53 protein-coding genes (2 of these 53 running past the window's edge) are annotated in these 56428 nt (G+C 64.2%); 25 read left to right on the top strand and 28 right to left on the bottom strand.

The window, feature by feature from the left end; translation table 11 throughout:
- Positions 1-154, bottom strand: the start of a protein-coding gene (gene ettA, locus CAG41_RS13890) for an energy-dependent translational throttle protein EttA (RefSeq protein WP_085584140.1). It extends 1511 nt beyond the left edge of the window; only the first 154 of its 1665 coding nucleotides appear in the window; the start codon lies at positions 152-154; the stop codon falls past the left edge of the window.
- A 286-nt stretch (positions 155-440) separates the two neighbouring features.
- On the opposite strand from ettA, the gene CAG41_RS13885 reads away from it, so the two are divergent.
- The 7 genes from CAG41_RS13885 (at position 441) to CAG41_RS13855 (ending at position 10354) form a co-directional block, all read left to right on the top strand.
- Positions 441-4289, top strand: a complete 3849-nt coding sequence (locus tag CAG41_RS13885; RefSeq protein ID WP_085638880.1) for a bifunctional diguanylate cyclase/phosphodiesterase — start codon at positions 441-443, stop codon at positions 4287-4289.
- Positions 4290-4528: 239 nt separating this feature from the next.
- Positions 4529-5782 (top strand): serine hydroxymethyltransferase, encoded by a 1254-nt coding sequence (gene glyA, locus CAG41_RS13880; RefSeq protein WP_007924771.1) that lies wholly within the window; start codon positions 4529-4531, stop codon positions 5780-5782.
- 289 nt (positions 5783-6071) lie between these two features.
- Positions 6072-6644, top strand: coding sequence for a hypothetical protein (locus CAG41_RS28320; RefSeq protein WP_139834970.1), 573 nt, complete (start codon positions 6072-6074; stop codon positions 6642-6644).
- Between the two features lie 76 nt (positions 6645-6720).
- Positions 6721-7275: a hypothetical protein gene (locus CAG41_RS13870; RefSeq protein WP_139831491.1), complete on the top strand. Its 555-nt coding sequence runs from the start codon at positions 6721-6723 to the stop codon at positions 7273-7275.
- Positions 7276-7551: 276 nt separating this feature from the next.
- The gene (locus tag CAG41_RS13865; protein ID WP_085584132.1) at positions 7552-8865 is read left to right on the top strand and encodes a C4-dicarboxylate transporter DctA; all 1314 of its coding nucleotides are present in this window, start codon (positions 7552-7554) and stop codon (positions 8863-8865) included.
- 49 nt (positions 8866-8914) lie between these two features.
- The gene (locus tag CAG41_RS13860; protein ID WP_085584129.1) at positions 8915-9619 is read left to right on the top strand and encodes a FadR/GntR family transcriptional regulator; all 705 of its coding nucleotides are present in this window, start codon (positions 8915-8917) and stop codon (positions 9617-9619) included.
- Between the two features lie 24 nt (positions 9620-9643).
- On the top strand, positions 9644-10354 hold the full coding sequence (locus CAG41_RS13855) for a GntR family transcriptional regulator (RefSeq protein WP_085707104.1): 711 nt from the start codon (positions 9644-9646) through the stop codon (positions 10352-10354).
- A gap of 82 nt (positions 10355-10436) precedes the next feature.
- Here the strand turns inward: CAG41_RS13855 and yjiA are convergent, their stop codons facing one another.
- From yjiA to CAG41_RS13840, 3 genes are all read right to left on the bottom strand, one after another.
- Positions 10437-11405 carry a GTPase gene (gene yjiA / locus CAG41_RS13850; protein ID WP_085707103.1) on the bottom strand — a complete coding sequence of 323 codons (969 nt, stop codon included), beginning with the start codon at positions 11403-11405 and terminating at the stop codon, positions 10437-10439.
- Between the two features lie 156 nt (positions 11406-11561).
- Positions 11562-11759 (bottom strand): YbdD/YjiX family protein, encoded by a 198-nt coding sequence (locus tag CAG41_RS13845; RefSeq protein WP_085584123.1) that lies wholly within the window; start codon positions 11757-11759, stop codon positions 11562-11564.
- 15 nt (positions 11760-11774) lie between these two features.
- On the bottom strand, positions 11775-13841 hold the full coding sequence (locus CAG41_RS13840) for a carbon starvation CstA family protein (RefSeq protein WP_085584121.1): 2067 nt from the start codon (positions 13839-13841) through the stop codon (positions 11775-11777).
- Positions 13842-13999: 158 nt separating this feature from the next.
- On the opposite strand from CAG41_RS13840, the gene CAG41_RS13835 reads away from it, so the two are divergent.
- On the top strand, positions 14000-14356 hold the full coding sequence (locus tag CAG41_RS13835; protein ID WP_085707102.1) for a PilZ domain-containing protein: 357 nt from the start codon (positions 14000-14002) through the stop codon (positions 14354-14356).
- Between the two features lie 115 nt (positions 14357-14471).
- Here the strand turns inward: CAG41_RS13835 and radA are convergent, their stop codons facing one another.
- Both radA and katB read right to left on the bottom strand, forming a co-directional pair.
- On the bottom strand, positions 14472-15839 hold the full coding sequence (radA, locus tag CAG41_RS13830; RefSeq protein WP_085584117.1) for a DNA repair protein RadA: 1368 nt from the start codon (positions 15837-15839) through the stop codon (positions 14472-14474).
- 84 nt (positions 15840-15923) lie between these two features.
- On the bottom strand, positions 15924-17465 hold the full coding sequence (gene katB / locus CAG41_RS13825) for a catalase KatB (RefSeq protein ID WP_085632310.1): 1542 nt from the start codon (positions 17463-17465) through the stop codon (positions 15924-15926).
- Between the two features lie 287 nt (positions 17466-17752).
- On the opposite strand from katB, the gene mscL reads away from it, so the two are divergent.
- Positions 17753-18166, top strand: a complete 414-nt coding sequence (mscL, locus tag CAG41_RS13820; RefSeq protein WP_085584113.1) for a large-conductance mechanosensitive channel protein MscL — start codon at positions 17753-17755, stop codon at positions 18164-18166.
- Between the two features lie 48 nt (positions 18167-18214).
- Here mscL and CAG41_RS13815 read toward each other — a convergent pair whose 3' ends face one another.
- On the bottom strand, positions 18215-18991 hold the full coding sequence (locus tag CAG41_RS13815) for a ferredoxin--NADP reductase (RefSeq protein ID WP_085584111.1): 777 nt from the start codon (positions 18989-18991) through the stop codon (positions 18215-18217).
- 310 nt (positions 18992-19301) lie between these two features.
- Between CAG41_RS13815 and CAG41_RS13810 the strand changes: the two genes are divergently transcribed.
- Both CAG41_RS13810 and CAG41_RS13805 read left to right on the top strand, forming a co-directional pair.
- Positions 19302-20015 carry an autoinducer binding domain-containing protein gene (locus CAG41_RS13810; protein WP_085632312.1) on the top strand — a complete coding sequence of 238 codons (714 nt, stop codon included), beginning with the start codon at positions 19302-19304 and terminating at the stop codon, positions 20013-20015.
- 176 nt (positions 20016-20191) lie between these two features.
- Positions 20192-21316, top strand: a complete 1125-nt coding sequence (locus tag CAG41_RS13805; protein WP_085707101.1) for a class I SAM-dependent methyltransferase — start codon at positions 20192-20194, stop codon at positions 21314-21316.
- 70 nt (positions 21317-21386) lie between these two features.
- On the opposite strand, the gene CAG41_RS13800 is transcribed toward CAG41_RS13805, so the two are convergent.
- The 3 genes from CAG41_RS13800 to CAG41_RS13790 form a co-directional block, all read right to left on the bottom strand.
- Positions 21387-21554 (bottom strand): DUF2474 domain-containing protein, encoded by a 168-nt coding sequence (locus CAG41_RS13800; RefSeq protein WP_085584104.1) that lies wholly within the window; start codon positions 21552-21554, stop codon positions 21387-21389.
- 72 nt (positions 21555-21626) lie between these two features.
- Entirely contained in the window at positions 21627-22634 is a 1008-nt protein-coding gene (gene cydB, locus CAG41_RS13795; RefSeq protein ID WP_085584102.1) for a cytochrome d ubiquinol oxidase subunit II, read from the bottom strand.
- Between the two features lie 3 nt (positions 22635-22637).
- Positions 22638-24074: a cytochrome ubiquinol oxidase subunit I gene (locus CAG41_RS13790; protein ID WP_085584100.1), complete on the bottom strand. Its 1437-nt coding sequence runs from the start codon at positions 24072-24074 to the stop codon at positions 22638-22640.
- 407 nt (positions 24075-24481) lie between these two features.
- Here CAG41_RS13790 and CAG41_RS13785 point away from each other — a divergent pair, with 407 nt between their 5' ends.
- Positions 24482-25720, top strand: coding sequence for an MFS transporter (locus CAG41_RS13785; protein WP_085638895.1), 1239 nt, complete (start codon positions 24482-24484; stop codon positions 25718-25720).
- 29 nt (positions 25721-25749) lie between these two features.
- Here the strand turns inward: CAG41_RS13785 and CAG41_RS13780 are convergent, their stop codons facing one another.
- Positions 25750-26199, bottom strand: a complete 450-nt coding sequence (locus CAG41_RS13780) for a DUF4879 domain-containing protein (protein WP_085632318.1) — start codon at positions 26197-26199, stop codon at positions 25750-25752.
- Positions 26200-26419: 220 nt separating this feature from the next.
- Between CAG41_RS13780 and CAG41_RS13775 the strand changes: the two genes are divergently transcribed.
- The 5 genes from CAG41_RS13775 to CAG41_RS13755 all read left to right on the top strand — a co-directional run bounded on the left by CAG41_RS13775 (position 26420) and on the right by CAG41_RS13755 (position 31324).
- Positions 26420-27715, top strand: coding sequence for an NCS2 family permease (locus tag CAG41_RS13775; protein ID WP_085584094.1), 1296 nt, complete (start codon positions 26420-26422; stop codon positions 27713-27715).
- Positions 27712-28791 carry a tRNA (uridine(54)-C5)-methyltransferase TrmA gene (gene trmA / locus CAG41_RS13770; protein WP_085584092.1) on the top strand — a complete coding sequence of 360 codons (1080 nt, stop codon included), beginning with the start codon at positions 27712-27714 and terminating at the stop codon, positions 28789-28791. The genes CAG41_RS13775 and trmA overlap by 4 nt, the downstream gene beginning before the upstream one ends.
- A gap of 182 nt (positions 28792-28973) precedes the next feature.
- Positions 28974-29885, top strand: a complete 912-nt coding sequence (locus CAG41_RS13765) for a LysR family transcriptional regulator (RefSeq protein WP_085707100.1) — start codon at positions 28974-28976, stop codon at positions 29883-29885.
- Positions 29886-30023: 138 nt separating this feature from the next.
- Positions 30024-30473: a type II 3-dehydroquinate dehydratase gene (aroQ, locus tag CAG41_RS13760; protein ID WP_085707099.1), complete on the top strand. Its 450-nt coding sequence runs from the start codon at positions 30024-30026 to the stop codon at positions 30471-30473.
- Positions 30470-31324: a shikimate dehydrogenase gene (locus tag CAG41_RS13755; RefSeq protein WP_085584086.1), complete on the top strand. Its 855-nt coding sequence runs from the start codon at positions 30470-30472 to the stop codon at positions 31322-31324. The genes aroQ and CAG41_RS13755 overlap by 4 nt, the downstream gene beginning before the upstream one ends.
- A 30-nt stretch (positions 31325-31354) precedes the next feature.
- Here the strand turns inward: CAG41_RS13755 and CAG41_RS13750 are convergent, their stop codons facing one another.
- Together CAG41_RS13750 and quiC are read right to left on the bottom strand one after the other, a co-directional pair.
- Positions 31355-32029 (bottom strand): TetR/AcrR family transcriptional regulator, encoded by a 675-nt coding sequence (locus CAG41_RS13750; RefSeq protein WP_085707098.1) that lies wholly within the window; start codon positions 32027-32029, stop codon positions 31355-31357.
- Positions 32030-32131: 102 nt separating this feature from the next.
- Complete coding sequence (quiC, locus tag CAG41_RS13745; protein ID WP_085694661.1) at positions 32132-34033, bottom strand: 3-dehydroshikimate dehydratase QuiC; 1902 nt, start codon at positions 34031-34033, stop codon at positions 32132-32134.
- Positions 34034-34304: 271 nt separating this feature from the next.
- Here quiC and CAG41_RS13740 point away from each other — a divergent pair, with 271 nt between their 5' ends.
- On the top strand, positions 34305-35645 hold the full coding sequence (locus CAG41_RS13740; protein WP_085584081.1) for an MFS transporter: 1341 nt from the start codon (positions 34305-34307) through the stop codon (positions 35643-35645).
- Positions 35646-35700: 55 nt separating this feature from the next.
- Here the strand turns inward: CAG41_RS13740 and CAG41_RS13735 are convergent, their stop codons facing one another.
- The gene (locus tag CAG41_RS13735) at positions 35701-36579 is read right to left on the bottom strand and encodes a DMT family transporter (protein ID WP_085632325.1); all 879 of its coding nucleotides are present in this window, start codon (positions 36577-36579) and stop codon (positions 35701-35703) included.
- Positions 36580-36767: 188 nt separating this feature from the next.
- Positions 36768-37544, bottom strand: coding sequence for an IclR family transcriptional regulator (locus CAG41_RS13730; RefSeq protein WP_085584077.1), 777 nt, complete (start codon positions 37542-37544; stop codon positions 36768-36770).
- Positions 37545-37833: 289 nt separating this feature from the next.
- Between CAG41_RS13730 and CAG41_RS13725 the strand changes: the two genes are divergently transcribed.
- On the top strand, positions 37834-38724 hold the full coding sequence (locus CAG41_RS13725; RefSeq protein ID WP_085584075.1) for a neutral zinc metallopeptidase: 891 nt from the start codon (positions 37834-37836) through the stop codon (positions 38722-38724).
- Positions 38725-39678 carry a hypothetical protein gene (locus CAG41_RS13720; RefSeq protein WP_085632327.1) on the top strand — a complete coding sequence of 318 codons (954 nt, stop codon included), beginning with the start codon at positions 38725-38727 and terminating at the stop codon, positions 39676-39678.
- A 10-nt stretch (positions 39679-39688) separates the two neighbouring features.
- Here CAG41_RS13720 and CAG41_RS13715 read toward each other — a convergent pair whose 3' ends face one another.
- From CAG41_RS13715 to CAG41_RS13705, 3 genes are all read right to left on the bottom strand, one after another.
- A complete protein-coding gene (locus CAG41_RS13715) occupies positions 39689-40282 on the bottom strand; it encodes an HAD family hydrolase (protein ID WP_085584071.1) in 594 nt (197 codons plus the stop codon).
- Positions 40279-41148 carry an acyl-CoA thioesterase II gene (gene tesB, locus CAG41_RS13710; RefSeq protein WP_085584069.1) on the bottom strand — a complete coding sequence of 290 codons (870 nt, stop codon included), beginning with the start codon at positions 41146-41148 and terminating at the stop codon, positions 40279-40281. Before tesB ends, CAG41_RS13715 begins: the two co-directional genes overlap by 4 nt.
- Before the next feature lie 109 nt (positions 41149-41257).
- Positions 41258-41827 carry a GNAT family N-acetyltransferase gene (locus CAG41_RS13705; protein ID WP_085584067.1) on the bottom strand — a complete coding sequence of 190 codons (570 nt, stop codon included), beginning with the start codon at positions 41825-41827 and terminating at the stop codon, positions 41258-41260.
- An 82-nt stretch (positions 41828-41909) separates the two neighbouring features.
- On the opposite strand from CAG41_RS13705, the gene CAG41_RS13700 reads away from it, so the two are divergent.
- Entirely contained in the window at positions 41910-42830 is a 921-nt protein-coding gene (locus tag CAG41_RS13700; RefSeq protein ID WP_085584065.1) for a histone deacetylase, read from the top strand.
- A 270-nt stretch (positions 42831-43100) separates the two neighbouring features.
- Positions 43101-44378: a TIGR03862 family flavoprotein gene (locus CAG41_RS13695; RefSeq protein WP_371857680.1), complete on the top strand. Its 1278-nt coding sequence runs from the start codon at positions 43101-43103 to the stop codon at positions 44376-44378.
- Positions 44379-44676: 298 nt separating this feature from the next.
- On the opposite strand, the gene CAG41_RS13690 is transcribed toward CAG41_RS13695, so the two are convergent.
- Both CAG41_RS13690 and yedA read right to left on the bottom strand, forming a co-directional pair.
- Positions 44677-46008 (bottom strand): DEAD/DEAH box helicase, encoded by a 1332-nt coding sequence (locus CAG41_RS13690; protein ID WP_085584061.1) that lies wholly within the window; start codon positions 46006-46008, stop codon positions 44677-44679.
- 63 nt (positions 46009-46071) lie between these two features.
- Complete coding sequence (yedA, locus tag CAG41_RS13685; RefSeq protein WP_085584059.1) at positions 46072-47001, bottom strand: drug/metabolite exporter YedA; 930 nt, start codon at positions 46999-47001, stop codon at positions 46072-46074.
- A gap of 164 nt (positions 47002-47165) precedes the next feature.
- Here yedA and CAG41_RS13680 point away from each other — a divergent pair, with 164 nt between their 5' ends.
- On the top strand, positions 47166-47627 hold the full coding sequence (locus CAG41_RS13680; protein ID WP_085707097.1) for an Lrp/AsnC family transcriptional regulator: 462 nt from the start codon (positions 47166-47168) through the stop codon (positions 47625-47627).
- A gap of 89 nt (positions 47628-47716) precedes the next feature.
- Here CAG41_RS13680 and CAG41_RS13675 read toward each other — a convergent pair whose 3' ends face one another.
- The 4 genes from CAG41_RS13675 to CAG41_RS13660 all read right to left on the bottom strand — a co-directional run bounded on the left by CAG41_RS13675 (position 47717) and on the right by CAG41_RS13660 (position 51263).
- On the bottom strand, positions 47717-49150 hold the full coding sequence (locus CAG41_RS13675; RefSeq protein ID WP_085707096.1) for an HNH endonuclease: 1434 nt from the start codon (positions 49148-49150) through the stop codon (positions 47717-47719).
- Between the two features lie 57 nt (positions 49151-49207).
- Complete coding sequence (locus CAG41_RS13670) at positions 49208-49813, bottom strand: PolC-type DNA polymerase III (protein WP_085707095.1); 606 nt, start codon at positions 49811-49813, stop codon at positions 49208-49210.
- Between the two features lie 21 nt (positions 49814-49834).
- The gene (locus CAG41_RS13665) at positions 49835-50314 is read right to left on the bottom strand and encodes an NYN domain-containing protein (RefSeq protein WP_085584050.1); all 480 of its coding nucleotides are present in this window, start codon (positions 50312-50314) and stop codon (positions 49835-49837) included.
- A 205-nt stretch (positions 50315-50519) separates the two neighbouring features.
- Positions 50520-51263, bottom strand: a complete 744-nt coding sequence (locus CAG41_RS13660) for a DUF2076 domain-containing protein (protein WP_085584048.1) — start codon at positions 51261-51263, stop codon at positions 50520-50522.
- 178 nt (positions 51264-51441) lie between these two features.
- On the opposite strand from CAG41_RS13660, the gene CAG41_RS13655 reads away from it, so the two are divergent.
- On the top strand, positions 51442-52116 hold the full coding sequence (locus CAG41_RS13655) for a YciC family protein (RefSeq protein ID WP_085707094.1): 675 nt from the start codon (positions 51442-51444) through the stop codon (positions 52114-52116).
- 75 nt (positions 52117-52191) lie between these two features.
- A complete protein-coding gene (locus CAG41_RS13650) occupies positions 52192-53283 on the top strand; it encodes an endonuclease/exonuclease/phosphatase family protein (protein ID WP_085707093.1) in 1092 nt (363 codons plus the stop codon).
- Positions 53284-53338: 55 nt separating this feature from the next.
- Here CAG41_RS13650 and CAG41_RS13645 read toward each other — a convergent pair whose 3' ends face one another.
- From CAG41_RS13645 to CAG41_RS13630, 4 genes are all read right to left on the bottom strand, one after another.
- Positions 53339-54175: an ABC transporter ATP-binding protein gene (locus CAG41_RS13645; protein WP_085584042.1), complete on the bottom strand. Its 837-nt coding sequence runs from the start codon at positions 54173-54175 to the stop codon at positions 53339-53341.
- Positions 54163-54966 carry an ABC transporter permease gene (locus CAG41_RS13640; RefSeq protein ID WP_085584040.1) on the bottom strand — a complete coding sequence of 268 codons (804 nt, stop codon included), beginning with the start codon at positions 54964-54966 and terminating at the stop codon, positions 54163-54165. Before CAG41_RS13640 ends, CAG41_RS13645 begins: the two co-directional genes overlap by 13 nt.
- 10 nt (positions 54967-54976) lie before the next feature.
- Positions 54977-55963 carry an ABC transporter substrate-binding protein gene (locus CAG41_RS13635; protein WP_085584038.1) on the bottom strand — a complete coding sequence of 329 codons (987 nt, stop codon included), beginning with the start codon at positions 55961-55963 and terminating at the stop codon, positions 54977-54979.
- Between the two features lie 372 nt (positions 55964-56335).
- Positions 56336-56428, bottom strand: the 3' end of a protein-coding gene (locus tag CAG41_RS13630) for an aspartate aminotransferase family protein (protein WP_085707092.1). 1278 nt of this gene lie beyond the right edge of the window; the window shows 93 of its 1371 coding nt (coding positions 1279-1371); its start codon lies off the right edge, out of view — the gene reads right to left on this strand; its stop codon occupies positions 56336-56338.

Below are 56428 nucleotides of genomic sequence, written 5' to 3'. Positions count from 1 at the left end.
TGATTTTCAGCAGCGTGGATTTGCCCGAGCCGTTGAGGCCGAGCACGCCGATCTTGGCGCCAGGGAAGAAGGACAGCGAAATGTTTTTCAGGATTTCCCGCTTCGGCGGAACAACTTTGCCCAGCCGATGCATGGTGAAGACGTATTGAGCCATGGAGAACCTAGGGTCAGTGACGGATGAATGAGTGGAGCGCAGGCGATGCCTGGCCAGACCGGTGCGCGTCGTTCAGTTGAGAGTGCCCAATGCGTGCGCGCGGAAAAAGTCTGAGTCTAGGAGCTGGAACGCTCCCGCGTAACCGGCAAAGCTACCTGAATGACGGAAGGCAGTCCAGCCGAGCGGGGCTGGCACTTCGCCACAACTCAAGGCATGCTAGCCGCCCTTCGGGCGTCCGGCTTATAGTGCACGTCGCGCCAGTCCAGCCAAACCGCAGGATTCCAGCTTGTCCAATGTCACTCCGCCAGCCTCTGTGAGCAGCACCCAACCGGCGCCCGGCTCGCCCCTGCGCGGAACATTGAAAGGCGCGCTGGCGACCCTGGTGCTTCTGCTGCTGGCGCTGCTGTTCTGGCAACTGCTCGACCAACTGCGCGAAACCCAGAAGAACCAGCGCCAGTACACCATCGACTACACCGCCGATCTCGCCTCCCAGGTCAGCCTGAACATGGCGCTGAACGCGCAGATCGCCCTCAACCTGTTACCGATCGTCGAACAGCCGCAATCGGCCGACGAACAGCAGGCGCTGTTGCGCAAGCTGCAGCAGTCGCTGCCCGACCTGCGCAGCCTGGCGCTGCTCAGCCCGTCCGGCAAGGTGCTCAGCGACAGCGACGCCGCCAGCGAAGACGCCGACTACCTCGGCGAACTGGTGCGCCGCAGCCGCGCCCAGGCCCACTATTTCAGCAACGCCGACGACGGTTCGGTGGTGCACCTGCTGCTGCACCAGGCCAGCGGCAGTACCCGCGGCTACTGGGCGCTGCGCCTGACCCCGACCTTCTTCGCCTCGCTGACCAAACAGGGCGACACCGGCATCCGCCCGCTGTGGCTGGTGGAAAACCGCATCAACCATCAGATCATCAGCCGCGACGAAGTCCTGCCTTCCGCCCGCACCAGCACCCTGACCCCGGACGACCTGGCCAACAGCGTGCTGACCGTGCCGCTGAGCAGCAGCGACTGGCAACTGCGCGGCCTGTTCGACCGTCAGCGCGTGCTCGAGCAACTGTTGCCGGCCTTCATCGGCAAATGCCTGCTGGGCCTGGCGTTCTCGCTGCTGCCGTTCATCGCGCTGCTCAACATGCGCCGCCGCCAGCGCCAACTGCATGAAGGCCGGCGCCGCTACCAGGACATCTTCGAAGGCACCGGCGTGGCCCTGTGCGTGCTGGATCTGTCCGGGCTCAAGCAGGTGTTCGACAAGGCCCGCCTGCAGACCAGCGACCAGCTCAAGGCCTGGCTCGACCACCCGCAGCAGCGCCAGCAGCTGTTGCAGGAACTGCGCATCACCGAGGTCAACCAGGTGGCGCTGCAACTGCTCAACGTCAATTCCTGCGAGCACGCCTGGCAGCTGCTGATCGACGGTCGTCCGCACACCCACTGCGCCATCGGCAACCAGGTGCTCGACGCCGTGCTCCAGCAACAGAAGCAGCTGGAGCTCGAAATCAAGCTGCCGGACATCAACGGCCGCGACCAGCACCTGTGGCTGGTGCTGCGCCTGCCGCAGGAACAGCACGACTACAAAGCGGTGATCCTGAGCATCAACGACATCACCAGCCGCAAGCTGATCGAACTGTCGCTGCTGGAGCGCGAGGGCTTCTGGTCGGACGTGGTGCGCACCGTGCCGGACCACCTGTACGTGCAGGACGTGATCAGCCAGCGGATGATCTTCAGCAACCATCACCTGGGCCAGACCCTCGGCTACAACCGCACCGAACTGCATCAGATGGGCGAGTACTTCTGGGAAATCCTGCTGCACCCCGAAGACGCCGACTACTACCACCGCTCGCGCCAACTGCAGCGCCACGCCGGCTACAGCCAACTGCTGCAGTGCCAGTTGCGCTTTCGCCACCGCGACGGCAAATGGCGGCGCTTCGACATCCGCGAACAGGCGCTGGCCCGGGACAAGCACGATCAGGTCACACGGATCATCGGCGTGGCCAAGGACATCACCGAGCAGATCGAGGCCAGCGAATCCCTGCGCGACAGCGAGCAGCGCTACCGGATGCTCGCCGAAAGCATCAGCGACGTGATCTTCTCCACCGACAGCAAGATGTCGCTCAACTACGTCAGCCCTTCGGTGCAGGCGGTGCTGGGCTATGACGCCGAGTGGATCTTCCAGAACGGCTGGCAGTCGACCATCGCCAACCCGCAGCAGCTGACCGGCATCTATCACCTGATGGACCGCGTCAGCAAGGCCTTGGACAAGCCCGAACAACTGGCGCTGCTGCGCAGCCAAGTGCAGACCCAGATGTTCCTGTTCGACTGCCTGCGGGCCGACGGCCGCAAGATCCCGATCGAGCTGCGCCTGGTGCTGGTGTGGGACGAGCACGGCGCCTTCGAGGGTGTGCTCGGCGTGGGCCGCGACATCAGCCAGCAGCGCCGTGCCGAAAAAGACCTGCGCATGGCCGCCACCGTATTCGAGCACTCGACGTCGGCGATCCTGATCACCGACCCCGCCGGCTACATCGTCCAGGCCAACGAGGCGTTCAGCCGGGTCAGCGGCTACGCGGTGGCCGAAGTCCTCGACCAGTTGCCGAACATGCTCACCGTCGACGAGCAGCAGGACGCGCACCTGCGCTATGTGCTCAAGCAACTGCACCAGCACAGCACCTGGGAAGGCGAAGTCTGGCTCAAGCGGCGCAACGGCGAGCATTACCCGGCCTGGGTCGGCATCACCGCCGTGCTCGACGACGAAGGCGACCTGGCCAGCTACGTGTGCTTCTTCAGCGACATCAGCGAGCGCAAGGCCAGCGAGCAACGCATCCACCGCCTCGCCTACTACGACGCCCTGACCCACCTGCCCAACCGCACGCTGTTCCAGGACCGCCTGCACACCGCGCTGCAGTCCGCCGACCGGCAGAAGTCGTGGGTGGTGCTGATGTTCCTCGACCTCGACCGCTTCAAGCCGATCAACGACTCCCTCGGCCACGCCGCCGGCGACCGCATGCTCAAGGACATGGCCACGCGCCTGCTGGCCTGCGTCGACGATGACGACACCGTGGCGCGGATGGGCGGCGACGAATTCACCCTGTTGCTGCAGCACCGCTCCAGCCGCGAGATGGCGCTCAACCGGGCGATCCACGTAGCCGAGCAGATCCTCGCCAGCCTGGTGAAACCGTTCGTGCTCGAAGGCCGCGAGTTCTTCGTCACCGCCAGCATCGGCATCGCCCTGAGCCCCCAGGACGGCAACGAGCTCAGCCAACTGATGAAGAACGCCGACACCGCGATGTACCACGCCAAGGAACGCGGCAAGAACAACTTCCAGTTCTACCAGGCCGACATGAACGCCAGTGCGCTGGAGCGCCTGGAGCTGGAAAGCGACCTGCGCCACGCGTTGGAGCAGAACGAATTCGTGCTGTATTACCAGCCGCAGTTCAGCGGCGACGGCAAGCGCCTGACCGGCGCCGAAGCCCTGCTGCGCTGGCGTCATCCGCGTCGCGGGCTGGTGCCGCCGGGGGACTTCATCCCGGTGCTGGAAGAGCTCGGCCTGGTGGTGGACGTCGGCGACTGGGTGATCGCCGAAGCCTGCCGCCAACTCAAGACCTGGCACCAGAGCCGCGTACGCGTGCCGAAGGTGTCGGTGAACATCTCCGCCCGGCAGTTCTCCGACGGCCAGCTCGGCACGCGGATCGCCACCACCCTGCGCGAAACCGGCCTGCCGCCGGCCTGCCTGGAACTGGAGCTGACCGAAAGCATCCTGATGCGCGAAGTCAGCGAGGCGATGCAGATCCTCGACGGCCTGAAGAACCTCGGGCTGAGTATCGCGGTGGACGACTTCGGCACCGGTTACTCATCGCTGAACTACCTCAAGCAGTTCCCGATCGATGTGCTGAAGATCGACCGCACCTTCGTCGACGGCCTGCCGTCCGGCGAGCAGGACGCGCAGATCGCCCGGGCGATCATCGCCATGGCCCACAGCCTCAACCTGGCGGTGATCGCCGAGGGCGTGGAGACCCACGAGCAACTGGACTTCCTGCGCGAGCACGGCTGCGACGAGGTGCAGGGCTACCTGTTCGGCCGGCCGATGCCGGCGGGGCGGTTCGAGGCGCAGTTCAGCAACGATGCGCTGTTCATGTTCGACTGAGGATCTGCGGCGCTGCCATCGCTGGCAAGCCAGCTCCCACAAAGTTTGATGTCAATCATGAAGTTCGTGGTTATCAGCGGTTACTGTGCGAACTGGCTGGCCAGCGAAAAGGCCGGCACGGACGCCACGCATTCGGCCATGAACGCCACTTGTCTGCGACATGATGTCGTTTCATATGCCATCCAAAACCCGTTGGGTTAGAATGCCCCCCTTTTCTGCCCCGATCCTTGAGGACCGCCATGTTCAGCCGTGATTTGACTATTGCCAAGTACGACGCCGACCTTTTTGCCGCCATGGAGCAAGAAGCTCAGCGCCAGGAAGAACACATCGAGCTGATCGCTTCGGAAAACTACACCAGCCCTGCGGTGATGGAAGCTCAAGGCTCGGTGCTGACCAACAAGTACGCCGAAGGCTACCCGGGCAAGCGCTACTACGGCGGCTGCGAATACGTCGACGTGGTTGAGCAACTGGCCATCGACCGCGCCAAGGAACTGTTCGGCGCCGACTACGCCAACGTCCAGCCGCACGCAGGCTCCCAAGCCAACGCCGCGGTCTACCTGGCCCTGCTGTCGGCCGGCGACACCATCCTGGGCATGAGCCTGGCCCACGGCGGTCACCTGACCCACGGCGCCAGCGTGTCCTCCTCCGGCAAGCTGTACAACGCCATCCAGTACGGCATCGACGCCAACGGCCTGATCGACTACGACGAAGTCGAGCGCCTGGCGGTCGAGCACAAGCCGAAAATGATCGTGGCCGGTTTCTCCGCCTACTCGCAGGTGCTGGACTTCCCGCGCTTCCGCGCCATCGCTGACAAGGTCGGCGCCTACCTGTTCGTCGACATGGCCCACGTGGCCGGTCTGGTCGCCGCCGGCGTCTACCCGAACCCGGTGCCGTTCGCCGACGTCGTGACCACCACCACCCACAAGACCCTGCGCGGTCCGCGTGGCGGCCTGATCCTGGCGCGCGCCAACGCCGACATCGAGAAGAAACTGAACTCCGCCGTGTTCCCGGGCGCCCAGGGCGGCCCGCTGGAGCACGTGATCGCGGCCAAGGCGATCTGCTTCAAGGAAGCTCTGCAGCCTGAGTTCAAGGCCTACCAGCAACAAGTGGTGAAGAACGCCCAGGCCATGGCCGGCGTGTTCATCGAGCGCGGTTTCGACGTGGTGTCCGGCGGTACCCAGAACCACCTGTTCCTGCTGTCGCTGATCAAGCAGGAAATCTCCGGCAAAGACGCCGACGCCGCACTGGGCAAAGCGTTCATCACCGTGAACAAGAACTCCGTGCCTAACGACCCGCGCTCGCCGTTCGTCACCTCCGGCCTGCGTTTCGGCACCCCGGCCGTGACCACCCGCGGCTTCAAGGAAGCCGAGTGCAAGGAACTGGCCGGCTGGATCTGCGACATCCTGGCCGACCTGAACAACGAAGCGGTGATCGACGCCGTTCGCGAGAAGGTCAAGGCCATCTGCAAGAAGCTGCCGGTGTACGGCGCCTAACGGCAGCCTGAACCCCAGCACGGAAAACCGGCCAAGCGATTGGCCGGTTTTTTTTCGCCCGCAAAATGCCGTTCCCCTGACTCGCGCCCCTTTCCCCAAGCAACTTTCCCTCCTGCCATTCAAGACTTGAAACAACAACACCCCATCACTATCGACCACACCAAAGAACTAACTGTTATCGTTCACCAAATTCGCCAGCGCCAATAAATCCATCCACACGACAACACCAAAACATACAACTAAGAAACAATCCAAATGCCACTCACCACTGGAATTCAAGGAAGAACCCATGAGAACAAACAGGCAAGACTCTTTCATCGCAACATTAGCAATGGACACTCAGCACGTTAACTTTCTTGGCCTGTTGCACGAAACTCCTGCCACACGCCTGGACACACAGTTTTCCGGTGGCTTTTTCACTGGCGCACCGAAACAGAAAAACGACAGCCACCTGCTGGGCCATCGCTCCCGACAGGACATCCTCAATCCCGCGCCAATGACGATCTACTTCCGCTGCACGGACGACTATTACCACCTCTATGTAAGGTCCCACCCCGTCTATGCAGGATACTGCCTGAGCAAAGACCCTTCCGGCTTCCTCGGGGCGTTTCTCCCGGCCGGTCGCGACACCACCTCCTTCAATCTGCTGAACCTGGACAACCGCGTCATCACGCTGCCGGACCTGACCCGCGACACCCACCTCATCCGGCTCCAGGCACGCAGCGCCCGGCATGTCGGCAGCCTCCGCCGAAGAGGCGCGCCCTACCGCTACCTGGGCGAAACCGACAAGGAAGGCATCGTGTTCAAGCTGCGGATCATCGAGCGCAACGCATCGTTCCTGAGTGACCCGGACGAAGTCTGACCCACGCCTGCCCGACGCACTTCAACTTCCCGCGACACTGCACTTTTCAACGAACATTCAGAACGCTGAGCATCCTATGAGCACCGACCAGGAAAAATCCTTCATTGCAACTTTCAGCACCCCTCTTGGAAACCCTCACTTTCCAAGACTGACCTACGGCAAGAAAGTCTCGACAATGCGCCCCGACTACGTGCCCTTCACTCTTTCTTCCCACATTGATGTTTCCGATTATTTGTTCCTGAACCCAAACGTCGCACCCGACGCACTGACGTTTTATTTCAGATGCCTCGACGACTATTACACGATCTATATTCTGACTCCCGGAGACTATTACTACAGGACTGTCAGCAAAGAGCAGGAAGACTTCCTGAACGCCTATGCCACCGAAGACGGCGACCAGACCACTTTCAACTTGCTGAACGCCCGCGGCAAGATCGTCACGCTGGATCGACTCGGCAGCGACACACCCACCGTCCGGATACAGACGCGGGCCGGCAAACTGCTCCGGGCCGGATTGAGCCGGAACCGATATGACCCCAAGGTCGGCACGTTCATCCGAACCGACCCCAACCAGAGTTCGACCGCACTGGACTTCAAGCTGAACATCCTGCAGCGCAACGCGCCCTACTGATCCGGCATCGCAAGGATCGCACCGCCTACCCGACGCCAAAGCGCGGACATGACCGTCCGCGCTTTGGCCTCTTCACAAGCAAGGCAAGATAACCGGCAGCACCGAACCACTGGTCAGACCGGTCAAGCCAATTTGTCATTTTTCACTTGCACCCCTTCCGAAACAGCGCCTATTCTGCCCCCTCGCACTGGACATACCGGTAAGACCACAATAATTAAGTCCTCAATCCGAAGCGCCACGCGCCCGGCAGCCAGGACACCGACCAGGATTCCTCCCATGCTCAGATGGTGCTCGCGTTCGATCTTCCTCCAAGTGGTTCTCGGCCTGATGCTCGGCATCGTCTGCGGACTGACCCTCCCCGAATACTCGGCCCAGCTCAAACCGCTGGGCGACGGTTTCATCAAACTGATCAAGATGCTCATCGGCCTGATCGTGTTCTGCGTGGTGGTCAGCGGCATCAGCGGCGCCGGCGACCTGAAGAAGGTCGGGCGCATCGGCCTCAAATCGGTGATCTACTTCGAAGTGCTGACCACCCTCGCCCTGGTGATCGGCCTGGTCTTCGCCTTCACCACCGGGATCGGCAGCGGCGCCAACATCCACCTGGAACAGCTGGCCGCCGCCGACATGGGCGACATCGCCGAACGCGGCCAGCACATGCACACCACCACCCAGTTCCTGATGGATCTGATTCCGGCATCGGCCCTCGGCGCCTTCGCCGACAACAACATCCTGCAGGTGCTGCTGTTCTCCGTCCTGTTCGGCAGCGCGCTGAACCTGGTGGGCGAGGCGGCCTCCGGCATCTCGCGGCTGATCAACGAACTGAGCCATGTGATCTTCCGGATCATGGGCATGATCGTGCGCCTGGCGCCCATCGGCGTGTTCGGCGCCATCGCCTTCACCACCAGCAAGTACGGCCTGGATTCGCTGCAGCACCTGGGCAGCCTGATCGGCCTGTTCTACCTGACCTGCGCCGCCTTCGTGTCCCTGGTCCTGGGCCTGGTGATGCGTCTTTCGGGCCTGCGCCTGTGGCCGTTGCTCAAGTACCTGCGCGAGGAACTGCTGATCGTGCTCGGCACCGCGTCCTCCGACGCCGTGCTGCCGCAAGTGATGCGCAAGCTCGAACACCTGGGCATCGGCAGCTCCACCGTCGGGCTGGTGATCCCCACCGGCTACTCGTTCAACCTCGACGGCTTTTCGATCTACCTGACCCTGGCCATCGTCTTCATCGCCAATGCCACCGGCACGCCGCTGGCCATGACCGATCTGCTGACGATCCTGCTGGTGTCGCTGATCACCTCCAAGGGCGCCCACGGCATTCCGGGCTCCGCGCTGGTGATCCTGGCCGCGACGCTGACCGCGATCCCGGCGATTCCGGTGGTGGGCCTGGTGCTGGTGCTGGCGGTGGACTGGTTCATGGGCATCGGCCGGGCGTTGACCAACCTGACCGGCAACTGCGTCGCCACCGTGGCCATCGCCCGCTGGGAAAGGGACATCGATGTGCAACGGGCCAACAAGGTGCTCAGCGGCGAGCAAGGCTATACCTTTCAGCCAAGAAAACCGGCCGCCCGGGCGGCGGCCAAAGAATTCTGAATGACCGCCGTGCCTGCCGGAGCGCAGGCACGGCCCATGGAGCGAACACGTGATTACTACTTCAACCGTCGTCAACTCAGTGGTGGAAAAACTCCGCGCCGCACTGGCCCGAGGCCAGTGGCGTTCCGGCGACATGCTGCCGGGCCAGCGCGAGCTGGCCGAACAACTGGGCATCAGCCGCCCGAGCCTGCGCGAGGCGGTGACCGTGCTGGAAACCCTGGGCCTGGTGCGCTCGATGCCCGGCAAAGGCGTGGTGGTGCTCGAGGCGCAGGCCGAGGACACGCACAGCCCCGACAGCGCCGTCGCCCGCGCCAGCCTCGAGGACGTCCTGCAACTGCGCTACACCTTGGAGCCGTTCATCGTCGGCCTGGTGGCGCAGTCGGTCGGCAGCAAGGAAGTCGGGCAACTGCGCCTGACCCTGATGGACATGCGCGAAGCCCTCGACGCCGGCGACAGCGAAGCCGGGGCCAACGCCTACATCGCCTTCCACGAAGAACTGTTCGCCCTGACCGCCAACCCGATCTTCCAGAGCGTGGTGCAGCAGACCGGCAACGCCCTCAAGCAGAGCGCCGAGGTGCTGCGCAATTCGCCGCAGCACCTGGCCGAACGCCTGGAAGAGAACGAAGCCGTGGTGCGCGCCATCCGCAACCGGAACAGCGCCCAGGCCAGCGCCGAAATGCGTCGGCACATCCTGCGCGAAGGACGACGGATGGGGATCGAGCTGAACATTCCGGATGACCACCTCGGCAACTGAATCGCCTCACACGGGAGACCGGTCATGAACAGCCTTGCCACGTCGCCTCACACCCGCCGGATGTCGGCGGCCCTGCCCTTCCCCGGCCTGCGGGCGCCGGCGGAGGATCTGTACCGGCAATTGCTCGAGGCGATCCTGGAGCAGCGGATCGGGCCTGCGGACCGCTTCACGGAAGACAGCCTCAAGGCGATGTTCGGCGTCAGCCGCGCGCAGGTGCGCCGGGTGCTGACGCAGTTGTCCCATGAGCATGTCATTGTGTTGCGCACCCATCATCGGCCACGGGTCGCCGAGCCCGATGCCGAGCAGACCCGGCAAGCACTGCACGCTCGGCGTCTGGCGGAAGCCACGCTGGTGCGCATGGCTTGCCGCAACGCATCGCCTGACGGGCTCAAGCGCCTGCGGGCATGCGTGGAGCGCGAGCGCCTGGCCGTGGCGCAAGCCCAAAGCGGTGCGGCGATCCGGCTTTCCGGGGAGTTTCATCTGCAACTGGCGCAGTTGGCGGGGAATGCGCCGTTGGCGCACTTTCTCGGCAACCTGGTGCCGTTGACGTCGCTGGCCATTGCGCGCAATGCCGGACAGCCCCCCGAGGGCGACTCCTGGCAGGCGCATTCGGCGATCGTCGAGGCGGTGGCAGATGGGGACGCGGACAAGGCAGCGGTGCTGATGAGCCGTTACCTGGAGCGCCTGGAGGACAGACTGCTCGACCCGACCCGCGAACACAGAGCCGCAGGCTAGATCGCCTTCGCGGGCAAGCCCGTTCCCACAGTGGCCGGCGCGGCCCAAAACCTGTGGGAGCCCTCCTGCCGGCGCCGCGCCCTCAGCCTGCCATTTCGGCGAACCCTGCCCGGATCTTCTCTTCAGGCAGGTCATCGGCGATGAACACGATCACGCTTTCCCGCGCCTCGCCTTCGGCCCATTCGGTGTCCCAGTCGAAACCGTAAAGCTTCAGCACGCCCTGGAAGACCAGGCGCCGATCCTCTCCGGCAATGCTCAGCACGCCCTTGTAGCGCAGCAGTTGCCGTCCATGCTCCTCCAGCAGCTCGTTCATGAACCCGCTGAGGCGGTCGATGTCCAGCGGCCGGTCGGTGCGCAGCACCAGGCTGGAGATGCGGTCGATGGACGGCGCCTGGCGCACCGGCCTCAGGCTCACCCCGCCGCCCAGGTCGGCATTGAGGTTGAAGCCCCGCACGTCGAGCAGTTCGGCCAGGTCGATCCGGCCGTGCTCGACCACACGGATGGGCGCCCGCCGGTTGATGCGCGCCAGCCGCTCGCTCAGGGCGGTGAAGGCGGCTTCGTCCACCAGGTCCGTCTTGCTCACCAGCAAGCGGTCGGCGAACCCGACCTGCGCCTGGGCGATGGTCTGGGACAGGTGCAGGTCGGCGTGCGCGGCGTCCACCAGGGTGATGATGCCGTCGAGCAGGTAGCGCTCGCGCAGTTCTTCGTCGATGAAGAAGGTCTGCGCCACCGGTGCCGGGTCGGCCAGGCCGGTGCATTCGATCACCAGCCGGTCGAAGGCGATTTCGCCGCTGTCCAGCCGTTCGAGCAGCAGGTACAGGGCCTTGGTCAAATCAGTGTGGATGGTGCAGCAGACGCAGCCGTTGGCCAGGGTCATGACCTGCACGGGCTCATCGCCGAGCAGTTGGGTGTCGATGCCGGCGTCGCTGAATTCGTTTTCGATCACGGCGATCTTCAGGCCGTGCTCGGCCTTGAGCAGGTGGCGCAGCAAGGTGGTCTTGCCGGCGCCGAGGAAACCGCTGAGCACCGTGACGGGAATGGGAGAGGACAAGCGTTTTCTCCTGATCTGAAAGAATCACAAAACAATTGTGGGAGCCAGCCTGCCGGCGATGAGGGCGGGTCAGTCGGCATCGTTGCCGAATGACGCTCCGCTATCGCCGGCGGGCTGGCTCCCACAGGTTTACCGCGTCGGCCGCAGGCTGTCAGCTCAACAGCACTTCGGCCCGCCCTTGCCGCCGTAACGGGCCTCCTGACGTTCCCGGAAGAACGTCTCGTAGTCCATCACCGGCTTGTCCGGGTGCTTGGTCTGCATATGCTCGACGTAAGTGTCGTAGTCGGGCATGCCGACCATCAGGCGTGCGGCCTGACCGAGGTATTTACCGAGGCGACTCAGGTCATTGAACATGGTGCAATCCTCAGGTTACGCGTCCGGCAGGGCCTGGAACGGCGATTCTTTGTCCGTGCGTTCTTTTTTGCCCCAGGCGGCGATGCCGACCTTGAGCGCATAGAACAGGATGCTGAACACCACGAACAGGAACAGCGCCGTCAGCGTCGCGTTGGTGTAGGCGTTGAAGATCACATGCTGCATCTGCTCCACGCTCTTGGCCGGCGCGAGCACCTGGCCTGCGGCCAGCGCATCGCTGTACTTCTTGGCCAGCGACAGGAAGCCGATCGCCGGGTTGGCGTCGAACAGCTTGATGAAGCCTGCGGTGGTGGTGCAGATCAGCAGCCAGGCGGCCGGCAGCAGCGTGACCCAGATGTAGCGCTGACGCTTCATCTTGATCAGCACGACGGTGCCGAGCATCAGGGCGATGCCCGCCAGCATCTGGTTGGAGATGCCGAACAGCGGCCACAGGGTATTGATGCCGCCCAGCGGATCGATCACGCCCTGGTACAGCAGCCAGCCCCACATCGCCACGCAGCCGGCGGTGGCGATCAGGTTGGCGGTCCAGGACTCGGTGCGCTGCAACGCCGGCACGAAGGAGCCGAGCAGGTCCTGCAGCATGAAGCGCCCGGCGCGGGTGCCGGCGTCCACGGCGGTCAGGATGAACAGCGCCTCGAACAGGATCGCGAAGTGGTACCAGAACGCCATGGTGTTCTCGCCCGGCAGGACACTGTGCAGGATCTGCGCGATACCCACCGCCAGGGTCGGCGCACCGCCGGCGCGGGCCAGGATGGTGGTTTCGCCGATGTCGTGGGCCACGGCCTGCAGCGCATCCGGGGTGATGGCGAAGCCCCAGTTGCTGACCGCCGTCGCCACCGCCACCACATCACCGCCGACCACGGCGGCCGGGCTGTTCATGGCGAAGTACACGCCCGGCTCGATCACCGAAGCGGCGACCATTGCCATGATGGCCACGAAGGACTCCATCAACATGCCGCCGTAACCGATGTAGCGGGCGTTGGTTTCGTTGTCCAGCAGCTTCGGCGTGGTGCCGGAGGAGATCAGCGCGTGGAACCCGGATACCGCACCGCAGGCGATGGTGATGAACAGGAACGGGAACAGGCCGCCCTTCCACACAGGGCCGGTGCCGTCGACGAACTGGGTCAGCGCTGGCATTTTCAGCTCGGGCATGGTGACCAGGATGCCGATCGCCAGGGCGATGATGGTGCCGATCTTGAGGAAGGTGGACAGGTAGTCGCGCGGGGCGAGGATCAGCCACACCGGCAGCACCGCCGCGACGAAGCCGTAGCCGATCAGCATCCAGGTGATCTGCACGCCGGTGAAGGTGAAGGCCTTGGCCCACACCGGATCGGCGGCGACCTGCCCGCCCAGCCAGATCGAGCCCAGCAGCAGCAACACGCCGATCACCGAGATCTCGCCGATGCGGCCCGGACGGATGTAGCGCATGTAGACGCCCATGAACATCGCGATCGGGATGGTCGCCATCACGGTGAAAATGCCCCACGGGCTTTCGGCCAGGGCCTTGACCACGATCAGCGCCAGCACCGCGAGGATGATGATCATGATCAGGAAGCAGCCGAACAGGGCGATGGTGCCGGGGATGCGGCCCATTTCCTCGCGCACCATGTCGCCCAGGGAGCGGCCGTTGCGGCGGGTGGACATGAACAGGACCATGAAGTCCTGCACCGCGCCCGCCAGCACCACGCCGGCGATCAGCCACAGGGTGCCGGGCAGGTAGCCCATCTGCGCCGCCAGCACCGGCCCGACCAAGGGGCCTGCGCCGGCGATGGCCGCGAAGTGGTGTCCGAAGAGAATGTGTTTGTTGGTCGGCACGTAGTCCAGACCGTCGTTGTTGATCACGGCGGGGGTGGCCCGGCGCGGATCGAGCTGCATCACATTGTTTGCGATGAACAGGCTGTAGTAGCGGTACGCGACCAGATAGATGGCCACAGCGGCGACCACGATCCACAAGGCGTTGATCGCCTCGCCTCGACGCAAGGCCACGACGCCCAGGGCGCACGCCCCTACGATTGCCAGCACCAGCCAGGGTAAGTGGCGTAGCGGGCTATTATTATTTTTCATTTTATTATTCCAGCCAGGGTGGACAAGAAAGACAGCCACCCCGAGTTTAGCGCTGTTGGCCGTAAAGACCATACCCGACATTGGTCTGAGGCCGCTGCGGGCTGGTCGCGTCCGGCGGGCCGGGTCTATAGTCAGCGTACCGTCAAGAGGAGTGCACCATGAGCGAGCGTCGCCGCTTCAAACGTATTGCGTTCGATGCCAAGACCGAATTGAGCCAGGGCGAGCGCATCTGGCCGGTGCAGCTGGTCGACCTGTCACTCAAGGGTTTCTTGATCGAGAAGCCGCAGCCGTGGCTCGGCGATCCGAAGCAGGATTTTTCCGTCAGCATCCACTTGAGCGACGAGGTCGAGATCACGATGGACGCCCAGCTGGCGCACGAGGACCGCGGCCAGCTGGGGTTTGTCTGTCGGCACATTAGCCTGGAGTCGATCCAGCGCCTGCGGCGGCTGATCGAGTTCAACCTGGCGGACGAGTCCGAGCTTCAGCGCGAACTGGGTGCGCTGATCGAGCTCTGAACAGCGACGATCCCCTGTGGGAGCCAGCCTGCTGGCGATGGCGGTCTCCCGTCGAATCGATCGTCACGGGGAGTCTGCTATCGCCAGCAGGCTGGCTCCTGCAGTGAATCGGCGGTTATTCGAACAGCGAATCCAACGCCTGCTCCAGCCGCGTCACGGCAATGATCTGCAAGCCTGGCGGCGCTTCCTTCGGCGCATTGCCCTTGGGCACGATCGCGCGCTTGAAGCCGTGCTTGGCCGCTTCCTTCAGGCGCTCCTGGCCGCTGGGCACCGGGCGCACCTCACCGGACAGGCCGACCTCACCGAACACCAGCAGGTCGTGGGGCAACGGCCGGTTGCGCAGGCTCGACATGACCGCCGCCATCAGCGCCAGGTCCGAGGCGGTCTCCAGCACCTTCACGCCGCCGACCACGTTGAGGAACACGTCCTGATCGTGGGTCGGGATGCCGCCGTGACGGTGCAGCACCGCCAGCAGCATCGCCAGGCGGTTCTGGTCCAGACCCAGCGTCACCCGGCGCGGGTTGGCCAGATGGCTGTCGTCCACCAACGCCTGAACTTCCACCAGCATCGGCCGAGTGCCTTCCCAGGTCGCCATCACCACGCTGCCCGGCACTTCCTCCTGAGCACGGGTCAGGAAAATCGCCGACGGGTTGGAGACTTCCTTCAGCCCCCTGTCGGTCATGCCGAACACGCCCAGTTCGTTGACCGCGCCGAAACGGTTCTTCACCGCCCGCAGCAAGCGCAGCCGGCCATCGGACTCGCCTTCGAAATACAGCACGGTATCGACCATGTGCTCCAGCACGCGCGGGCCGGCCAGCGCGCCTTCCTTGGTGACGTGGCCCACCAGGAAAATCGCCGTGCCGCTCTGCTTGGCGTAACGCACCAGCAGCGCCGCGCTCTCGCGCACCTGGGACACGCCGCCCGGCGCCGATTGCAGCTGTTCGGTGAAAATCGTCTGGATCGAGTCGATCACCATCACCCGGGGCTTTTCCTGTCGGGCGGTGGCGATGATGCTTTCGATGCAGGTTTCGGTCATCACCCGCAATTGGTCCTGCGGCAACCCCAGACGCCGGGCGCGCATCGCCACCTGCTGCTGGGACTCCTCGCCGGTGACGTACAAGGCCGGCATGCTGCGGGCCAGGTTGCACAGGGTCTGCAGCAGGATCGTCGATTTGCCGATGCCGGGATCGCCGCCGATCAGCACCACCGAACCGTCCACCAGGCCTCCGCCCAGCACCCGGTCCAGCTCGCCGGAGGCGGTGGAGAAGCGCGGGACTTCCTCGACGCTGACTTCGGCCAGCGTCTTGATCTGCGCCTGCTGCCCCGCCCAGCCGGTGCGGCCGCTCGGCGCCGCCGCCCCGCCGCTCTCGACCAGGGTTTCGGTCAGGGTGTTCCAGGCGCCGCACTCGCCGCACTGCCCCGCCCATTTGGGAAAGGTGGCGCCGCACTCGGTGCAGCCGTACATGCGCTTGGCCTTGGCCATCTGAACCCCCGGCAAAAACCGCGATGATAACGCAGCCGCAGCCGATGGGCGCAGCGACGCTCATCGGCCGACGGCATTCAGGCCTCAGTCCGCCAGGTTGGCGGCCAGCGCCTTGACCCGCGCCAGGTCGCCCTTGGCCACTTTCGCCACGCCGGCGCCGTACTCAGGGTCGGCCTTGTACAGGAAAGACAGGATGATGTGCTTGCTCTCGTCATCCGCCCCCGCTAGCGAAGCGCCGAAGCTGGCGATCAGATCCTTGCGCTCCTGGCGGCTGTACGAGCGGTACAGATCCCCAGCCTGCCGGAAGTTCTGCTCACGCTGGATCTTCGCCTGCTGGGTGCGGCCTTCCAGGGCCGTCTGGCTGTAGCGCGCCTGCGGCGTCTCTTCCCGCGGCTGCAGACGGCTCGGCTGAAAGTTCACACCGGAACGGCTGGCGCCGGCATTCATCGCGCCGTCCTGATTGCCGTTGTTCACGGCGACCTTAGGTGCGTTGATCGGCAACTGCATGGCGTTGGTGCCGATACGGTGAAGTTGCGTATCCGCATAAGCGAATACCCGGCCCTGCAACAAACGGTCTTCGGAAGGTTCGATGCCGGGAACCAGATTACTCGGCGCCATGGCAACTTGTTCGGTTTCCTGGAAGACGTTCGACGGATTGCGGTTCAACACCATTTGTCCAACTTTTCGCTCAGGAACACCGGGCCAGATCTTGGTTGCGTCCAATGGATCGAAATCAAACTTGGACAGATCTTCTGGTTTTAGCACTTGGATGTACAAGTCCCACTTTGGAAAGTTGCCCTTCCCGATATTGGCCACCAAGTCATGGGTCATATGACTGTAGTCCTGCCCTTGAACTTTCACGACTTGTTCTGGCGTCAAATTCTTGATGCCCTGCAAACTTTTCCAGTGAAACTTCACATAGTGAATTTCGCCCTTCGCGTTGACCAACTTATAGGCATGCACACTGTTACCGTCCATCTCCCGGTAACTGGCCGGCGTGCCAGAGTTGGAATACAGCTCCGTCAGGGTGCGTGTGGCTTCCGGAACATGGGAGAAGAAGTCGAAACGCCGCGAGTCGTCGTCCAGGTTGGTGCGCGGATCCGGCTTGAACGCGTGCACCATGTCCGGGAACTTGATCGCATCGCGGATGAAGAAGGTCGGGAAATTGTTGCCGACCAGGTCCCAGTTGCCGTCGGCCGTGTAGAACTTGGTGGCGAAGCCGCGCGGATCGCGCAGGGTCTCCGGGGAGTGGTTGCCGTGCACCACCGATGAGAAGCGCACGAAGACCGGCGTGACCTGACCTGCGGCGAAGACTTTGGCCTTGCTCAGGTCGCTGAGGTCGGCGCTGGCGGTGAAGGTACCGTGGGCACCGGTGCCGCGGGCATGCACCACACGTTCCGGGATGCGTTCGCGGTCGAAGCGCTGGAGCTTCTGGATCAGTTGCACATCCTGCAGCAGCACCGGGCCATTGGCGCCGGCGGTCTGCGAGTTCTGGTTGTCGCCGACCGCCGCGCCGTTGTCGCGGGTCAACGGGGCGGCGCTGACGGAAAGGGTCAGCAGGCTGGCGGTGAGTGCAGCGAAAGTGCGGCGGCAGGGCAATGCCCCAAGGCCAAGTGCGGAAGTCATGTGCGGTTCCTCTGTCTTTTCGAAGGCGCATCCAGGTGCGCCAGTCAGAGGCTAGAGAACCGTTCCCGCAAACATAAATAGAAAATTCGTAACGCCATGATTGACAGATTTTTCTTCCGGATCAGCGGCTTACGGTCTATTTCCCGCGCGATTAGTGGCACTTTGCAAACTAATCGTCGAAAGATGTGTCGATAAAAGCGAGCATTGTAAGGAGGTGTTTCGCGCAGGCCGCGTTTCGCTGATTTACACTGCCAACACCAACCTCATCTGTAACAAGGAAATAACCTATGGGCGTGCTAAGTGAGTTCAAGGCCTTTGCGGTCAAAGGCAATGTGGTCGACATGGCCGTCGGTATCATCATCGGTGCCGCCTTCGGCAAAATTGTGTCGTCCTTTGTCGGCGACGTGATCATGCCCCCGATCGGCCTGCTGATCGGCGGCGTGGATTTCAGTGACCTGGCCATCACGCTCAAGGCCGCCGAGGGCAGTGCGCCCGCCGTGGTGATGGCCTATGGCAAGTTCATCCAAAGCATCCTGGACTTCATCATCGTCGCCTTCGCCATTTTCATGGGCGTCAAGGCCATCAACCGCCTGAAGCGCGAAGAGGCCGTGGCCCCGAGCCTGCCGCCCGTGCCGACGAAGGAAGAGGAGCTGCTGGGCGAGATCCGCGACCTGCTCAAGGCCCAGAACAACCGGCCCTGACGCGTTGCGGCATGAACGGAAGAACGGCGCCCTCGGGCGCCGTTCTTTTTACCAGTAGTTCTCCACCGCCACCTGCCCCGGACGCCGGGTAAGGCTCAGGCTCATGTGCCGCCGCTTGAGCAGGGCCCGGGTGTCGTCGATCATCTGCGGGTTGCCGCACAGCATGACCCGCGAATGCTCGGCCGACAGTTCCAGCCCCGCCGCGCGCTCCAGTTCGCCGCTCTCGATCAGGGCAGTGATGCGGCCGTTGAGGGCCCCGGCGTACGGCTCGCGCGTCACCACCGGGATGAACCGGAACTTGTGCGCATACGGCGCCAGGTAGTCACGCTGCATCAGATCGCCGATCAACGCTTGATAGGCCAGCTCCCGGGCCTCCCGCACGCTGTAGACCAGGACGATGCGTTCGAACCGCTCCCAGACCTCGAAGTCCTGCAGGATCGACAGGAACGGCGCCACCCCCGTGCCGGTGGACAGCAGCCACAGATCCCGGCCGTCGACGAAACGATCCAGGGTCAGGTAACCGAAGGCCTGGCGCTCCACCAGCAGCGAATCGCCTTCGCGCAGGCGGCTCAGTTCGCTGGTGAACTCCCCGCCCGGCACCACGATCGAGAAAAACTCCAGAAACTCGTCAAACGGCGACGACACCATGGAGTAGGCCCGCCACACCGTGCTGCCGTCGGCCTTGGTCACTCCCAGGCGGGCAAATTGCCCGGCACGGAAGCGAAAGCCCGGATCACGGGTAGTGCGCAACGTGAACAGGCTGGGGGTCAGGGGCTGCACGTCAAGCAAGGTCTGGCGGGTGAACTTGTCTGCGCTGGCGGTCATGGGCCACTCCAATCGACGATGCGGCCCAGTGTCGCGCAAACTCGCACACTAATACACCGACAATTAATAGTGTTATTTGCACAAATAGCAATTTCCCTCATTTGAGAACAAACGGTTCATCATCCGTTAGTTTTTACATGACGAGTTAAATGCTTGGCCGTAGAGCGACCTAATAACACTTTATGCCGATATCAAATGCTTAAAGAGCAAAAAAATCCGCACTCGATGTAGGAATCGTCCTACACTCCGGTGCGTGCCTCTTGTTGGATCCAAGTTGCACCCCCGCGAAACACCTTACGGAGAGCCTGTAATGGAAATGTGGAAGGAGTCGCAGTTAAAGCAGCTGACTTTCGCCAAGGAAATAGATACCGCGTACCCGATCCTGTTGAGATTCGCCGAAAACATTGGCTTCAACTTTTGTGCTGTCTCAGTGACATCATTGCGCCGGGAAACGCCGTTCACCACCTTGAAAATCAATAACTACCCAAGCGCCTGGAACAACCACTATGAACAAGAAAACTATGTAGAGTCGGATCCAGTAGTAGCACACTGCAATCGTTCCATGCTGCCCATTGTCTGGAGCGAAGAACTGTTCTCAAAGACTCCGAAGTTATGGAGCGCCATGCTGGAACATGAACTGCAGCACGGCTGGTCACAATCGTTCCATCACGAGGAATCCGGACTCTGCAGCATCCTGAGCCTGGGCCGAAAGCACTGCCCGATCAGCCCGCTGGAGCTGTACGAACACTTCGGCTACATGTTCTACGTCACCAGCCATCTGAGCGAAATGCTCGCCCGGACCCTGCCCAGGAAACCGCCCGGCGCCCGCCAACCGCACTTGTCGGCGCGCGAACTGGAGGTCCTGAGACTCTCGGCCGCCGGCAAGACCGCGTATGAGATCGCCCGCATCCTCAGTCTGAGCGAACGCACCGTGAACTACCACGTGCAGAACGTCATCGAGAAGCTCAACGTGTGCAACAAGATCTCCGCCGTCATCGCCGCCGCGCGGGCCGGGATCATCTGAACGGTCGCCTGTCGCCGTCCCCCGAAAACTTGCAGGTAATCACCCCGAAAAAAACGTACCATTCGCAACCTTCCCGAGTGATGACGTGAATGCCACGCCGCAGTCCGCTCGGAGGGTTCCGCCGCACCACACTGCGGGCCGCGGGACACCCGATGAACCGCCAGAGTCCCCGCCCCATGCCTTTGCTCGACACGCCCTTCTCCAGCCTCGACCTGATCCGCCAGCCCGAACAGCAGAATGAACCGCTGCAGGCGTTCGATGCGGCCGACGAGTACCTGCTCAATCACCTGGCCGAACAGCAGCCGGCGGCCGACACGCGGGTACTGGTGCTCAACGACAGTTTCGGCGCTCTGGCCATCAGCCTGGCAGGCAAGGTGAATGTCAGCAGCAGCGGCGATTCGTTTCTGGCCTTTCAGGGCCTGGAGAAAAACCTGACCCGCAACGGCCTGCCGTTCGACGCCGTGCGGGGTATTGCGGCCAGCGAACCGCTGACCGGGCCGTTCGACCGGGTGCTGATCCGCGTGCCGAAGACCCTGGCGCTGCTGGAGGAACAGCTGATCCGCCTGCAAGGCCAGCTCGCCCCAGGCGCGCAAGTGGTGGCGGCGGCGATGATCAAGCACTTGCCCCGGGCCGCCGGCGATCTGCTGGAGCGCTACATCGGCCCGGTGCAGGCTTCGCTGGCGGTGAAAAAGGCACGCCTGCTGATCGCCACGCCCGAAGCCCGGACAGCGGCGACGTCCCCTTACCCGACCCGCTACCGTCTCGAAGAGCCGGCCATCGAGCTCCTCAACCACGCCAATGTGTTCTGCCGCGACGGGCTGGACATCGGCACCCGCGCCTTCCTGCCGCACCTGCCGAAAAACCTCGGCGGCGCACGGGTGGCGGACCTGGGTTGCGGCAACGGCGTACTGGCCATCGCCAGCGCCCTGCAGAACCCCGATGCCCATTACACGCTGGTGGACGAATCGTTCATGGCGGTGCAGTCGGCCCGCGAAAACTGGCGTGCGGCCTTGGGCGAACGTGACGTGGCCGTGCGCGCCGCCGACGGTCTGGCCGGGCAGCCGGCGCAATCGCTGGACGTGGTGCTGTGCAATCCGCCGTTCCATCAGCAGCAGGTGGTCGGCGACTTCCTCGCCTGGCGCATGTTCCAGCAGGCCCGCGAAGCGCTGGTGACGGGCGGTGCGCTGTACATCGTCGGCAACCGCCACCTGGGCTATCACGCCAAGCTGGCGCGGCTGTTCCGGGGCGTCGAGCAAGTGGCGGCCACGCCCAAGTTCGTGATCCTCAAGGCGCGCAAGTAAGCCAGGCAAAAAAAAGCCCTCCAAGAGGAGGGCTGCAAAACCGTGCCTCGCGGCAACGGGACGGGATGATTCAGTGGGTGGTCAGGCCGGCCGCATTCATGAACAGGCGCATCAGGCTGGCGGCGATGAACAACGCGCCGACGCTGCCGACCCAGATCAGGGCCAACCAGCCGAGCCGCTGCCACAGCGGCTTTTTTTCGGCTTCTTGAATGTCGTGCAGTGAAGGTTTGCCGGACATTGCAGGGTTCCTCAGTCGGTTCGGTGGCGCCTGCCCTCAGGCCATCACGGGCAGGCTCTTCTTTATCGGGAACTAGTGATAGCCGTCCTCATGGGTGACCTTGCCGCGGAACACGTAGTAGCTCCAGAACGTGTAACCCAGGATGAACGGGATGATGAACAGCGTGCCGACCAGCATGAAGCCCTGGCTCTGCGGTGGTGCGGCGGCGTCCCAGATCGAGATCGACGGCGGCACGATGTTCGGCCACAGGCTGATGCCCAGGCCGCTGTAGCCGAGGAAGATCAGCACCAGGGTCAGCAGGAACGGCATGTAGTTGGCGTTGCGCGCCACGGCCTTGAGCAGGCCGTACATCGTCACCAGCACGAGGATCGGCACCGGCATGAACCAGAACAGGTTCGGCACGCTGAACCAGCGGGTCGCGATCTCCGGGTGGGCCAAAGGCGTCCAGAGGCTGACGATGCCGATCACCGCCAGCAGCACGAACGCCAGAGGCCGCGCCAGGTCATGCATCTGCTGCTGGAGCTTGCCTTCGGTCTTCATGATCAGCCAGGTGCAGCCGAGCAAGGCGTAGGCCACCACCAGCGCGGCGCCGCAGAACATCGTGAACGGCGTCAGCCAGTCCAGCGGTCCGCCGGCGTATTGCCGGTCGACCACCGGCAAGCCGTCGATGAAGGCGCCCAGCGCCACGCCTTGGAAGAAGGTCGCGGCGATCGAACCGCCGATGAAGGCCTTGTCCCACAGGTGCCGCTTGTCGTCCTTGGCCTTGAAGCGGAACTCGAAGGCCACACCGCGGAAGATCAGCCCGATCAGCATGAAGATCAGCGGCAGGTACAGCGCCGACAGCACCACCGAATAGGCCAGCGGGAAGGCGCCGAACAATGCGGCGCCCCCCAGCACCAACCAGGTTTCGTTGCCGTCCCAGACCGGGGCGACGGTGTTCATCATCACGTCGCGGTCGGTCTTGCCGGGAGTGAACGGGAAAAGGATCCCGATCCCCAGGTCGAAGCCGTCCATGACCACGTACATCATGATGCCGAAGATGATGATCACGGCCCAGATCAGCGGAAGATCGATACCCATGACTCAAATCTCCTTGGTCAGGCTGCGGTCGGCGTCGGCGCCATCGTCGTCCGCGGCGGACAGCGGACGGGCCGGCGTGCGTTTGCGGCCGGGGCCGCCGTCGTTGGTTTCCTTGCCCTCGTCGGTCTTCGGCCCCTTGCGCACCAGGCGCATCATGTAGCCCAGGCCGGCGCCGAACAGCGCGAAGTACACCACCACGAACATGATCAAGGTGATGCTCATCTGCATGAAGCTGTGGTTGGAGGACGCGTCCGCCGTGCGCATCAAGCCGTAGACCACCCACGGCTGACGGCCGATCTCGGTGGTGAACCAGCCGGCGAGGATCGCGATCAGGCCCGACGGCCCCATCCACAGGGCCAGGTACAGGAACGGCCGCGAGGTGTAGAGCGAGTCACGCTTGCGCAGCCACAGGCTCCAGAGGCCAGTGAAGATCATCAGGAAGCCGAGGCCCACCATGATCCGGAACGACCAGAACACGATGGTCGAGTTGGGCCGGTCCTCCGGCGGGAACTCCTTGAGCGCCGGCACCTGCTTGTCCAGCGAGTGGGTCAGGATCAGGCTGCCGAGGTACGGGATCTCCACGGCGAATTTGGTCTTCTCTTCCTTCATGTCCGGCCAGCCGAACAGGATCAGCGGCGTCGCCTCGTTACCGACGTTTTCCCAGTGGCCTTCGATGGCGGCGATCTTCGCCGGCTGGTGCTTGAGGGTGTTGAGGCCGTGGAAGTCGCCGATCACGGCCTGGATCGGCGCGACGATCAGGGCCATCCACATGGCCATCGACAGCATCTTGCGGATCGCCGGGTTGTCTTTGCCGCGCAGCAGGTGCCAGGCCGCCGAGGCGCCGACGAAGAACGCCGTGGCGACGAACGCGGCAGTGGCCATGTGCATCAGCCGGTACGGGAACGAAGGGTTGAAGATGATCGCCAGCCAATCGGTGGGGATCACCTGGCCGTTGACGATCTCGAAGCCTTGCGGGGTCTGCATCCAGCTGTTGGACGCGAGGATCCAGAAAGTCGAGATCAAGGTGCCGATGGCCACCATGACCGTGGAGAAGAAGTGCAGGCCGCGTCCGACCTTGTTCCAGCCGAACAGCATCACGCCGAGGAAACCGGCTTCGAGGAAGAACGCCGTGAGCACCTCATAGGTGAGCAACGGGCCGGTGACGGAACCGGCGAAGTCGGAGAACCGGCTCCAGTTGGTGCCGAACTGGTACGCCATGACCAGCCCCGAGACCACCCCCATGCCGAAGTTGACGGCGAAGATCTTCGACCAGAAATGGTAGAGGTCACGGTAGGTGTCGTTGCCGGTCTTCAGCCACAGGCCTTCGAGCACCGCCAGGTAGCTCGCCAGTCCGATGGTGATGGCGGGAAACAGAATGTGGAACGAGATGGTGAACGCGAACTGAATTCGGGCGAGATCGAGTGCCTCTAAACCGAACATAAGTCTTCCTCTGTCAGGTGGTACAGGCTGCCGGGCTTGTGGCCCGGTACCCACTGCCCCCACGGATATGGAGTGCGGCGAATTCGGATTCGTTCTTCTTTTTACGCGCACACAACGCGGGGAGCCTGGCCGGACGGCCGCCAGACCACTTCCCGCAAGGGTCTTGATCTGGATCAATCAACGTTGAAAGAGTAGTCCGATTTCCGACGGCGAACTGCGTGGTCTTTTGCCGCGTGACAAGTTGCCTCATAGCTTCGGCAACGCGCTGAAATACATTGGCGAGCGCCTTGGAGCACAGCCCCCCGAAAAATCGGTGTCTAGCTAACTAAATTTTTCTACATGGCAACTTTTGGTTACAGACTGGTGATAACCTCGCGACTCCCCTCTCGCACACGTCCGGCCCTCCGATGCCCAGCCAAGCGCCTTTGCTGCTCCGCCACCACCGTCCTTTCATTGCGTTCTGGCTGGCCCGGATCTTCACCGCCAGCGGCTTTCAGATGCTCACCGTGGCCATCGGCTGGAACCTCTACCAACTGACCGGCAATGTGCTCGACCTGGGCCTGGTGGGCCTGGTGGAGTTCGCGCCCCGGGTGCTGTTCATGCTGCACACCGGGCATGTCGCCGACCGCTACGACCGGCGCAAGGTCGCGGCGATCTGCCAGTCGCTGCAGGCGCTGATCGCCCTGACGCTGGCCATCGGCAGCGCCACCGACCACGTCACCCGCGAACTGATCTTCATCCTCGCCTTCCTGCTGGGCGCCGCGCGCTCCTTCGAGATGCCCACCACCCAGGCCCTGCTGCCGAGCATCGTGCCCACCGCCCTGTTCCCCCGGGCGGTCGCCGCCGCACAATCGGCCCAGCAGTCGGCGACGATCGTCGCCCCGGCGCTGGGCGGCTTGCTCTATGCGTTCGGCAGCGTGTGGGTCTACGGCCCGACCGTGCTGCTGTACGTGATCGCCTGCACCCTGATGCTCAACCTGCCCGCGCGCCAGACTCCGCTGAACAAAGGCAAGGCCACGCTGGATTCGTTGCTGGCGGGGATCCGCTTCATCCGCAGCCGCCCGGACATCCTCGGGGCGATCTCGCTGGATCTGTTCGCGGTGCTGCTCGGCGGCGCCACGGCGCTGCTGCCGGTGTTCGCCAAGGACATCCTGCTGACCGGCGCCTGGGGTCTGGGCCTGCTCCGCTCGGCTCCGGCGGTGGGCGCATTGCTGATGTCGCTGTTCCTGGCGCGGTTCGCCGTGGAACGTCATGTCGGCCGGGTGATGTTCACGGCGGTCGGCGTGTTCGGCGTGGCGACCATCGCCTTCGGCCTGTCGACCTCGTTCTGGTTCTCGCTGGCGGTGCTGGTGGTGCTGGGCGCGGCGGACATGATCAGCATGGTGATCCGCGCCTCGTTCGTGCAGCTGGAAACCCCTGACGAGATGCGCGGCCGGGTCAGCGCGGTGAACGGCCTGTTCATCGGCGCCTCGAACCAGCTCGGCGAATTCGAGTCCGGTCTCACCGCCCACTGGTTCGGCACGGTGCCGGCGGTGGTCATGGGCGGCATCGGCACGCTGGTGGTGACCGGCACCTGGATCAAGCTGTTCCCGACCCTGGCCAGCCGCGACCGGATGCATGTGCCGGTGGAGGAAGCCAAGGCCTGAGGCGACTCAGGCCTGCCCCGGCCCCTCTGTCACTTGATGTAGAGCTGGGTCGACAACGTGTTGCGCGGCGCGTTGATCGAGGTGTTGGTGAAGGTGAAGGTGCCTTCCTGCCTGGCGCCCAGGTCGAACTCATAGAGAGAGCCGACGGTTTTGCTGCCGGGGGTGCATTCGGTCAGGTTGCCGGTCTGGAAGGCGCAGACCGGGCTGCGGACGCCGTCCACCTCGAAGCCGTCCAGGGAGGCCTGGGGCTGGCTCTGGCCGTAGCCGATCTCCAGCACATAGACCTTGATGCCCGATCCGCCGTGGTCGCATTGCGTGCGGGACTGGCCGTCTTCGATGTCTTCCAGCCCGCAGGCCGCCGACTGCACCTTGATCACTTTCACTTCGCTCAACGGCGGCGCCGACGCCGCCAACGCCGCCGGCACCGCGGCCAGCAGTGCGGCCGTCAACCCGGCGGTTTTCATCCAGCGCTTGCTCATGCGTTCCATCCCCCAAAAAACAGCGCGCAGTATGGCGTACTTGGCGCAGACACAAAACTTCGCCGACGATCGACACCGACATCCGCCATATTCCCCGCGCTGCTGGTATGATGCGCGGCTTTTTCCGGCCCACAGCAAAATCCCAGGCGCATCCGGCGACCTGTGCTTTGCTGTTGAGGTCGATACATTCACGGCGCCACGCGCGCCACGGGGAGCAGACATGCTGGAAAGGCTGTTTCAACTCAAGGCACACAACACCAACGTGCGGACCGAGATCCTGGCGGGCGTCACGACGTTCCTGGCCATGGCCTACATCCTGTTCGTCAACCCGAGCATCCTCGGCGAGACCGGCATGGACAAAGGCGCGGTGTTCGTCGCCACCTGCCTTGCCGCCGCCATCGGTTCCACGGTGATGGGCCTGATCGCCAACTACCCGATCGCCCTCGCGCCGGGCATGGGCCTGAACGCCTTCTTTACCTACACCGTCGTGCTGCACATGGGCCACACCTGGCAAGTGGCGCTGGGTGCGGTGTTCATTTCGGCCGTGTGCTTCTTCCTGCTGTCGATCTTCCGCATCCGTGAATGGATCATCAACAGCATCCCCCTGCCGCTGCGCTCGGCGATCGCCGCCGGCATCGGCCTGTTCCTGGCCCTGATCGCCCTGCACAACGCCGGCATCGTGGTCGGCAACCCGGCGACCATGGTCGGCCTCGGCGACCTCAAGCAACCGGCCCCGATCCTCGCGACCCTGGGCTTCGCCCTGATCGTCGCCCTCGAAGCGCTGAAAGTGCGCGGCGCCGTGCTGATCGGCATCCTGGCGGTGACCATCGTGTCGATCGTCATGGGCTTCACCCCGTTCGGCGGCGTGACCTCGATGCCACCGTCGCTGGCCCCGACCTTCCTGCAGCTGGACATCAAGGGCGCGCTGGACATCGGTCTGGTCAGCGTGATCTTCGCCTTCCTGTTCGTCGACCTGTTCGACAACTCCGGCACCCTGATCGGCGTCGCCAAGCGCGCCGGCCTGATGGGCAAGGACGGCCACATGCCGAAGATGGGCCGCGCCCTGATCGCCGACAGCACCGCCGCGATGGCCGGTTCCCTGCTGGGCACCTCCACCACCACCAGCTACATCGAGTCCGCCGCCGGCGTGAGCGCCGGGGGCCGCACCGGCCTGACCGCCATCGTCGTCGCGATCCTGTTCCTGCTGGCGCTGTTCTTCTCGCCGCTGGCGGCCAGCGTGCCGGCCTTCGCCACCGCCCCGGCGCTGCTGTTCGTCGCCGTGCTGATGACTTCGGGCCTGGCGGAAATAGACTGGGAAGACATCACCGTCGCCGCGCCGGTCGTGGTCACCGCCCTGGCGATGCCGTTCACCTACTCCATCGCCAACGGCATCGCGTTCGGCTTCATCGCCTGGACCGCCATCAAGATCCTGTCGGGCCGCGCCCGTGAGCTGAACCCGGCGCTGGTGATCCTGTCGATCCTGTTCGTGATCAAGTTGGGTTGGTTCAACGCATGACTTTCGATTCCCAGGCCTACGCCGCACAGCTTGCCGACAAGGTCACGCGCCTGCGTGACCTGCTGGCCCCGTTCGATGCACCGGAGCCTTCGGTGTTCGACTCGCCGTTGCAGCACTTTCGTCTGCGCGCCGAATTCCGCCTGTGGCGCGAGGCCGGCGAGCGCCATTACGCGATGTTCTCCCAGGAGGACAAGCGCACGCCGATCCTGATCGAGCAATTCCCGATCGCCAGCCTGCGCATCAACCAGCTGATGCCGCAGCTCAAGGCGGCCTGGCAGGCCAGCTCGGCGCTCAGCCACAAGCTGTTCCAGGTGGAGTTCCTGACCACCCTGGCCGGCGATGCGATGATCACCCTGTGCTATCACCGTCCGCTGGACGAGCACTGGCACGTGGCGGCATCGAAGCTGGCGGCGGACCTGAACGTCAGCGTCATCGGCCGCTCCAAGGGCAAGCGCGAAGTCATCGGCCGCGACTATGTGGTGGAGAAGCTCGACGTCGGCGGCCGCACCTTCAGCTACCGCCAACCGGAAGGCGCGTTCACCCAGCCCAACGGCACCGTGAACCAGAAGATGCTCGACTGGGCCTTCGAGGCGCTGGGCGACCGTGAGGACGACCTGCTGGAGCTGTACTGCGGCAACGGCAACTTCACCCTGCCGCTGGCCACCCGCGTGCGCAAGGTGCTGGCCACCGAGATCAGCAAGACGTCGGTCAACGCCGCGCTGAGCAACCTCAGCGAAAACGCTGTGGATAACGTCACCCTGGTGCGCCTGTCCGCCGAAGAGCTGACCGAAGCCCTGAACGAGGTGCGCCCGTTCCGCCGCCTGCAAGGCATCGACCTGAAGAGCTACGAATTCGGCAGCGTCTTCGTCGACCCGCCCCGCGCCGGCATGGATCCGGACACCTGCGAGCTGACCCGGCGTTTCGACAACATCCTGTACATCTCCTGCAACCCCGAAACCCTCGCGGCGAACATCGCCCAGCTGCACGACACCCACCGCATCACCCGTTGCGCGCTGTTCGACCAGTTCCCGTGGACGCACCACATGGAGTCCGGGGTCTTGCTGACCCGACGCTGAGCGTCAGGAACGCATACCAAAAAGCCGTCGTGACCGACGGCTTTTTTGTGCCTGCCCTGCTCCCCTCCGAAGGCGCCCTCCCGGCGCCGTCGCCGAAAGCCCTTGGCAAAATGGCTCGCATGCCTTTCACGGTGCCTCGGCATTTGCTAAATACAGGGGCTCATTCCCCGGTGCGAGCCATCATGCAGCGACACTTCGACGATCTTCAGTTGGGCAGCATCGAACTGTTCTGCCTGGCCGCCGAGGCCGGCAGCTTCACCGGCGCGGCACTGGCGGCGGCGGTAACGCCGGCTGCGGTGAGCCGGTCGGTGTCGCGCATGGAGGAACGGCTGGGCGTGCGTCTGTTCGCCCGCACCACCCGCAGCGTCAAGCTGACCGACAGTGGCCGGCGCTACTACGAAGAATGCCGGCAGGCGCTGGCGCAACTGGTCGAGGCCCAGCGGGAAGTCATGGGCCAGCAGCAGGAGCCTTCCGGCACCCTGCGCATCAGCATCCCCACGACCTACGCCCATCACCGGATCCTGCCGCTGCTGCCGGCGTTCCGGGCGCGTTTTCCGCAGGTGAAAGTCGACATCCACATCAGCAACCGCAACATCGATTTCGTCGGCGAGGGCTACGACATGGCGATCCGCGTTCGGGCGATCCCCGATTCGGGCCTGATCGCCCGCCACCTGGAAGACGCGGCGCTGGTGATGGTCGCCAGCCCCGACTACCTCAAGCGCGCCGGAACCCCGCAGACCCTCGACGACCTCGCCGGCCACGAATGCATCCAGTACGAACTGCCCAGCAACGGCCGACGGATCACCTGGCTGTTCTACGACGGGGACACCCCACGGGAGGTTCTGGCGGACGGCAATTTCTGCTGCTCCGACGATGTGCTCGGCGGCGTCACCCTCGCCCGGCACGGCGCCGGCCTGTTCCAGACCTACCGCTTCATCGTCGAAAAGGACTTGGCCGACGGCACCCTGGTGGAAGTGCTCAAGCCCTACACCGGGCGCTCGCGGCCGTTCACCCTGCTGTATCCGCAGAACCGCCACATGCCGCTGCGGGTGCGGGCGTTCATCGATTTTCTGGTGGGGCAACTGCCGCAGTGAACCGGCAGCGTGCGATCACCGCACACAATACGCCGGGAAAACCGGGGACCGATTGACCAAAGTAACCAGGCAGTACAATTTATCTCCACCGATCGAACCCTTCGACCGAAGCCAACAAGAATAAGTGGAGTTGTCCCCATGCCCCCGATCGTTCTGGTGCTCAACGGCCCGAACCTGAACCTGCTCGGCACCCGCGAGCCGGCGACCTACGGCCACGAAACCCTGGCCGATATTTCCACCCTGTGCGCACGTGCCGCCGACGAGCTCGGCCTGGCCGTGGAGTTCCGCCAGACCAACCACGAAGGCGAATTGCTCGACTGGATCCACGGCGCCCGCAACCGTTGCGCCGGCATCGTCATCAATCCCGCGGCGTGGACACACACCTCGGTGGCGATCCGCGACGCGCTGGTGGCCAGCGAACTGCCGGTGATCGAGGTGCACTTGTCCAACGTCCATGCCCGCGAGCCGTTCCGCCACCACTCCTTCGTCTCCGCCATCGCCACTGCCGTAATGTGCGGCTTCGGCAGCCACGGCTATCGTCTGGCCCTGGAGCATTTCGGCCACCGGCTCAAAGGAGCGCGCGCATGACTCGGCAGAATGCGGTTCTGGCCGGTCTGATCGGCGCAGGCATCCAGGCGTCCCGCACGCCGGCGATGCACGAACAGGAAGGCGATGCCCAAGGCCTGCGCTACCTGTACCGGCTGATCGACCTCGATCAACTGCAACTGGACAGCGACGCCCTGCCCGACCTGCTGTTGGCCGCCGAGCGAATGAACTTCACCGGCCTGAACATCACCTTCCCGTGCAAGCAGGCGATCATCCCGCTGCTCGACGAACTGTCGCCGGAAGCCCGGGGCATCGGTGCGGTGAACACGGTCGTGCTCAAGGACGGCAAGCGCGTGGGGCACAACACCGATTGCCTGGGCTTCGCCGAGGGTTTTCGCCGAGGCCTGCCGGACGTCGACCGTGAACGTGTCGTCCAGATGGGCGCCGGCGGCGCCGGTGCGGCGGTGGCCCACGCACTGCTGAGCGAAGGCGTTCGGCACCTGAGCATTTTTGACGTGGACGCCGGGCGTGCCGAAAGCCTGGCCCTTAACCTCAATCAGCATTTCGGCGAGCGCCGCGCCGTGCTCGGGCAGGACTTGCCGACGGCGCTTAAACAGGCCGACGGCCTGGTCAACACCACGCCGATGGGCATGGCCAAGCTGCCGGGCATGCCGGTGCCGGCGGAACTGCTGCGGGCGCAACTGTGGGTGGCGGAGATCGTGTACTTCCCGCTGGAGACCGAACTGCTGCGCAACGCCCGCGCCCTCGGTTGCCGCACGCTGGACGGCGGCAACATGGCGGTGTTTCAGGCGGTGAAGGCGTTCGAGCTGTTCAGCGGCGTGGCGGCGGACGCGCAACGGATGCTGGCGCATTTCCAGCGCATGAACGGATGAGCGGTGCGAGGGGCCGCCCCTCGCTGACCGTCAGGCTTGCAGGTAGCGCAGCACCGATTCGCAGATCATCTGGCGGTGGCGCTGCTTGATGCTTTCGTCCGGCAGGTCGATCTGGAAGATCTCGCCGAAGGTGTGGCGGTTCGAGACGCGGTAGAAGCAGAACGAACTGATCAGCAGGTGCACGTCCAGCGCATCGAGCCCGGCGCGAAACACCCCTTTCTGCACCCCGCGCTGCAGGATCTCGCTCAGCGAATCGAGGATGGTGTTGTTCATCGCCTTGATCGCGTCGGAGCGCTTCACGTACTCGGCGTTGTGGATGTTCTCGACGCTGACGATCCGCACGAAATCGACGTTGCGGTCATGGTGGTCGAAGGTGAACTCCACCAGCCGACTGATCGCTTCCACCGGCGGCAATTCGGCCAGGTGCAGGCGGCTTTCGGTGTTGCGGATGTCGCCGTAGAGTTTCTCCAACACCTCGACGTACAGCTGCTCCTTGCTGCCGAAGTAGTAGTAGATCATGCGCTTGGAGGTGTGGATGCGCTCGGCGATCGCATCGACGCGGGCGCCGGACAGGCCCTGCTGGACGAACTCGACGATCGCCTCCTGCAGGATGTTCTCACGGGTCTTTTCCGGGTTGTTCTTGCGACTCTTGCGCGGCTCGGCGACAGGCGAAACGGCGACGGTAAGTTCTGAAGTCATTGTCATTGCGGGCTCACGGCCATCACTGCACAAGCTGGCGATTATGGGCCGCGCGGCACAGTGAAGGAAGCCGAGCAGCCCGTGTTTAATCCCGCGTTTACGAAATACCTACAACTTCGCCTGGCGGGCACCGCCGCTGCGTGCTTTGGCCATCGCCGCCAGCCGCACCGCGACGTTGGCGGCGCCGTAACCGGCGTAACCGTTGCGGCGTTGGATGACCTCGAAGAAGAAGCGTCCTTCGAACGGTTCGGTGTAGACGTGGAACAGCTCGCCGCCCTGGGCGTCGCGGTCATACAGCACGTTGTAGTAGGCCAGCTCGCTGAGGAACTCGTCGTCGAAGTCGAAGCGCGCAGCGAGGTCGTCGTAGTAGTTGAGCGGGATGTCCAGCAACGGCACCCCGGCCTCCTTGGCGCGCCGCACTTGCGCGAAGATGTCCTCGCAGTCGAACGCGATGTGATGCACGCCCGAACCCCTGTAGCTCGACAACGCATGGGAGATCGCGGTGTTGCGGTTCTCGGAAATGTTCAGCGGCAGGCGCACCGAACTGTCGCGGCTGCGCAGCGCCCGGCTCTTCACCAAGCCGTAAGGGTCCGGCAGCACCACCTCGTCGTCGGCCTCGAAATCCAGCAGGCTCTTGTAGAACAGCACCCAGGTGTCGAGGCTGTCCGCCGGCAGCGCCATGGCCATGTGGTCGATGCGCTTGAGGCCGCCGCGGGCCTGGGCGCCCGGCACCAGATTGAAGTCGGTGCCGTACACGTCCGCGTCTTCATCCACCAGATAGATCAGGCTGCCGTCCGGCGCGCGGATCGCCGCCAGCTCCAGTTCGTTGGGCCCGACCAGCCCCCGGTACGGCTGGCCCTTGTAGGCCACCGCCCGCGCCAAGGCGCTGGCGCTGTCCTTGACCCGCAGCGCCGTGGCGCACAGCGACGGGCCGTGGGCCTCGAAATAACTGTGGCCGAACGAATAAGGCTCGGCGTTGAGGATCAGGTTGATGTCGCCCTGACGCAGCAGGCTCACGCTCTTGGAGCGGTGCTGCCCGGCCTTGACGAACCCCAGCCGCTCCAGCCAGTTCGACAGCTTGGCGCCCAGGGCTTCGTCCACGGCGAACTCCAGGAACTCGACGCCGTCGTACCCGCTGGCCTTGGGCGTCTCGAACAGGATCTCGCGGCTGGCCAGCGGCAGCGGCTGCTGCGCCAGGCGCTGACGGGTCTTCTCCTCCAGGTACAGCAGCGAACGCAATCCATCCGCCGCGTTGGCGCGGGTCGGTGCGGCGCGGAACCCGTCGTTGAAGATCTCCAGCGACAGGGGACCGGTGTAGCCGCTCTGGATGATCGGGGCGAGAAACCCCGGCAGGTCGAACTCGCCCTGCCCCGGGAAACAACGGAAATGCCGGCTCCACTCCAGCACGTCCATGGCCAGGATCGGCGCGTCGGCCATCTGCACGAAGAAGATCTTGTCGCCGGGGATGTCGGCGATGGCGCTCGGGTCGCCCTTGAGCGACAGGGTGTGGAAGCTGTCGAGCAGCACGCCCAGGCTCGGGTGGTCGGCCTGGCGCACGATGTCCCAGACCTGTTGATACGTGTTCACATGACGCCCCCAGGCCAGGGCCTCGTAGCCGATGCGCAGGCCACGGGCGCCGGCGCGTTCGGCCAACAGGCGCAGGTCGTCGACCAGGATCTGCCGGTCGCCGAGACTGTCGGCCGAGGCGTTGCTGCACACCAGCACCAGGTCGGTGCCCAGCTCCTGCATCAGGTCGAACTTGCGCTCGGCACGCTCCAGGTTGCGCGCGAGCCGGTCGCGGCGGCAGCCCTCGAAATCGCGGAACGGCTGGAACAGGGTGATGGCGATGCCGAGGTCGGCGCACATCTGCCGGATCTCCCGGGGGCTGCCGTCGTAGTACAGCAGATCGTTCTCGAAGATCTCGACCCCGTCGAACCCGGCGGCGGCAATGGCTTCGAGCTTTTCCGGCAGGGTGCCGCTCAAGGAAACGGTGGCAATGGATCGCTGCATCTCTCAACTCCCGGTGGAGGCGTCGGCGGCGGGGATGGCGCCGCTTTTGCGGGTGAGCGGATTATTGGTTCCGATCGGTCGCCAGGCAATTTAAAGTGTACTACCCGGTTAGTTTTGCGTGCGATTATCGAACACAATGCCGGTTTGGCGAATTGACGATCTTTCGGCCGCTGCCCAACATCGACGCCACACCGAGCCCGGATGCGAACCGTCGGTCTCGCTGCGAAACGACCCAGAACACCATAAAAATTTCAAGAAACGGGTGGCTTACATGACTCCTTCCCAAAGCTCACACATGGCGCGTGCAGCCATGACCTCTGCCTCCAGCGGCATCGGCGACAAGATCCGCGGCGCCCTGGCCGTCGGCAAGACCCGTTGGGGCATGCTGGCGCTGGTGTTTTTCGCCACCACCCTGAACTACATCGACCGCGCCGCCCTGGGCGTGATGCAGCCGATCCTGGCCAAGGAGATGAGCTGGACGGCAATGGACTACGCCAACATCAACTTCTGGTTCCAGGTCGGCTACGCCATCGGCTTCGTGCTGCAGGGCCGGCTGATCGACCGGGTCGGGGTCAAGCGCGTGTTCTTCTGCGCCGTGCTGCTGTGGAGCCTGGCCACCGGCGCCCATGGCCTGGCGACCTCGGCGGCGGGCTTCATGGTCTGCCGCTTCATCCTCGGCCTGACCGAAGCGGCCAACTACCCGGCCTGCGTGAAGACCACCCGCCTGTGGTTCCCTGCCGGCGAGCGTGCGGTGGCCACCGGCATCTTCAACGCCGGCACCAACGTCGGCGCGATGTTCACCCCGATGCTCCTGCCGCTGATCCTGCATGCCTGGGGCTGGCAGGCGGCGTTCCTGTGCATGTCGGCGCTGGGCGGTGTCTGGCTGCTGTGCTGGGCCCTCAAATACTTCAACCCGGAAGACCATCCGAGCGTGAAGGCCTCGGAGCTGGAATACATCCAGCAGCAGCCCGAGCCGGAACAGGCCCGCGTGCCGTTCTCGCGGATCCTGCGCATGCGCGGAACCTGGGCCTTCGCCCTCGCCTACTCGCTGACCGCGCCGGTATTCTGGTTCTACCTGTACTGGCTGCCGCCGTTCCTCAACCAGCAATACAACCTGGGCATCAACGTGACCCAGATGGGCATCCCGCTGATCATCATCTACCTCACCGCCGACTTCGGCAGCGTGGGCGGCGGCATCCTCTCGTCGTTCCTGATCGGGCGCGGCGCCGACCCGATCAAGGCGCGGCTGCTGTCGATGTTCCTGTTCGCCTGCTGCATCATCGGCGTGGTGGTGGCCGCCGGCTCCAGCCACCTGTGGGTCGCGGTGGCCGCCATCTCTCTGGCCATCGGCGCGCACCAGGCCTGGACCGCCAACATCTGGAGCCTGGTGATGGACTACACGCCCAAGCACATGATGAGCACCGTGTTCGGCTTCGGCGGCATGTGCGCGGCCATCGGCGGGATGTTCATGACCCAGATCGTCGGCCACATCCTGACCGTCACGAACAACAACTACACCGTGTTGTTCACCCTGATCCCGGCGATGTACTTCATCGCGCTGATCTGGATGTACTTCATGGCCCCCCGCAAGATCCCCACCGTCACCGAGTGACCTTGAGCGCGGTTCCTTGTGGGGGCTGGCCTGCCAGCCCCCACCCGCGCAACGTTCAGGCGCGGCGCTGCTGCCAGGCCGCCGCCAGTCCGCTGCAGCAGATCACCGCAATGCCCGCGACCGTGGTCAGGGTCGGCGTGTGGTTGAACAGCAGCCAGCCCAACAGCCCCGCAAACACGATCTGGCAATAACCGAACGGCGCCAGCAGCGCCGGCGCGGCATGCCGGAAGGCCTGGGTCAGGAACAGGTGCGCGGTCATCCCGCAACTGCCCAGCGCCAGCATCAGCAGGCCATGCCCCAGGCTCGGCACCTGCCAGAAGAACGGCACCAGCGCACTCATCACCAGCGTGTTGCACAGCCCCGCAAAGAAGTTGCTGGTGGTCGGGCTATCGACTTCGCTGAGCTTGCGCGTGAGCAACTGGTAAAAGCAGAAAAACAGCGCCGAGCAGAACGGCAGCAACACCGCCGGGGTGAACAGCTCGCCGCCGGGATGGACGATCACCAGCACCCCGGAAAAACCGCAGATCACCGCGATCCATTGCCCCCGCGTCACCCGCTCCTTGAGCAGCGGCACCGACAGCGCCGTCACCAGCACCGGGGCCAGGAAGTTCACCGCCGTGGCCTCCGCCAGCGGGATGTACAGCAGCGCCGTGGTGAAGAACAGGCTCGTGCCCAGCAGGCACAACGCCCGCACAGTCTGGAGCAGCGGCCGCTTGGTGCGCAGCACCCGCAGCCCCGACTGCGGCAGGAAAATCCCGGCCATCAGCAAGGTGTGCACCAGATACCGCGCCCACACCACCATCACGATCGGGTAGAAGCCTGAGAGGTATTTCGACAGGGCGTCATGGCTGGAGAACAGGAACGTGGCCACGACGATCAGCAAGATCCCCTTGAAGGGTTGATTGACGCCGGAAAGCGGGGTGCTGACGGTCATTGGATATCTCTGAATGAACACTGAACCTGATGAAGCGGGGCACCTGCGCCCGCCCTTGGAACTGACCGGAAAGCACTGACAATCAACAATCTAGAACTCGGTTCCATATTTTCACAGACCGGAAACACAAAACCGTGCGAACAGCGCACATTTTCGCTTCGCTGCTGCTCGCCCCCCCTCAGGATCCGTCAAACGAACAGCTCAGACGCCTGGCTCGCCTCGGACAGTTCCTGGGCGAACGTCAGCAGCAGCGGCGCCAGTTCATGCAGCCGCGCCCCCGGCAGCCGCGCGCTGGGGCCGGCGATACTCAGCACGCCGATCGCCCGGCCATCGCCGGGATGGCGCACCACTGCCGCAATCGCCGAGGTGCCCACCGCCGAACTTTCCTCGACGCAGGCGTAGCCCTGTTCCCGGGCGATACGCAGGCGTTCGAGCAGATCGCCGGGGGAACGCGGCGCATTCGGCCCGGCCCCGGCAGGCAGTTCGATGCCCTGGCGTTCGACCCGCGACAGCGCCTCGGCATCGCTCATGCACGCCAGCCATGCATGGCCCGAAGCGGTGTAGAACAGCGGTGCCTCGCGGCCCATGTCAGGGTCGTAGCGCAGGCCGGTGCGGGCGCCCTGGGCCTTGGCGATCCAGGTCTGGCGCTCGCCGTCGATGACGCCCAGGCGCACCAGTTCGCCGGTCTCCTGGGCCAGGCGGTCGAGCACCGGCTGCACAATGTCGGCCCCGCTGCCCGACAGGTAACGAAACCCCATCGCCACCAGCCGGGTGGACATGTGATAGCGCAGCGTATCCGGATTCTGCCGCACATAACCCAGCCGGACCAGTTCGGCGAGCAAGCGGTGGGTCGCGCTTTTCGGGATGCCCAACTGCTCGGCCAGGGTTTGCATCGGCAGCCCGCCCGCCTCGCTGGCGAGGCTTTCCAGCACGCTGAAGACCCGTTCGATTTGACTGCCGGCCATGGTGAGATCCCAGTGAAATTTGGCCGATTCTAGAAGACACGGCGAGGATTGCGAAATCCTCCCCTCGCCGGCGCAGGCAGCAACCGAACGCCGTTGACGGCCCGCGACAAAAAATTTCCTGCGCAACGGAATTCGCCGGCAGCGTCAGGTTCCTACCCATCGGCAATAGGCCCGACGTGGATCACTGAGATCGGGACTGCTTTCGTCTGCGAATGGACGGACGGCCGGACTGGCGCCAAACTCACACACCAACAACACTGTTCATCACGCAAAAGCAGAGGATTCCCACATGCTATGGAGAAAAGGACGACGCAGCGACAACGTCGTCGATGCCCGTGGCGATGACATGGGCGGTGGCGGCGGGATGCGCTTCGGCGGCGGCAAGGGCCTTAGCCTCACCGCGATCCTGCTGATCGTCGGCATCGGCTGGATCACGGGGCAGGATCCGCTGCAGATCCTCGGCCAGCTCACCGGCCAGATGACCGAACAATCGGCGCCGGTCGGCACGCAAACCCGCAAGGCACCGCCGGCCAACGATGAACAGGCCGAGTTCGTGCGTTCGATCCTCGGCGACACCGAAGACACCTGGGGTGCGATCTTCCAGCAGGCCGGCCGCCAGTACCGCGATCCGACCCTGGTGCTGTTCAGCAACCGGGTCAATTCCGCCTGCGGCCTGGCCACCTCGGCCACCGGCCCGTTCTATTGCCCGGCGGACCAGAAGGTGTACCTGGACATGGCGTTCTTCCAGGAAATGGCCCAGCGCTTCAAGGCGGCAGGCGACTTCGCCCAGGCCTACGTGATCGCCCACGAAGTCGGCCACCATGTGCAGACCTTGCTCGGCGTCTCGGCGAAGATCCAGGCCGCCCGCCAGCAAGGCCGGCAGATGGAAGGCGACGGCGGTCTGCTGGTGCGCCAGGAACTGCAGGCCGACTGCCTGGCCGGCGTCTGGGCGTACAACGCGCAGAAACGCCTGAACTGGCTGGAGCCGGGCGACATCGAAGAAGCCCTGAACGCAGCGAACGCCATCGGCGACGACCGCCTGCAACAGCAGGGTCAGGGCCGCGTGGTGCCGGACTCGTTCACCCATGGCACGTCGGCGCAAAGGGTGCGCTGGTTCAAAACCGGATTCGCCCAAGGCCAGGTCGGCCAGTGCGATACCTTTGCGGCGAAAAACCTGTAAATGCATAGATGGCTGTTGGCTTTATTGTTCATCGCCGGCGGGGCCCAGGCCGCCGGCGTCGATGCGATCAGCACCGGGCGCCTGCAACTCAAGGCCGGGGAAATGGCAGTGGGGATCGGCCCGACGCCGGCCAGGATCGAGCGGGTGCTGATCGTCGTGCATGGGCGCCTGCGCAACGCCGAGACCTACCGCAAGAGCGCCGAGAGCGCGGCGGAGCTGGCCGGCCAGAGCGCCAGCACTCTGGTGATCGCCCCGCAGTTCCTCAACGAAAGCGACGTGGCGCTGTACTCGCTGCCGCCGAGCGTGCTGCGCTGGCAAGGCAACGACTGGATGGGCGGCGGGTTATCCACAGGGCCGAACCCGTTGAGTTCCTACGCCGCGCTGGACGAGATCGTCGCGCGGGTCAGCGACCGCAAGCAGTTTCCCGACGTGAAGCAGATCGTGATCTTCGGCCACTCCGGCGGCGGCCAGGTCGTCCAGCGCTATGCGCTGCTCGCCAAGGAACCGCCGACGCTGAAGGCCGAAGGCATCCGCTTGCGTTACGTGGTGGCCAACCCTTCGTCGTACGCCTATTTCAACGAGCAGCGGCCGGTGGCGTTCGATCACGCGCAATGCGCCGGCTTCAACCGTTGGAAGTACGGTCTGGCGGATCCGCCGATCTATGCCGGCGGGCAAACGCCCGCGCAGCTTGAAGGCAGTTACGTCAAACGCGAGGTGATCTATCTGCTCGGCCAGCAAGACACCGACCCGCAGCACCCGGCGCTGGACAAGAGCTGCGCGGCCAAGGCCCAGGGCGCCAACCGGCTGGAGCGCGGGAAACTGTTTTTCGGCTACCTGCTGCGCCGTCACCCGGAAGGGGTGAACCAGCGGCTGATGGAGGTGCCCGGCGTGGGGCACAACGGCGACGGCATGCTGACGTCGCCGGAGGGGCAGAAGGCCTTGTTCGGCCAGTGATGGCGTCCGCTCAGGCGAACACCATCCGCCGCAGCTCGACGCAATCCTTCGCGTGCCAGTCCGTGAGTTCCGGCCATGGGTTGTCCGGCAGGTTCACCAGCACCGTCCGCGCCCCCGCCGCCCGGCCGCAATCGAGGTCGAAGCGGTAGTCGCCGACCATCACCATCTCGCTGGCCGGCACCGCCCAGGCGTGCGCCAGTTTCAGCAGCCCGCCGGGATGCGGCTTGGGCGGCGCTTCGTCGCGGCCCAGCACATCCTCCACGGCAAAGCAGTCGGCCAGGCCGATGGCTTCGAGCGTGACATGGGCCAGCTCGCGGGCATTGCGGGTCAGGATGCCGAGCCGGTAGCCCCGGGCGTGCAGGTCGCGCACCAGCTCCACCGCGCCGGAAGCCGGGGTCGAGCCCAGCGCCAGATCCCGTTCATGCTCCAGCAGCCAGGCGTGCTTGGCGGCCGCTTCGTCCGCCGGCAAGGCCGCAAGGTGGGTGAGGATGTCGTCCTCGGGCGGAATCGACAACGCCACCCGGATCGCCGCGAAGTCATGCACCGCGACGGTCAGGGTGCCGTCCATGTCGAACACCCAGTGCCGCACGTCCGCCAGACTCATGCCCAGTCCTTGCGGTGGCGGATCAGGCCTTCCTGGGTCACCGACGCCACCAGTTGCCCGGCGCGGTTGAACACGCTGCCCCGGGAGAACCCGCGGGAGTTGCCGGCCCACGGGCTGTCCATCGCGTAGAGCAGCCAGTCGTCGGCGCGCAGGTCATTGTGGAACCACAGCGCGTGGTCGAGGCTGGCGACCTGCATGTCCTTCTGCCAGACCGACTTGCCGTGGGGCAGCATCGACGTGGTCAGCAGGCCGAAGTCCGAGGCGTAGGCCAACAAGTACTTGTGCAGGGCCGGGATGTCGGCCAGGGCGCCGTCGGCGCGGAACCACACGTACTTGACCGGGTCGGCCGGCTGCGGGTTGTACGGATCCTTTTCGGTGACCGGGCGCACCTCGATCGGTTTCGGGCACAGCAGCTTCTCGCGCATGTGCTCGGGGATCAGATGGGCGCGCTGCTGGGTGATCTCCAGTTCCGACGGCAGGTTCTCCGGGCCGACGACCTCAGGCATCCGGCTCTGGTGCTCGAAGCCTTCCTCGTCGTACTGGAACGAAGCGCTGCACGTGAAGATCGGATGGCCCTTCTGGATCGCCGTGACGCGCCGGGTGCTGAAGCTGCCGCCGTCGCGCACGCGGTCCACCGAGTACACCACCGGCAGCTTGGCGTCCCCCGGACGCAGGAAATAACCGTGCATCGAGTGCACATGCCGCGCCTCTTCGACGGTCTGACTGGCCGCCGACAACGACTGGCCGAGCACCTGGCCGCCGAACAGCTGGCGGAACCCCAGGTCCTGGCTGCGGCCGCGGAACAGGTTTTCCTCGATCGGTTCGAGGGTCAGCAGATCCACCAGATCTTCCAACACTTGGCTCATTCAGACTCTCCTCACACAAAGCAAAACCGCGCAGTCTCGGCTGCGGCGGGGGATTCAGGTTCTGGCCGGGCCCTTCGGGGCGGCGGCCATTTTAAACGTCCGTGTTTGCTTATCCATGCAAGGTTTGCAGCCACTGCTCGCGGCTGATGCGGTACAGCACATGCCGGCGCAGCGGATGGCCGTCGGCCAGGCGCGGGTGATCGAAATCATCCGCCTCGGCGTGGTGCATGCCGATGGCCTGCATCACTTTCTGCGACGGCAGGTTGGACTCACTGGTGAACGACACCACCTCGTTCAGCGCCACCCGGTCGAAGCCGCAACGCAGCGCCGTCCACGCCGCTTCGCTGGCATACCCCAGGCCCCAGTGCTCCTTGGCCAGGCGCCAGCCGATTTCCACCGCCGGGGTGAACGGCGCGTCGAAGCCCACCACGCCCAAGCCCGTGAAGCCGATGAACTGGCCGGAGTCCTTGCGCTCCAGCGCCCACAGGCCATAACCGTGTTCGGCAAAATGCCCGCGCACGCGACCGATCATCGAGGCGCTTTCCAGTCGGGTCAACGGTGCAGGGAAATAGCGCATCACCTGCGGATCGGCGCACATCGCGGCAAATGCCGGCAAATCCTCGTCCTGCCACTGGCGCATCCGCAGCCTTGCGCTTTCAAGCTCAAGTATCGGCTCCATGGTGCCCCTCCGTTTCCGTGCCGCCAGTCTACATCGCTGGTAGGATCCGTGATTCTTTCCTGCGTGCCTACATGATTTCTCCATGCCATTACCGTTGATCTACCACGACGACTACAGCCCTGAGTTCCCGGCGGATCACCGGTTCCCGATGGACAAGTTCCGCCTGCTGCGCGACCACCTGGTGGACAGCGGACTGACCCGTGACGAAGACCTGCTGCGACCGCAGTTGTGCCCGCCGGATATCCTCGCCCTGGCCCATGACCGCGACTACATCGAGCGCTACATGAGCGGCGAGCTGTCGCGCGAAGACCAGCGCCGCCTCGGCCTGCCGTGGAACGAGGCGCTGGCCCGGCGCACGGTGCGGGCGGTCGGCGGTTCGATCCTGGCGGCGGAAAAGGCCCTGGAGCACGGCCTGGCCTGCCACCTGGCCGGCGGCACCCACCACGCCCACTACGACTACCCTGCCGGGTTCTGCATCTTCAACGACCTGGCGATCATCAGCCACTACCTGCTGCAGAGCGGCCGGGTGAACCGCGTGCTGATCTTCGACTGCGACGTGCACCAAGGCGACGGCACCGCCCGGATCCTGCACGACACCCCGGAGGCGATCACCGTTTCCCTGCATTGCGAAAAGAACTTTCCCGCACGCAAGGCCGAAAGCGACTGGGACATCCCACTGCCCAAGGGCATGGGCGACGCCGATTACCTGCGCGTCGTCGACGATGCCCTCAACTACCTGCTGCCGCTGTACCAGCCGGACCTGGTGCTGTACGACGCCGGCGTCGACGTGCACAAGGACGACGCCCTCGGTTATCTGCAATTGACCGACGCCGGCGTGGCCGCCCGGGACGAAAGCGTCATGCGCCATTGCCTGGGCCGCGACATCCCGGTGGTCGGCGTCATCGGCGGCGGCTACAGCAAGGACCGCCAGGCCCTCGCCCGCCGCCACGGCATCCTGCACCACAGCGCGCAGCGGGTCTGGCAGTCATCCGGTTGTCATTGAGTTGTGCTGCGTTACCCACAATCGCTGTGGAACGGCCTGTGGATAACCTGCGCGAAAGGGACTACAGCCCACGCTGACCCTGGCCTGCAGCGCGATGGTCGTTTTTTGACCAGTGCCTGACTCCGCCCGGCGGAGCCCATGTTGAATCGCAAAAAGCAAACACGGAGGGCGCCAGCCTGCTGGCGATAACGGTCTGTCCGACCCATCGATGCCGGATGTGCCGTCGCCATCGCGAGCAAGCTCGCTCCCACAGGGTTCGCGGCTGGTAGAATGCGCGCCTCTTCCCGCCAGACCGCAGCGCACGCCATGACCCAGCCCGCCTCCACCGCCCCCCACCACGTCGCCATCATCGGCGGAGGCCCCGCCGGCCTGATGGCCGCCGAGGTGCTGAGCCAGGCCGGCGTGCGCGTCGACCTGTACGACGGCATGCCCTCGGTGGGCCGCAAGTTCCTGCTGGCCGGGGTCGGCGGCATGAACATCACCCATTCCGAAGCGTACCCGGCGTTCCTCTCCCGCTACGCCGAGCGCGCACCGCAGATCGCCCCGCTGCTGCGGGACTTCGACGCCGACGCGCTGTGCCGCTGGATCCACGGATTGGGCATCGACACCTTCATCGGCAGTTCCGGCCGGGTGTTCCCCACCGACATGAAAGCCGCACCGCTGCTGCGCGCCTGGCTCAAGCGCCTGCGCGACGGCGGCGTCGTTATCCACACCCGCCACCGCTGGATCGGCTGGGACGCCAACGGCGCTTTGCGCGTCGACAGCCCCGACGGCGAAAAGACCCTCACCCCCGACGCCACCCTGCTCGCCCTCGGCGGCGGCAGCTGGTCGCGCCTGGGTTCGGACGGTGCCTGGATGCTGGCGTTGGAGCAACGCGGCGTAGGACTGGCGCCGTTGCAGCCGAGCAATTGCGGCTTCGAGGTGTCGGCGTGGAGCGATCTGATGGTCAGCAAATTCGCCGGCGCACCGCTGAAGAACATCGGCATCGGCCTGAACGACGACAAGCCGCGCCTGGGCGAATGCGTCATCACCGCCACCGGCATCGAAGGCAGCCTGGTCTACGCGCTGTCGGCGCCGATCCGCGAGGCGATCAACCGCAACGGTTCGGCCGTTGTGCACATCGACCTGCTGCCCGGCCGGCCTGTGGATAAGATCCAGGCCGCCTTGAGCAAACCCCGCGGCTCGCGCACGATGGCCAAGCACCTGCACGGCCAGCTCGGGATCGACGGGGTGAAGGCGGCGCTGCTGCGGGAACTGACCGACGCCCAGACCTTCGCCGACCCGGCGCGGCTGGCCGGGGCGATCAAGGCCTTGCCCCTGACGCTGGTGAAGGCGCGCCCGCTGGACGAAGCGATCAGCAGCGCCGGCGGCGTGACGTTCGAGGCCATGGATGAACGGCTGATGCTCAAGGCGTTGTCGGGGGTGTTCTGCGCCGGCGAGATGCTCGACTGGGAAGCCCCGACCGGGGGCTATCTGCTGACGGCGTGTTTCGCCAGCGGGCGGACGGCGGGTTTGGGGATGATCGAGTGGCTGCAGCGCAAAGGCTGAAATCCAATCGCCAGCAGGCTGGCTCCCACACTGAGCCCCTGCACACCAAAAATCCTGTGGGAGCTGGCTTGCCAGCGATGAGGCCGGCACAGCCGACAACAGTGCTGGCTGACCCACCGCAATCGCCAGCAGGCTGGCTCCCACATAGATCGTGGCTACCCGCAGAATCCCTGCGCAACAAAAATCCCTGTGGGAGCTGGCTTGCCAGCGATGAGGCCGGCACAGCCGACAACAGTGCTGGCTGACCCACCGCAATCGCCAGCAGGCTGGCGATTACAGTCTGATCAGCGCGATGGGATCAAGGCTTGCGCTTACGCGGCCCGGTGTTGAATGCCGGCACTTTTCGCACAGGCTTGATCGCAGGTTCCGACACCGCCGTGTCGCCGCTGTCCACCCACTTGCCCAGGTTGCGCTTGCCGCCGGTCACTTTCGGCTTTTTCGGTTTCTTCGGCTTCTTGATCACCTGGCCGCTGGCGTCGGTGTCCGGCACCCGGTGGTCGGGCTCGAAGTCCGGCTCGTTCTCGCGCTTGAGCGTCTGGCGCGTCAGCATCTCGATGGCTGACAGCAGGTTCACCTCATCAGCGCACACCAACGAAATCGCCTGGCCGGTGGAGCCCGCCCGGCCGGTGCGGCCGATGCGGTGGATGTAGTCTTCGGCCACGATCGGCAGATCGAAGTTGACCACCAGCGGCAGGTCTTCGATGTCCAGGCCCCGGGCCGCCACGTCGGTGGCCACCAGGATCTGCACCTCGCCGAGCTTGAAGCGGTCCAGCGCACGCTGCCGGGTCGCCTGGGGCTTGTCGCCATGGATGCCGTCGGCGTTCACGCCCAGGCCCTGGAGTTTCTCCACCAACGCATCCACGCCGTTGCGGGTCTTGGCGAACACCAGCACCTGCTTCCACTTGTTCTTGCGCATCAGGTGCACGAACAGTTCGGACTTGCGCTTCTTGTCCACCGTCACCACCCATTGCTTGACGGTGTTGGCGGCGACGTTGCGCGGGCTGACCTCGATGCTCAGCGGATCGTTGAGCATCTGCCCGGCCAGCAGGCGGATGTCGTCGGAGAAGGTCGCGGAGAACAGCAGCGTCTGACGTTTCTTCGGCAGGGCGCGGTAAATGTTCGCCAGCTCTTCGGAAAAGCCCAGGTCGAGCATGCGGTCGGCTTCGTCCAGCACCAGGGTCTGCAACTGGTTGAACTTCAGCGCGTTCTGGCGGAACAGGTCGAGCAGACGGCCCGGGGTCGCCACCAGCAGGTCGACGCCGCCGCGCAGCTTCATCATCTGCGGGTTGATGCTGACGCCGCCGTACACCGCGTAGGTGCGCAGCGGCAGGTGCTCGGCGTACTGGCGCACGGCCTCGTGGACCTGCTCGGCCAGCTCGCGAGTCGGCACCAGGATCAGCGCGCGCACCGAGTTGGCGGCGACCTTCGGCCCTTCCATCGTCAACAATTGCAGCAGCGGCAAGGCGAAACCGGCGGTCTTGCCGGTGCCGGTCTGGGCCGCCGCCATCAGGTCGCGGCCGGCCAGCACTGCCGGAACGGCCTGGGCCTGCACCGGCGTCGGGGTCTGGTAGCCGAGCGCTTCAAGGGCGCGCAGCAGAGGTTCGATCAGGCCAAGGGTGGCGAAAGTCATGGGAGTACCGTAGGAAAATTCAGCGCAAAGGTGCAACGAGTGTGCAATGGCGCGCAGTTTACCCTAATTCGCCCGGGTTTCTGTCGGCGCCGCCACGACCGCCGGACGCTCCGCCCCCCGCCGCCATTGCGGCAGGCCGATCAGCACCACCGCGCTGATGATCACCAGCATCGCCAACGCTTCCTCAAGGCCGATGGTCTCGCCCACGAACACGATCCCCAGCAGCACCGCCACCGCCGGGTTGACGTAGGCATAACTGGTGGCCGCCGCCGGGCGCACGTGCTTGAGCAGGTACATGTAGGCGTTGAACGCGATGATCGAGCCGAAGAAGATCAGGTACGCCAGCGCCAGCCAGCCGTCCAGCGGCGGCATGGCCTCCAGGCGCTCGCCGCTGACCGCGCTGCCGATCAGCAGCACCACGCCGCCGACAAGCATTTCCGCCGCGCTGGCCATGGCGCCCTGGGGCAGCGGCAAGTGCTTGCTCCACACCGAACCGAAGGCCCAGGCCGCCGCCGCGAAGATCAGCAGCGCCGCCCCCAGCGGACTGGATTGCAGGTTGGAGCCCATGTTGAGCATCGCGATGCCGAGGATCCCCATCGCCACCCCGGCCCATTCCAGACGGGTGTTGCGCGCGCCCCAGAAGTAGCCGAAGAGCAAGGTGAACAGCGGCACTGTCGCCACAGCCAGCGCCGCCACGCCGGAGGCCACGCCCGTGTGTTCGGCCACCGTCACCGCGCCGTTGCCGAAGCTCAGCAGCAGAATCCCGATCAGCCCCGCCGCCTTCCACTGCGCCCAGGTCGGCGCCGGCACCCCGCGCCAGCGCAGGAATCCGTACATCAGGCTGCCGGCGATCACGAAGCGCACGCCGCCGAGCATCAGCGGCGGCCAGTGTTCGACGCCGAGACGGATCACCAGGTAGGTCGATCCCCAAATCACGTACAGCGCAAAGAACGCGGCAATCAACGGCAGGGAAAAACGGCGCACGGCAGACATGGGAGCAGCTCTACATCAAGGCAGGGAGACCGACTATTCTAGAAAGGCCGGGCGGCGAAAATAAGTTACAAAACCTGTTTATCGCACCGGTACACTTTTGAAATCACGGAGATCGCGTCGATCAGCCATCCTTTCGAAAGTCTGACCTTTTCAGGAGTCCGCCCATGGACAAGTACGACCGCATGCTGCTCGGCGCCCTGCTGGAAAACGGTCGCGCGTCCTACGCCGACCTCGCCCGCAAAGTGAACCTCTCCGCCCCCGCCGTGGCTGAGCGCGTGGCCAAGCTGGAGGCCAGCGGCGTGATCACCGGCTACCAGGCGAAAGTCGACATGGCCAAGCTCGGCCTGCCGATCCGCTGCGTCATCGAACTGCGCCTGAACCAGCACGGCAACCAGAAGGCCTACGACGACCTGATCAAAATTCCGCAGCTCACCGAATGCCACCGCGTCACCGGCGACCCGTGCGTGATCATGCAGGCGGCGGTGGGCTCGATGCCGGAGCTGGAGCAACTGATCGACCGGGTGGCGAAATTCGGGTTCAGCAAGACGTCCATCGTGCTGTCGAGCGCGATAGAGAAGCGGGTGCCGTTGGGGCAATTGGCACAGCACGAAAAAACCAGTGCATAGTTTGAAATGAAATAAATTTTTTAATGACAGCCATCAGGTTGGATACTCCATCCAAACTAATGACTGACATACACCCAACCAGTCGAAACCTATTTCAAGTCAAATTTTATTCCACTTTTCCTTTCGATAAATTCGGATAACAAACCAAACTTATAATGACCATATTCAACCACCCTATCGAACTCACCTAGCGACACTTTCAGCGATTCAGTAAATGAACATTTCCTTTCGCCCCCAGACGCTCCGCCAAAATCAAAATAAGCACATCGAAAACTGCTTGAATCAATGACCTCGACTTCTTCATCAGACTCTTCAAAATACTCAACTCTCTGATAAAGCCTTGTATTTTTCATAAAGCCCATCATTGCATCAAAATTTTTCCTGGAGCCTGCCTCACCAAAAAAAGCCCTAACAAGCTCTTCAAGCTCAGGATCACAATGCGCAGGAATTCCCACTGAAACAAACCGAGCAACAGTAGAGATTGCAGTAATAATTCGATCAGTGAATTCTTCAACAGAAGTTCGATACTTCTGCCTATCATATTCCGCACGGATTTTTGTCAGCACTTCTTCGTCACTGAGCCCGACCAACTCTTCAGCCGCGATCCCTACCTCGCTCAATACATAATGCATCTCTTTAGGACCGAGCATTTCAACGATACTCTTTGCTTCTTTTTTTAGAATCAGCTGTCGGTACGAACCATCCACTTCGCCCTTAAAGTCGTAATTCAGAATCACATAATGTTGAAAAGTCCCGAACAGCTCGACATAGCAAATCAGCCACGTCTGTACCTCTTCGTTTACAGGATCGCGATATTTTCGCGTAAACAGTTTCAACATATGAGACGGATAGTCTTCATCCAAATAAAATCGTGAGCGCTCAAACAGATCATCAAACTCGCCTACAGGAACAAATGGAACGACATCTATTCTTTGTCTTATCTCGCCCTTCTCGGCATCGAGTGCAGCGGGCATTTCAGACCTAGAAACGCCCAGAGATGATGCATACCCTATAGCAATCTTTGCCAGCCCGCGCTTATACACAACATTATCAAGCTCAAATGGTATTGCAACATTCCCCATCCCGGTCAAATCGCTGAAATACTTGACACCGCTGACAGAATCAGGCGCCATGCTAGAAACCACTTTATTTGCATAACCCTCAGCATGCTCCTCTTGAGAGAAAACATACAACACACCATCAACAATTAAGTGCTGAGGTTTGGACGGGAGCACCCGTCCGTCATGAATATTCACCTCAACATCGCCAATCCTGCCATTGACCTTTTTGGCCTGAGTTCTTTTTTTCGAGCGAGGACGATCAACCTTAATGTCTAAACGCGTACAAAATTTTGAGAAAATTGAAATAAATGGCGTATCCACACTCGAACTTAATTCATTACCACAAAACTTACATAAAATATCGTCCGGACTTAAGGTTCCGCCGATGGCATTCTGAATAACATGCTCCTCATGCATATTCTCAGATGTCAAACCCTTCCCACACAGATAGCAATTGTCCATCGATTCTTCCCTGTCGCCTATGAAAAATCCATTCAATATCAGAATCAAACACAAACATTACGATATTTTTTTCAGATGCTCACATATCTTCGCCGCCGGCACCTTCTGCAACCGGCACAGCCAGTCATGGGAGATCTCCCGTACCCCGTGCCGGTTGCGCAGGTCGTCCGCCATGTGGGCCAGCAGGTTGGCCGCCATTTCGGCGTCGGCCATCGCCCGGTGGGCCTGGCCGGTGTGCGGCAGGTTGGCGAAAGCGGTGAGCGTGCCGAGTTTGTGGTTCGGCGCCGCCGGCATCAGGCGTCGGGCCAGCAGCAGCGAGCAGGCGAAGTTCTGCAGGCGGGTGCGTTTGATCCGACCCAGTTCGAAGTCCCAGAACTTCTGGTCGAACGCGGCGTTGTGCGCCAGCAGCGGCGTGGTGCCGACGAATTCGTTGACTTCGTTCATCACCTGCTCGGCCGAGGGCGCGGTGCGCAGCATGGCGTTGCTGATGCCGGTCAGTTGTTCGATGAAAGCCGGGACGCGCACGCCGGCGTTCATCAGGCTTTGGTAACGCTCGACGATGCGACCGTTCTCCAGCATGACCACGGCGATTTCCGTGGCGCGGCAACTGCTGCTGGGCGAGATGCCGGTGGTTTCGAAGTCGATGACTGCAATGCGTTCCAAACCGGGTGGGCTCCGTTCAAATCAATGCTTGAGCAACAGCGCGCCGTCGATCGGCACGTAGCGGCCGGCGGCGCGTATCAGTGAGTTGGCGGTCAGGCCCGGCACGCCGTAGGCCACCGTCTGCACGCCGTGCTTGTGGGCGACGCGCTCCAGCAGCATGTCGAAATCGCCGTCGCCGGAGGCCAGGACGATTTCGTCGACGTGGTCGGCGGCGTCCATGATGTCGAGGGTGATGCCCACGTCCCAGTCGCCCTTGGCCGAACCGTCGCTGCGCTGGATGTAGGGCTTGAGCTTCACGGTGAAGCCCAGGTTGCGCAGGATCTGCTGGAACTGCTGCTGCTTGCTGTCGCCGCGGTCGATGGCATAGGCGTAGGCCTCGACGATCTGGCCTTGGCGGCTGACGTCCGCCCACAGCGCCGCGTAGTTGAAGTGGCAACCGTAGGCCTGACGCACGGTGTAGTAGAGGTTCTGCACGTCGGCGAACACTGCGATTTTTTTCACCGGAATACCTGTGGGCGCCAACGCGCATGAGCCGGATCAGGCGCCAGGCCCGAAAAAGGCGCTCAGTATGCCAGTAAACGGCAATGTGGCGAGGGCGCGGGCTCCCGCCGGGCTTCGAAGCGGCCGCGTCTTCCAAGAGACAGGCCTGCTGCGCAGTCCGGCGGGAGCCAGCGCCCTCGCCACAAGGTGCTGGGTTTACCGTTGGTCAGACGTAGGAATCGTCGTCATCGAAGAACGACGAGTTGTCGTCGCTGTAGTCGGTGTCGGTGAAGCCGCCCTGGTCATTGCCCGCATAGCGCTGCTCGTCGCCCCAGCCGTTGTTGCCCTGGTCGCTGGCCGGCTCCGGCACTTCCTTGATCACTTCGACGATTTCCTGCGGCTGCTGGTTGTGGCTGAACAGGCTGCTGATGCCTTGCGCCAGCATTACCCCGCCCGCCACGCCGGCGGCGGTCTTCAGGGCGCCGCCGAGGAAGCTGCTGCCCGCCGATGGGGCGGCCTGCTGCGGGGCGTAGCTGGATGGCGGGGCGCCGAAGTTCTGCTGCGGCGGCGGTGCGCCGTAGTTCGACGGGGCCGGTTCGCGCCAGCCGCCGGTGGCCGGCGCGGCGCTCTGGGCCGGTGCGGCCGCCGGGCGCGGGCTGCCGCCGAAAATGCTGGACAGGAACCCGCCGCCACTCGGGGCCGGCGCCGCGGTCTGGGCCTTGGCCGATTGCAGTTCGGCCTGCAGGCGCTGGACCTGCTGGGTCAGTTGCTTGTTCTGTTCGTCGAGGCTCTTGAGGGCGGCCTCCTGCACCAGAATCGCCTGGGTCATGAAATAACCTGCGGCCGGCTGGCGCGTCAGGTGTTCCTTGATCCGCGCCTCGGCCTGGGCGTCGCGCGGGGCTGCCTCCGTCTCGGCCTGCTGCAGGCGGGAAAACAGTCCATCGATCAGGGTTTGTTCTTCGGTGTTCATGGCGACCTCACAGATTGCCGGGGATAACGTCGCCCCCGTCCACATCGGTCGGGGCGCCCCTCCGTAATGGAGGCAGCGGCAGAATGTTTCAATGGTCTTTACCGAACGTTTACGTTTGCGCAGCCGAAGGCGTCATCGGTTAAAGTGAGCCACTGTTTTTGACCTGCGATACCGACTGATGAATGCCTTCGATGTGCTGCGCGACTCCCTGTACTTCTTCAAACGCCATCTGGGGCGGATCGTCCAGCTGTGCCTGCCGCTGGTGATCTTCGAGGCGTTCCTGCAGCAGATGGTCGACCGCGCCGGCGACCCGGACAATGTCTCGGCCATCAGCGTGATCGTCGGCCTGCTGGTGTACCCGCTGTACACCGCCGCCCTGATCCTGTTCCTCGATGCCCGCACCCGCGGCGAGACCCCGCTGATCCGCGACCTGTTGGCCATGTCCGCGCGCCTGTGGCCGCGCTTCGCGGTGCTGACCGCCCTCAACACCCTGCTGATCCTGCTCGGCCTGTCGCTGTATTTCCTGCCGGGGCTGTGGCTGATGGTCACCCTCGCGTTCGGCGAATACCTGCTGGTGCTGCGCGGCTTCGGCCCGCTGCAGGCGATGAAGGAAAGCCTGCGCCTGACCCGCGGGCACTTCCTGCGGATCCTGGGCTGCATCCTGTGCGTGATGGGGCCGTTGTGGCTGCTCAAGGGCATGACCCTGCAGGTCTACCCCGAGCCGCAAAACCCGCTGGTCGCGGTGCTGATCGACAGCGCCCAGAGCTTCCTGCAACTGTTCACCAGCGTGGTGCTGTTCCGCCTGTTCATGCTCATCAGCGAACTGCCCGACAAGCGAAACGGAACGGTCTGACCGCTCTGGCCTTGGGCTCGGCGACGGGTCTCGGGTATGCTCGGGGCCACTTTGCAGAACGCGATGCGTTGAGCCATGACCCGACTGCTGCGCTACATCCTGTTGCCCGTGCTGTTCGTCGTCGCCCTCGCCGGCACGGCGCTCTACAGCCTGACCTGGCGCCCCGACGCCCGGGAAACCCTGCCGGTCAGCTGCACCGGGCAACCGCCGGTGCTGGTGCCCGGCCAGGCGCTCAAGGCGATGACCTGGAACGTCCAGTACCTGGCCGGCAAGCGTTACGTGTTCTGGAACGACCTGGCCCACGGCGAGGATGAAGCCCCGACCGCCGACGACATGGCCTTCAGCCTCGACGAGGTGGCGCGGGTGATCCGCGACGAACAGCCCGACATCGTGCTGTTGCAGGAACTGGACGACGGCGCCAAGGCCAGCGGCTACCAGAACCAGCTGAAGCTGTTGCAGGAACGCCTCACCGACCTCTACCCGTGCAGCGCCCATGCTTTCGACTGGAAGGCCGATTTCGTTCCCGACCCGCACATTTTCGGCAGCGTCGGCCGGCAGCTCGCCACCCTCTCCCGCTACCGCATCGAACACGCCGAACGCCTGCAACTGCCGGTGGCGCCGGCCAACGTCATCAGCCGCCAGTTCCAGCCGAAAAACGCCTTGCTCAGCACGGCGCTGCCCCTGAGCGACGGCGGCCAACTGGTGGTGCTCAACACCCTGCTGGAACGCGCCCGGCCCTCCACAGAGGCTTCCGCCGACACCGCCCGGGCGCAGGTGGCGGCGGTGGCCAAGGTGCTCGACAAGCACGAAAGCCACGGCATCGCGTGGCTGATCGGCGGCGACTTCAACCTGTTGCCCCTGGGCCAGTACCGGCGCCTGCCGGCGGAGCAGCGCACGCCCTACGCCGCCGACAGTGCGCTGCACCTGCTGTGGGACAAATATCCGATGATCCCGACCAACAACGAGGCCGGCGGCATCGACCGCGCCCGATGGCTGACCCACTACCCCAACGACCCGGCCCTGAACGGCCCGGATCGCACGGTGGATTTCCTGTTCCACAGCCCGAAGGTCAAGCGGGTCGAGGCCCGTGTGCGCCAGGACGACACCTTGCGCATCTCCGACCATTTGCCGGTGGTCGCGCGGTTCCTGTTGCCTCCTACTCCCTGACCGTCGGCATCGCGAGCAGGTTCGCTCCCACAGAGTTTTATGGTGTGCGGGCCTGTCAGTGGGCCTCGTCCAGATCGTCGTGCAGCAGCCCGAAGATCTGCCGCTTCATGTCGATGAACGAGCGCTCCATGACCATGTCCAGCGAACGCGGGCGTTCGATGGGCACGTCGAGGATCTGCTTGATCCGCCCGGGCCGCGCGCCCATCACATAGACCCGGTCGCCGAGCAGGATGGCCTCGTCGATGTCGTGGGTCACGAACAGCACGGTCTTCTTGCTGTTGCCCCACACCCGCAGCAGCAGTTGCTGCATCTGCAGGCGGGTCTGGCTGTCGAGGGCACCGAAGGGCTCGTCCATCAGCAGGATCTGCGGATCGTTGGCCAGCGCCCGGGCAATCGCCACCCGCTGCATCATGCCGCCGGACAGCTGCTTGGCGTAGTTGTCGGCGAACCCGGACAGGCCCACCTCATGCACGTAGTGGTCGACGATCTCCTTGCGCCGCGCCGCCGGCAGGCCCCGACGCTTGAGGCCGAACTCGACGTTCTGGCGCACCGTCAGCCACGGGAACAGCGTGTAGCTCTGGAACACCATGCCGCGGTCCGCGCCGGGGCCCTGCACCTGCTGACCGCCGACGTAGATCTGGCCGCCGGTGGGCTCGGCCAGCCCGGCGGTGAGGTACAAAAGGCTCGACTTGCCGCAGCCCGACGGCCCCACCAGCACCGCGAACTGCTGGTCCGGCACCTCGAACGACACCTCTTCCAGCGCGGTGAACGTACCGCCACCGGGCTTGCTGTAGCGCAGGCTGACCTTGTCCACCTGCAGCCGCGGGGCGGCGTGGGCCGGCGCGGCGACCGGTTCGACGAAACGATGGTTGGCGGCGGTTACTGAGCCCATGCGGCAATCCTCAAACGCAGAAAGCGGAACAGTTGATCGGTGACCAGGCCCAAGAGGCCGATGATCGCGATGGCGAGAAAGATCACATCCACCTGAAAGCCGCGCATGGCCTTGAGGCTCAGGTAGCCCAGGCCGCTGGAGGCGGCGACCAGCTCGGCCACCACCAGGTAGGTCCAGGCCCAGCCCATGGTCACCCGCAAGGTGTCGAGCACGCCGGGCAGCGAAGCCGGGGCGATCACGTGGAGCACCGCGTCGCGGCGGTTGGAGCCCAGGGTGTAGGAGGCGTTGATCAGGTCCTTGGAGATGCCCTTGGACACGTCCGCCACCATCACCAGTTGCTGGAAGAACACGCCGAAGATGATCACCGACACCCGTTGCTCCAGGCCGATGCCGATCCACAGGATGAACAGCGGCACGAACGAGGTCACCGGCAAGTAGCGGATGAAGTTGACCATCGGCTCGAGGAACGCCTGGACGATGCGGAAACTGCCCATCAGCAGCCCCAGCGGCACCGCCACCAGCGACGACACGATGAACCCCACCATCACCACTTCGACACTGGCCCAGACGTGCTGGCCGAGGGTGCCGTCGCGGCTCAGGCGCAGGGCCGCCTCGACCACCGCCCCGGGAGTCGGCAGGAACATGCCCGGCACGACGCCGCCGTACGACAGCCCGGCCCACAGGCCCACCAACAACACCCAGGCCAGCCCGCTGGCGCTCCACACCACCGGCACCGGCAAACCGGTCTTGGGCGTGATGCAGCGGCTCAGCCACGAATTGCGCTTGAACATGACCGGCCTCCTAGAGCGGGCTGACGAAACGGTTGTCCACCAGATCGTCGTTGCTGACGTTGAACGGTTTGCCCTGCAGTTCGCTGGCGGTCTCGTTGGCCAGCTTGATCAGCGGCTCGCTGTCGCCCGGTGCGCCCGGCTTGCCCAGCAGCTTCTCGCTCATGGCTTGGTCGTAGAAGCGCACGCCCTGGGCGGCGGCGGCCAGTTCCTTGGGATCGGACAGGTAACCGCCCACGCCCTTGGCCATGATTTCGTAGGCTTTCTGCGGATGGTCCTTGGTGTACTGCACGGCCTTGTACAGGCCGGCGACCAGCGCCTTCACATCCTCCGGCTGCTTCTCGATCACCGAGCAGTTGAGCGCCACCACATCGACGATCACGCCCGGCGTGCTGCTGCTGTCGATCAGCACCTTGCCCTGCTGCTTGTCGCGCACCATCGACAGGTGCGGCTCCCAAGTCACGGCGGCCGGCACGCGCCCGGCGATGAACGCGGTGGCGGCATCGTCGGCGGTCATGTTCTGCACGGTGATGTCGCTCATGCTCATGCCGTTTTTCTTCAGCAGGTACGACAGCCAGAACTGCGAGGTCGAACCTTCGTTGACGGCCACGGCCTGGCCCTTGAGCTCTTGCAGGCTCTTGACGTGCTTGCCCACCAGCACACCGTCGCCGCCATGGCTGTCGTCCAGCGCGGCCACGGCCTTGAAGCAGAACTGCGGGCGGTACTTGAGCACTTCATCGATGGTCGAGGCCGAACCGGACAGTTGGCCCGATGCCTGGGCGGCCATGTACATCGAGGCCTCCTCGACCACCGGCAGTTCGACGGTCAGGCCGTTTTCCTTGAAGTAGCCCAGGTCCTGGGCCAGGTACAGGGTGCCGTAGCCGACCCACGTGGTGTGGCCGATCGACAAGGTGCCGGCCTGGGCGCCGGTGGCGACCGAGGCGGCGATGGCGGTAACCGCCAGGGGACAAGCAAGACGGGTGAACAAGGACTGGATCATGGAGCACTCCCAACGCTGTTGATTTAGTTGTCATGGGCAGTACGGCCGGCGGCGGTCGGGCGGTTGTCCGCTGCGGTCTCTGCGGACTCTGGCGGGCAACGCGTTGCGCTGGCGAGATCGATGTTGACCCAGGCCCAGCGTCAGGAAAACGAGGAAATAGTTAGACGCGAACGATGAAAAAACTGGGTAGGCGGCACCGCGAAAGGGCACAGCGGGCGGGGGTGCCCGGGAGGGGTGCAGAACGTTGGGAATGCGTTGAATGGGCGGCCGCCATCGCGGGCAAGCCCGCTCCCACAGGGGATTCGTGCCGGGCACAGATCCAGTGTGGGAGCGGGCTTGCCCGCGATGAGGCCCTTGAGCCGAACGATTGCCTCAGAGCCGGCCATACTCCTGCGCCGTACGGTCCAGCGCCTTGAGGGTCTTGCCCACCAGCTCATCGATCTCCCCGCGGCTGGCGATCAGCGC

This window comes from Pseudomonas sp. B35(2017) (assembly GCF_002113645.1).
GTDB classification, from domain to species: Bacteria; Pseudomonadota; Gammaproteobacteria; order Pseudomonadales; family Pseudomonadaceae; genus Aquipseudomonas; species Aquipseudomonas ekonensis.
This window is presented reverse-complemented; position numbering and strand designations above follow the sequence as displayed.

Bases quoted from the DNA above. Each gene is read 5' to 3' on its own strand.
- glyA (WP_007924771.1), top strand. From the start codon at position 4,529: ATGTTCAGCCGTGATTTGACTATTGCCAAGTACGACGCCGACCTTTTT.
- CAG41_RS28320 (WP_139834970.1), top strand. From the start codon at position 6,072: ATGAGAACAAACAGGCAAGACTCTTTCATCGCAACATTAGCAATGGAC.
- CAG41_RS13870 (WP_139831491.1), top strand. From the start codon at position 6,721: ATGAGCACCGACCAGGAAAAATCCTTCATTGCAACTTTCAGCACCCCT.
- CAG41_RS13865 (WP_085584132.1), top strand. From the start codon at position 7,552: ATGCTCAGATGGTGCTCGCGTTCGATCTTCCTCCAAGTGGTTCTCGGC.
- CAG41_RS13855 (WP_085707104.1), top strand. From the start codon at position 9,644: ATGAACAGCCTTGCCACGTCGCCTCACACCCGCCGGATGTCGGCGGCC.
- CAG41_RS13845 (WP_085584123.1), bottom strand. From the start codon at position 11,759: ATGTTCAATGACCTGAGTCGCCTCGGTAAATACCTCGGTCAGGCCGCA.
- CAG41_RS13840 (WP_085584121.1), bottom strand. From the start codon at position 13,841: ATGAAAAATAATAATAGCCCGCTACGCCACTTACCCTGGCTGGTGCTG.
- CAG41_RS13835 (WP_085707102.1), top strand. From the start codon at position 14,000: ATGAGCGAGCGTCGCCGCTTCAAACGTATTGCGTTCGATGCCAAGACC.
- radA (WP_085584117.1), bottom strand. From the start codon at position 15,839: ATGGCCAAGGCCAAGCGCATGTACGGCTGCACCGAGTGCGGCGCCACC.
- katB (WP_085632310.1), bottom strand. From the start codon at position 17,465: ATGACTTCCGCACTTGGCCTTGGGGCATTGCCCTGCCGCCGCACTTTC.
- mscL (WP_085584113.1), top strand. From the start codon at position 17,753: ATGGGCGTGCTAAGTGAGTTCAAGGCCTTTGCGGTCAAAGGCAATGTG.
- CAG41_RS13815 (WP_085584111.1), bottom strand. From the start codon at position 18,991: ATGACCGCCAGCGCAGACAAGTTCACCCGCCAGACCTTGCTTGACGTG.
- CAG41_RS13810 (WP_085632312.1), top strand. From the start codon at position 19,302: ATGGAAATGTGGAAGGAGTCGCAGTTAAAGCAGCTGACTTTCGCCAAG.
- CAG41_RS13805 (WP_085707101.1), top strand. From the start codon at position 20,192: ATGCCTTTGCTCGACACGCCCTTCTCCAGCCTCGACCTGATCCGCCAG.
- CAG41_RS13800 (WP_085584104.1), bottom strand. From the start codon at position 21,554: ATGTCCGGCAAACCTTCACTGCACGACATTCAAGAAGCCGAAAAAAAG.
- cydB (WP_085584102.1), bottom strand. From the start codon at position 22,634: ATGGGTATCGATCTTCCGCTGATCTGGGCCGTGATCATCATCTTCGGC.
- CAG41_RS13790 (WP_085584100.1), bottom strand. From the start codon at position 24,074: ATGTTCGGTTTAGAGGCACTCGATCTCGCCCGAATTCAGTTCGCGTTC.
- CAG41_RS13785 (WP_085638895.1), top strand. From the start codon at position 24,482: ATGCCCAGCCAAGCGCCTTTGCTGCTCCGCCACCACCGTCCTTTCATT.
- CAG41_RS13780 (WP_085632318.1), bottom strand. From the start codon at position 26,199: ATGAGCAAGCGCTGGATGAAAACCGCCGGGTTGACGGCCGCACTGCTG.
- CAG41_RS13775 (WP_085584094.1), top strand. From the start codon at position 26,420: ATGCTGGAAAGGCTGTTTCAACTCAAGGCACACAACACCAACGTGCGG.
- trmA (WP_085584092.1), top strand. From the start codon at position 27,712: ATGACTTTCGATTCCCAGGCCTACGCCGCACAGCTTGCCGACAAGGTC.
- CAG41_RS13765 (WP_085707100.1), top strand. From the start codon at position 28,974: ATGCAGCGACACTTCGACGATCTTCAGTTGGGCAGCATCGAACTGTTC.
- aroQ (WP_085707099.1), top strand. From the start codon at position 30,024: ATGCCCCCGATCGTTCTGGTGCTCAACGGCCCGAACCTGAACCTGCTC.
- CAG41_RS13755 (WP_085584086.1), top strand. From the start codon at position 30,470: ATGACTCGGCAGAATGCGGTTCTGGCCGGTCTGATCGGCGCAGGCATC.
- CAG41_RS13750 (WP_085707098.1), bottom strand. From the start codon at position 32,029: ATGACAATGACTTCAGAACTTACCGTCGCCGTTTCGCCTGTCGCCGAG.
- quiC (WP_085694661.1), bottom strand. From the start codon at position 34,033: ATGCAGCGATCCATTGCCACCGTTTCCTTGAGCGGCACCCTGCCGGAA.
- CAG41_RS13740 (WP_085584081.1), top strand. From the start codon at position 34,305: ATGACTCCTTCCCAAAGCTCACACATGGCGCGTGCAGCCATGACCTCT.
- CAG41_RS13735 (WP_085632325.1), bottom strand. From the start codon at position 36,579: ATGACCGTCAGCACCCCGCTTTCCGGCGTCAATCAACCCTTCAAGGGG.
- CAG41_RS13730 (WP_085584077.1), bottom strand. From the start codon at position 37,544: ATGGCCGGCAGTCAAATCGAACGGGTCTTCAGCGTGCTGGAAAGCCTC.
- CAG41_RS13725 (WP_085584075.1), top strand. From the start codon at position 37,834: ATGCTATGGAGAAAAGGACGACGCAGCGACAACGTCGTCGATGCCCGT.
- CAG41_RS13720 (WP_085632327.1), top strand. From the start codon at position 38,725: ATGCATAGATGGCTGTTGGCTTTATTGTTCATCGCCGGCGGGGCCCAG.
- CAG41_RS13715 (WP_085584071.1), bottom strand. From the start codon at position 40,282: ATGAGTCTGGCGGACGTGCGGCACTGGGTGTTCGACATGGACGGCACC.
- tesB (WP_085584069.1), bottom strand. From the start codon at position 41,148: ATGAGCCAAGTGTTGGAAGATCTGGTGGATCTGCTGACCCTCGAACCG.
- CAG41_RS13705 (WP_085584067.1), bottom strand. From the start codon at position 41,827: ATGGAGCCGATACTTGAGCTTGAAAGCGCAAGGCTGCGGATGCGCCAG.
- CAG41_RS13700 (WP_085584065.1), top strand. From the start codon at position 41,910: ATGCCATTACCGTTGATCTACCACGACGACTACAGCCCTGAGTTCCCG.
- CAG41_RS13695 (WP_371857680.1), top strand. From the start codon at position 43,101: ATGCGCGCCTCTTCCCGCCAGACCGCAGCGCACGCCATGACCCAGCCC.
- CAG41_RS13690 (WP_085584061.1), bottom strand. From the start codon at position 46,008: ATGACTTTCGCCACCCTTGGCCTGATCGAACCTCTGCTGCGCGCCCTT.
- yedA (WP_085584059.1), bottom strand. From the start codon at position 47,001: ATGTCTGCCGTGCGCCGTTTTTCCCTGCCGTTGATTGCCGCGTTCTTT.
- CAG41_RS13680 (WP_085707097.1), top strand. From the start codon at position 47,166: ATGGACAAGTACGACCGCATGCTGCTCGGCGCCCTGCTGGAAAACGGT.
- CAG41_RS13675 (WP_085707096.1), bottom strand. From the start codon at position 49,150: ATGGACAATTGCTATCTGTGTGGGAAGGGTTTGACATCTGAGAATATG.
- CAG41_RS13660 (WP_085584048.1), bottom strand. From the start codon at position 51,263: ATGAACACCGAAGAACAAACCCTGATCGATGGACTGTTTTCCCGCCTG.
- CAG41_RS13655 (WP_085707094.1), top strand. From the start codon at position 51,442: ATGAATGCCTTCGATGTGCTGCGCGACTCCCTGTACTTCTTCAAACGC.
- CAG41_RS13650 (WP_085707093.1), top strand. From the start codon at position 52,192: ATGACCCGACTGCTGCGCTACATCCTGTTGCCCGTGCTGTTCGTCGTC.
- CAG41_RS13645 (WP_085584042.1), bottom strand. From the start codon at position 54,175: ATGGGCTCAGTAACCGCCGCCAACCATCGTTTCGTCGAACCGGTCGCC.
- CAG41_RS13640 (WP_085584040.1), bottom strand. From the start codon at position 54,966: ATGTTCAAGCGCAATTCGTGGCTGAGCCGCTGCATCACGCCCAAGACC.
- CAG41_RS13635 (WP_085584038.1), bottom strand. From the start codon at position 55,963: ATGATCCAGTCCTTGTTCACCCGTCTTGCTTGTCCCCTGGCGGTTACC.